The 56219-nt window shown below is 64.7% G+C and carries 56 protein-coding genes (1 of these 56 running past the window's edge); 32 read left to right on the top strand and 24 right to left on the bottom strand.

Annotation, left to right across the window (positions count from 1 at the left end):
* From ku to NCR37_RS07195, 9 genes are all read left to right on the top strand, one after another.
* A protein-coding gene (gene ku / locus NCR37_RS07235; RefSeq protein WP_250472408.1) for a non-homologous end joining protein Ku crosses the window boundary here: on the top strand, positions 1-48 show its 3' end. The gene continues 870 nt to the left of window position 1, outside the view; 48 of the gene's 918 nt are visible here — the last part of the coding sequence; its start codon lies beyond the left edge, outside the window; the stop codon is at positions 46-48.
* A gap of 65 nt (positions 49-113) precedes the next feature.
* Positions 114-2876 (top strand): DNA ligase D, encoded by a 2763-nt coding sequence (gene ligD / locus NCR37_RS07230; protein WP_250472407.1) that lies wholly within the window; start codon positions 114-116, stop codon positions 2874-2876.
* Between the two features lie 53 nt (positions 2877-2929).
* Entirely contained in the window at positions 2930-3151 is a 222-nt protein-coding gene (locus NCR37_RS07225) for a hypothetical protein (protein ID WP_250472406.1), read from the top strand.
* A 208-nt stretch (positions 3152-3359) separates the two neighbouring features.
* Complete coding sequence (locus tag NCR37_RS07220; RefSeq protein WP_250472405.1) at positions 3360-3977, top strand: biliverdin-producing heme oxygenase; 618 nt, start codon at positions 3360-3362, stop codon at positions 3975-3977.
* Positions 3974-6367 carry an ATP-binding protein gene (locus NCR37_RS07215; protein WP_250472404.1) on the top strand — a complete coding sequence of 798 codons (2394 nt, stop codon included), beginning with the start codon at positions 3974-3976 and terminating at the stop codon, positions 6365-6367. Before NCR37_RS07220 ends, NCR37_RS07215 begins: the two co-directional genes overlap by 4 nt.
* Positions 6360-6824 carry a response regulator gene (locus NCR37_RS07210; RefSeq protein ID WP_250472403.1) on the top strand — a complete coding sequence of 155 codons (465 nt, stop codon included), beginning with the start codon at positions 6360-6362 and terminating at the stop codon, positions 6822-6824. Before NCR37_RS07215 ends, NCR37_RS07210 begins: the two co-directional genes overlap by 8 nt.
* Before the next feature lie 74 nt (positions 6825-6898).
* A complete protein-coding gene (locus NCR37_RS07205) occupies positions 6899-8836 on the top strand; it encodes a hybrid sensor histidine kinase/response regulator (protein ID WP_250472402.1) in 1938 nt (645 codons plus the stop codon).
* 131 nt (positions 8837-8967) lie between these two features.
* Entirely contained in the window at positions 8968-9435 is a 468-nt protein-coding gene (locus NCR37_RS07200) for a VOC family protein (RefSeq protein ID WP_244846407.1), read from the top strand.
* Positions 9436-9470: 35 nt separating this feature from the next.
* Entirely contained in the window at positions 9471-9947 is a 477-nt protein-coding gene (locus NCR37_RS07195) for a VOC family protein (protein WP_250472401.1), read from the top strand.
* Here the strand turns inward: NCR37_RS07195 and NCR37_RS07190 are convergent, their stop codons facing one another.
* Positions 9948-10763 carry an ABC transporter permease gene (locus NCR37_RS07190; protein WP_250472400.1) on the bottom strand — a complete coding sequence of 272 codons (816 nt, stop codon included), beginning with the start codon at positions 10761-10763 and terminating at the stop codon, positions 9948-9950.
* On the bottom strand, positions 10760-11458 hold the full coding sequence (locus NCR37_RS07185) for an ABC transporter ATP-binding protein (RefSeq protein WP_250472399.1): 699 nt from the start codon (positions 11456-11458) through the stop codon (positions 10760-10762). Before NCR37_RS07185 ends, NCR37_RS07190 begins: the two co-directional genes overlap by 4 nt.
* 115 nt (positions 11459-11573) lie before the next feature.
* On the opposite strand from NCR37_RS07185, the gene NCR37_RS07180 reads away from it, so the two are divergent.
* Positions 11574-13952, top strand: a complete 2379-nt coding sequence (locus NCR37_RS07180) for an AsmA family protein (RefSeq protein ID WP_250472398.1) — start codon at positions 11574-11576, stop codon at positions 13950-13952.
* A 477-nt stretch (positions 13953-14429) separates the two neighbouring features.
* On the opposite strand, the gene NCR37_RS07175 is transcribed toward NCR37_RS07180, so the two are convergent.
* The 5 genes from NCR37_RS07175 to NCR37_RS07155 form a co-directional block, all read right to left on the bottom strand.
* A complete protein-coding gene (locus NCR37_RS07175; RefSeq protein WP_250472420.1) occupies positions 14430-14675 on the bottom strand; it encodes a DUF2795 domain-containing protein in 246 nt (81 codons plus the stop codon).
* A gap of 33 nt (positions 14676-14708) precedes the next feature.
* Complete coding sequence (locus NCR37_RS07170) at positions 14709-14969, bottom strand: hypothetical protein (RefSeq protein ID WP_250472397.1); 261 nt, start codon at positions 14967-14969, stop codon at positions 14709-14711.
* 226 nt (positions 14970-15195) lie between these two features.
* Complete coding sequence (locus NCR37_RS07165; RefSeq protein WP_250472396.1) at positions 15196-16932, bottom strand: ClcB-like voltage-gated chloride channel protein; 1737 nt, start codon at positions 16930-16932, stop codon at positions 15196-15198.
* Positions 16933-17081: 149 nt separating this feature from the next.
* A complete protein-coding gene (locus NCR37_RS07160) occupies positions 17082-17885 on the bottom strand; it encodes an aldo/keto reductase (protein WP_250472395.1) in 804 nt (267 codons plus the stop codon).
* A gap of 40 nt (positions 17886-17925) precedes the next feature.
* Positions 17926-18663, bottom strand: a complete 738-nt coding sequence (locus NCR37_RS07155) for a glutathione S-transferase (RefSeq protein WP_250472394.1) — start codon at positions 18661-18663, stop codon at positions 17926-17928.
* Positions 18664-18884: 221 nt separating this feature from the next.
* Here NCR37_RS07155 and NCR37_RS07150 point away from each other — a divergent pair, with 221 nt between their 5' ends.
* Positions 18885-20123 (top strand): cystathionine gamma-synthase family protein, encoded by a 1239-nt coding sequence (locus NCR37_RS07150; protein ID WP_250472393.1) that lies wholly within the window; start codon positions 18885-18887, stop codon positions 20121-20123.
* A gap of 67 nt (positions 20124-20190) precedes the next feature.
* Here the strand turns inward: NCR37_RS07150 and NCR37_RS07145 are convergent, their stop codons facing one another.
* Positions 20191-21255: a YeiH family protein gene (locus tag NCR37_RS07145; RefSeq protein ID WP_250472392.1), complete on the bottom strand. Its 1065-nt coding sequence runs from the start codon at positions 21253-21255 to the stop codon at positions 20191-20193.
* A gap of 115 nt (positions 21256-21370) precedes the next feature.
* On the opposite strand from NCR37_RS07145, the gene NCR37_RS07140 reads away from it, so the two are divergent.
* From NCR37_RS07140 to NCR37_RS07105, 8 genes are all read left to right on the top strand, one after another.
* Positions 21371-22261, top strand: coding sequence for a LysR family transcriptional regulator (locus NCR37_RS07140; protein WP_250472391.1), 891 nt, complete (start codon positions 21371-21373; stop codon positions 22259-22261).
* 100 nt (positions 22262-22361) lie between these two features.
* Positions 22362-23138, top strand: coding sequence for a sugar phosphate isomerase/epimerase family protein (locus NCR37_RS07135; protein WP_250472390.1), 777 nt, complete (start codon positions 22362-22364; stop codon positions 23136-23138).
* Positions 23139-23172: 34 nt separating this feature from the next.
* The gene (locus NCR37_RS07130) at positions 23173-24189 is read left to right on the top strand and encodes a sugar kinase (RefSeq protein ID WP_250472389.1); all 1017 of its coding nucleotides are present in this window, start codon (positions 23173-23175) and stop codon (positions 24187-24189) included.
* Between the two features lie 75 nt (positions 24190-24264).
* Positions 24265-25548, top strand: a complete 1284-nt coding sequence (locus tag NCR37_RS07125) for an MFS transporter (protein ID WP_250472388.1) — start codon at positions 24265-24267, stop codon at positions 25546-25548.
* A gap of 136 nt (positions 25549-25684) precedes the next feature.
* Positions 25685-26656, top strand: a complete 972-nt coding sequence (locus NCR37_RS07120) for a 2-hydroxyacid dehydrogenase (RefSeq protein ID WP_250472387.1) — start codon at positions 25685-25687, stop codon at positions 26654-26656.
* A 125-nt stretch (positions 26657-26781) separates the two neighbouring features.
* Positions 26782-27876, top strand: a complete 1095-nt coding sequence (locus tag NCR37_RS07115) for a LacI family DNA-binding transcriptional regulator (RefSeq protein WP_250472386.1) — start codon at positions 26782-26784, stop codon at positions 27874-27876.
* Positions 27877-27886: 10 nt separating this feature from the next.
* On the top strand, positions 27887-28705 hold the full coding sequence (locus tag NCR37_RS07110) for a YhfC family intramembrane metalloprotease (protein ID WP_250472385.1): 819 nt from the start codon (positions 27887-27889) through the stop codon (positions 28703-28705).
* 14 nt (positions 28706-28719) lie between these two features.
* Complete coding sequence (locus NCR37_RS07105; protein WP_250472384.1) at positions 28720-29085, top strand: DUF3022 domain-containing protein; 366 nt, start codon at positions 28720-28722, stop codon at positions 29083-29085.
* 277 nt (positions 29086-29362) lie between these two features.
* Here NCR37_RS07105 and NCR37_RS07100 read toward each other — a convergent pair whose 3' ends face one another.
* Together NCR37_RS07100 and NCR37_RS07095 are read right to left on the bottom strand one after the other, a co-directional pair.
* On the bottom strand, positions 29363-29791 hold the full coding sequence (locus tag NCR37_RS07100) for a PGDYG domain-containing protein (RefSeq protein WP_250472383.1): 429 nt from the start codon (positions 29789-29791) through the stop codon (positions 29363-29365).
* Positions 29792-29949: 158 nt separating this feature from the next.
* On the bottom strand, positions 29950-30477 hold the full coding sequence (locus NCR37_RS07095) for a Spy/CpxP family protein refolding chaperone (protein WP_250472382.1): 528 nt from the start codon (positions 30475-30477) through the stop codon (positions 29950-29952).
* Positions 30478-30713: 236 nt separating this feature from the next.
* Here NCR37_RS07095 and NCR37_RS07090 point away from each other — a divergent pair, with 236 nt between their 5' ends.
* Both NCR37_RS07090 and NCR37_RS07085 read left to right on the top strand, forming a co-directional pair.
* Positions 30714-31169 carry an Lrp/AsnC family transcriptional regulator gene (locus NCR37_RS07090; RefSeq protein ID WP_248319895.1) on the top strand — a complete coding sequence of 152 codons (456 nt, stop codon included), beginning with the start codon at positions 30714-30716 and terminating at the stop codon, positions 31167-31169.
* Positions 31170-31305: 136 nt separating this feature from the next.
* Positions 31306-32424, top strand: a complete 1119-nt coding sequence (locus NCR37_RS07085; protein WP_250472381.1) for a saccharopine dehydrogenase family protein — start codon at positions 31306-31308, stop codon at positions 32422-32424.
* A 9-nt stretch (positions 32425-32433) separates the two neighbouring features.
* Here NCR37_RS07085 and NCR37_RS07080 read toward each other — a convergent pair whose 3' ends face one another.
* Together NCR37_RS07080 and NCR37_RS07075 are read right to left on the bottom strand one after the other, a co-directional pair.
* On the bottom strand, positions 32434-33018 hold the full coding sequence (locus tag NCR37_RS07080) for a P-loop nucleotide/nucleoside kinase family protein (protein WP_250472380.1): 585 nt from the start codon (positions 33016-33018) through the stop codon (positions 32434-32436).
* 17 nt (positions 33019-33035) lie between these two features.
* Complete coding sequence (locus NCR37_RS07075) at positions 33036-34349, bottom strand: cation:proton antiporter (RefSeq protein ID WP_250472379.1); 1314 nt, start codon at positions 34347-34349, stop codon at positions 33036-33038.
* Between the two features lie 181 nt (positions 34350-34530).
* Between NCR37_RS07075 and NCR37_RS07070 the strand changes: the two genes are divergently transcribed.
* Positions 34531-35913, top strand: coding sequence for an FAD-containing oxidoreductase (locus NCR37_RS07070; RefSeq protein ID WP_250472378.1), 1383 nt, complete (start codon positions 34531-34533; stop codon positions 35911-35913).
* A gap of 555 nt (positions 35914-36468) precedes the next feature.
* Here NCR37_RS07070 and NCR37_RS07065 read toward each other — a convergent pair.
* The 3 genes from NCR37_RS07065 to NCR37_RS07055 all read right to left on the bottom strand — a co-directional run bounded on the left by NCR37_RS07065 (position 36469) and on the right by NCR37_RS07055 (position 39572).
* Complete coding sequence (locus NCR37_RS07065) at positions 36469-37707, bottom strand: MFS transporter (protein WP_250472377.1); 1239 nt, start codon at positions 37705-37707, stop codon at positions 36469-36471.
* 31 nt (positions 37708-37738) lie between these two features.
* Complete coding sequence (locus NCR37_RS07060) at positions 37739-38908, bottom strand: PRC-barrel domain-containing protein (protein WP_250472376.1); 1170 nt, start codon at positions 38906-38908, stop codon at positions 37739-37741.
* 91 nt (positions 38909-38999) lie between these two features.
* Positions 39000-39572 (bottom strand): ankyrin repeat domain-containing protein, encoded by a 573-nt coding sequence (locus NCR37_RS07055; protein WP_250472375.1) that lies wholly within the window; start codon positions 39570-39572, stop codon positions 39000-39002.
* A gap of 283 nt (positions 39573-39855) precedes the next feature.
* Between NCR37_RS07055 and NCR37_RS07050 the strand changes: the two genes are divergently transcribed.
* The 3 genes from NCR37_RS07050 (at position 39856) to NCR37_RS07040 (ending at position 42145) form a co-directional block, all read left to right on the top strand.
* Complete coding sequence (locus tag NCR37_RS07050) at positions 39856-40488, top strand: DUF938 domain-containing protein (protein WP_250472374.1); 633 nt, start codon at positions 39856-39858, stop codon at positions 40486-40488.
* A gap of 136 nt (positions 40489-40624) precedes the next feature.
* Positions 40625-41782 (top strand): Rieske 2Fe-2S domain-containing protein, encoded by a 1158-nt coding sequence (locus NCR37_RS07045; RefSeq protein ID WP_250472373.1) that lies wholly within the window; start codon positions 40625-40627, stop codon positions 41780-41782.
* A gap of 90 nt (positions 41783-41872) precedes the next feature.
* Positions 41873-42145, top strand: coding sequence for a hypothetical protein (locus tag NCR37_RS07040; protein WP_250472372.1), 273 nt, complete (start codon positions 41873-41875; stop codon positions 42143-42145).
* 169 nt (positions 42146-42314) lie between these two features.
* Here NCR37_RS07040 and NCR37_RS07035 read toward each other — a convergent pair whose 3' ends face one another.
* Complete coding sequence (locus NCR37_RS07035) at positions 42315-42536, bottom strand: hypothetical protein (protein WP_250472371.1); 222 nt, start codon at positions 42534-42536, stop codon at positions 42315-42317.
* A 25-nt stretch (positions 42537-42561) separates the two neighbouring features.
* Between NCR37_RS07035 and NCR37_RS07030 the strand changes: the two genes are divergently transcribed.
* Entirely contained in the window at positions 42562-43797 is a 1236-nt protein-coding gene (locus NCR37_RS07030) for a porin (RefSeq protein WP_250472370.1), read from the top strand.
* A gap of 78 nt (positions 43798-43875) precedes the next feature.
* Here NCR37_RS07030 and NCR37_RS07025 read toward each other — a convergent pair whose 3' ends face one another.
* Positions 43876-44634: an SDR family NAD(P)-dependent oxidoreductase gene (locus NCR37_RS07025; RefSeq protein WP_250472419.1), complete on the bottom strand. Its 759-nt coding sequence runs from the start codon at positions 44632-44634 to the stop codon at positions 43876-43878.
* 216 nt (positions 44635-44850) lie between these two features.
* Here NCR37_RS07025 and NCR37_RS07020 point away from each other — a divergent pair, with 216 nt between their 5' ends.
* Positions 44851-45261 carry a hypothetical protein gene (locus NCR37_RS07020; protein ID WP_250472369.1) on the top strand — a complete coding sequence of 137 codons (411 nt, stop codon included), beginning with the start codon at positions 44851-44853 and terminating at the stop codon, positions 45259-45261.
* 182 nt (positions 45262-45443) lie between these two features.
* On the opposite strand, the gene NCR37_RS07015 is transcribed toward NCR37_RS07020, so the two are convergent.
* On the bottom strand, positions 45444-46487 hold the full coding sequence (locus NCR37_RS07015) for a T6SS phospholipase effector Tle1-like catalytic domain-containing protein (protein ID WP_250472368.1): 1044 nt from the start codon (positions 46485-46487) through the stop codon (positions 45444-45446).
* Between the two features lie 179 nt (positions 46488-46666).
* On the opposite strand from NCR37_RS07015, the gene NCR37_RS07010 reads away from it, so the two are divergent.
* Together NCR37_RS07010 and NCR37_RS07005 are read left to right on the top strand one after the other, a co-directional pair.
* Complete coding sequence (locus NCR37_RS07010; protein WP_250472367.1) at positions 46667-46879, top strand: hypothetical protein; 213 nt, start codon at positions 46667-46669, stop codon at positions 46877-46879.
* A gap of 166 nt (positions 46880-47045) precedes the next feature.
* Positions 47046-48137, top strand: coding sequence for a hypothetical protein (locus NCR37_RS07005; protein WP_250472366.1), 1092 nt, complete (start codon positions 47046-47048; stop codon positions 48135-48137).
* A 521-nt stretch (positions 48138-48658) separates the two neighbouring features.
* Here the strand turns inward: NCR37_RS07005 and NCR37_RS07000 are convergent.
* From NCR37_RS07000 to NCR37_RS06990, 3 genes are all read right to left on the bottom strand, one after another.
* Positions 48659-49348, bottom strand: a complete 690-nt coding sequence (locus tag NCR37_RS07000) for a class I SAM-dependent methyltransferase (RefSeq protein WP_250472365.1) — start codon at positions 49346-49348, stop codon at positions 48659-48661.
* 195 nt (positions 49349-49543) lie between these two features.
* The gene (locus NCR37_RS06995; protein ID WP_250472364.1) at positions 49544-50194 is read right to left on the bottom strand and encodes a hypothetical protein; all 651 of its coding nucleotides are present in this window, start codon (positions 50192-50194) and stop codon (positions 49544-49546) included.
* Positions 50195-50227: 33 nt separating this feature from the next.
* The gene (locus tag NCR37_RS06990; RefSeq protein WP_250472363.1) at positions 50228-51622 is read right to left on the bottom strand and encodes a selenium-binding family protein; all 1395 of its coding nucleotides are present in this window, start codon (positions 51620-51622) and stop codon (positions 50228-50230) included.
* A gap of 152 nt (positions 51623-51774) precedes the next feature.
* Between NCR37_RS06990 and NCR37_RS06985 the strand changes: the two genes are divergently transcribed.
* The gene (locus tag NCR37_RS06985; protein WP_250472362.1) at positions 51775-52602 is read left to right on the top strand and encodes an EamA family transporter; all 828 of its coding nucleotides are present in this window, start codon (positions 51775-51777) and stop codon (positions 52600-52602) included.
* A 72-nt stretch (positions 52603-52674) separates the two neighbouring features.
* Positions 52675-52833 (top strand): hypothetical protein, encoded by a 159-nt coding sequence (locus NCR37_RS06980; protein ID WP_175940360.1) that lies wholly within the window; start codon positions 52675-52677, stop codon positions 52831-52833.
* A gap of 63 nt (positions 52834-52896) precedes the next feature.
* Here the strand turns inward: NCR37_RS06980 and NCR37_RS06975 are convergent, their stop codons facing one another.
* Positions 52897-53214 (bottom strand): hypothetical protein, encoded by a 318-nt coding sequence (locus tag NCR37_RS06975; RefSeq protein ID WP_250472361.1) that lies wholly within the window; start codon positions 53212-53214, stop codon positions 52897-52899.
* A 165-nt stretch (positions 53215-53379) separates the two neighbouring features.
* Between NCR37_RS06975 and NCR37_RS06970 the strand changes: the two genes are divergently transcribed.
* On the top strand, positions 53380-54291 hold the full coding sequence (locus tag NCR37_RS06970) for a recombination-associated protein RdgC (RefSeq protein ID WP_250472360.1): 912 nt from the start codon (positions 53380-53382) through the stop codon (positions 54289-54291).
* A gap of 39 nt (positions 54292-54330) precedes the next feature.
* Here NCR37_RS06970 and NCR37_RS06965 read toward each other — a convergent pair whose 3' ends face one another.
* Positions 54331-55383 carry a GGDEF domain-containing protein gene (locus tag NCR37_RS06965; protein ID WP_250472418.1) on the bottom strand — a complete coding sequence of 351 codons (1053 nt, stop codon included), beginning with the start codon at positions 55381-55383 and terminating at the stop codon, positions 54331-54333.
* 79 nt (positions 55384-55462) lie between these two features.
* A partial coding sequence (locus NCR37_RS06960; RefSeq protein ID WP_250472359.1) for a hypothetical protein occupies positions 55463-56219 on the bottom strand: 757 nt, incomplete at its 5' end.

The following is a 56219-nucleotide window of genomic DNA, read 5'->3' as shown; positions in this document are numbered from 1 at the left end:
GAACCCGCGCGCCCGGCGCGTAAGACGGCGCGTCGCAAGCGGGCGTAGGGGGCGTAGGGGGCGTAGGGGCGGTCAGGCGCCTATCGGACGACACGAAGAAGGACTCCACGACGATGACGGGCAAGCTCGAAACCTATCAGCGGATGCGGCGTTTCAACCAAACGCCCGAGCCTTCGGGCGAAAAGACCGCCGCGCGCAAAACGCCGCGCCGCAAGAAGGCGCCCGCGCAGGCGCTTTCCTTCGTCATTCAGGAACACGACGCGCGGCGGCTGCACTACGACTTCCGGCTCGAACTCGACGGCACGCTCAAGTCGTGGGCGGTGCCCAAAGGGCCGAGCCTCGATCCGTCGGTGAAGCGGCTCGCGGTGCATGTCGAAGATCACCCGATCGACTACGGCTCCTTCGAAGGCGACATCCCGGAGGGCAATTACGGCGCGGGCAGCGTCATCGTGTGGGATCGCGGAACCTGGGCGCCGCAGACCGGCACCGCCGAAGACGCCGCCCGCGAGTACGAAAAGGGCAAGCTCAAGTTCACGCTCGACGGCGAAAAGCTGCGCGGCGGCTGGACGCTCGTGCGCAGTCACATGCGCGGCAGCGGCGACAAGGAACAGTGGTTCCTCATCAAGGAACGCGACGAGGAAGCGCGGCCCGAATCGGAATACGACGTACTCCTGAAGAAACCCGGCAGCGTGCTTTCCGACTCGCTGGGCGCACGGCTCGAAAACGGCGACCTGCGCGAACGCAACGAGCGCAAGGCGAAGCCGGCGGCGCGAAGAACGGTGCCGCGCCCGCCGAGCGACGCATCGAACGGTCACGCGCACCCGGATATCGTCGCGACGCGCAACAGCGAATCGCTGCGGGCGCTGTCGCACGATCCGGCCATCGAAGGCGCCGAGAAAGCCAAGCTTCCCGCGCTCCTGAAGCCGCAACTCGCCACGCTCGTCGATGCGGCACCGGGGAGCGACGAGTGGTCCTACGAGATCAAGTTCGATGGATATCGCGTGCTCGCGCGCATCGAGCGGACGAAGGGCAAGAGCGATATTCGCATCTTCACGCGCAACGGCAACGACTGGACGGCCAAGTTTCCGAAGCAGGTGAAGGCGCTGGAAAAGCTCGATATCGACAGCGGCTGGCTCGACGGCGAAGCGGTCGTGCTCGACGACCGCGGCTTGCCGGACTTTCAGGCGCTGCAAAACGCCTTCGATGTCGGGCGGCCTCAGGGCATTGTCGTGTACTTCTTCGACCTCGCGTTTCTGAACGGCTACGACCTGCGCAACGTGCCGCTCGTGCAGCGCCGCGCCCTACTGAAAGCGATCGTCGAACCGGTCGACGACGCGGCCTTGCGCTATTCCGAAGACTTCGCCTTCAGCGCCGACGACCTGCTCAAGAGCGCATGCGACATGGCGCTCGAAGGGATCATCGGCAAGCGGATCGACTCGACGTATGTCTCGGGGCGCAGCAACTCGTGGATCAAGCTCAAGTGCCGGCGCCGACAGGAGTTCGTCGTCGCGGGTTACTCTGAGCCGTCCGGCAGCCGCGGAGCGTTCGGCGCGCTTCTGCTCGGCGTATACGACGCGAAGGGCAAGCTGCAATACGCGGGGCGCGTGGGCACCGGCTTCGATCACTCAACGCTCGTCGCGGTCAAGAAAGAGCTCGACAAGCGCGCGACCGACCGTATGCCGTTCGACAAGGAGCCGCAGGAACGCAGCCGCACGCCGGTGCATTGGGTGAAGCCCGAACTCGTGGCCGAGTGCAATTTCGCGGAATGGACCAAGGAGCGCATCGTGCGACAAGCATCGTTCGTTAGTCTGCGTGACGATAAACCCGCGCGGCAGATCGTGAAGGAAGAGCCGGCGTCGACCGAAAAGGTCGAGGCTGAGGAAGAAGAGACAGTGACGCCCAAGGCGCGAAAGACGGCGGCGAAGACTGCAAAAAAGACAGCGGCCAAAACCGCCTCGAAGTCCCGCGCGAACGCGACCGAAATCGAAGGCGTGAAGATCAGCCATCCGGACCGCGTGATCGACAAGTCGACGGGCCTGAGAAAGATCGATGTCGTCGAGTACTACGCGTCGATTGCCGAATGGATGCTGCCGCACTTGCAGGACCGGCCGGTTTCGCTCGTGCGCGCGCCCGACGATATCGGCGGCGAGTTGTTCTTTCAGAAGCACAGCGCGCGGCTCGCGATTCCGCACATCACGCAACATCCGGATGTCGATCCCGGGCATCCGCCGCTTCTGACGGTGGAATCGGCGCAGGCGCTCGTCGGCACCGCGCAAATGGGCACGATCGAACTGCATACGTGGAACTCGGTGGCGTCGAATATCGAAAAGCCGGATCGCATGGTATTCGATCTCGATCCGGGCGAGGGCGTCGGCTGGGATCGCATGGTGGAAGCGGCCAAGCTGACGCGCGACCTGCTGGAAGAGCTCGGGCTCACGTCCTTCTGCAAGACGAGCGGCGGCAAGGGGCTCCATGTGGTCGTGCCGCTCGCCAAGCAGGCAGGCTGGGACGAGATGAAGGGCTTCTCGCAGGCCGTCGCGCAGTTCATGGCCAAGACGCTGCCGAAATTTTTCTCGGCGAAAATGGGCATGCAGAATCGGCAGGATAAAATTTTCGTCGATTATCTGCGCAACAATCGCGGGTCCAGCACCGTCTGCGCGTTCTCGCTGCGGGCGCGCCCGGGCATGGGCGCGTCGATGCCGATCAGTTGGGACGAACTCGACGACACCACGCGCGGCGACCAGTGGAATATCGGCAATGCGCGCGAGCGAATGAACGCGCTCACCGCCGATCCCTGGGAAGGCTATGCCAAGGCGCGCCAGCGGCTCACGGCGCAGATGAAAAAGCGCCTGGGCATTGACGGCTCGCGCGGGTGATTCACGAAACCGGCATGCAACGGAGCGCACACGGAGCGCAAGCGGAGCGCATCATGAAGCAGGCGAAAGACGAACCCGAAAGCACGCCCGACGCGCCGCGCGACGACGAGGCCAACGCGACGAGCGACGAGCGCGCGAAGCCCCCGCTGCCTCACGAGACGGATCAGAGCGTGCAGTCGCAAGACGAGCAAACCCCGCGCGATGTCGGCAAGCAGGCGCATGAGGACATCGAACGCGGCCTCGTCGATACCGACCGGAGAAACAGTGAACCATGACGCGGACAGCGGGCTGAAGCGTCGCCGAAGTGCCGATGTCCATGACATCGGAGGGGCGCGTTGCGTAGAATGGTTGTTTGTCTCGAAAAAAAACGGGCGACAGCCCCTTTTTACCGGCCGTCACGCGCAACGCTTCCCGAACCGGTAAGACGTTCCAGCCAGCTTGCCTTTTGCCGCATATCCGGCGCAACAAGCCACACAACCGAACATGCGACACGACCTTCTGTCCCGCCTGAAGCAAGAAACCGCTGCGTGTCATTCCCGTCTGGAGCAGACGCTCGACCTGATGCGGGACGGCTTGCAGCGCGACGAATACATCGCGCTGCTCGAACGTTTCTACGGCTACGTTGCGCCGTGGGAAGACACGGTCGGCGCATGCCTGCCTGCGTCGCTGCATGCGTTCTTCGATGAACGCCGCAAGACGTCGCTGCTTGCCGCCGATCTGGTCGCGCTCCGTGGCGACCCCGCAGCCGCCGAGTCCATCATGATCGCGAACGCGCGGAGCTTGCCGCCGATCGACGATCTCGGCAGCGCCTTCGGCTCGCTCTATGTAATGGAAGGCTCGACGCTCGGCGGGCGCTTCATCGCGCCCCACGTGGCCGAGCAACTGGGCCTCGCGCCGGGCGTCGGCAACGCCTACTTCGACGGCTACGGCGCGCGCACGGGCAGCATGTGGAACGCGTTTCGCGAAATCGCCGTATCGGTCGTCCCGGAAACGGGATACGACGCCGCGGTGAGCGCCGCCATCGGAACCTTCGAGAGTCTGCAGGCGTGGCTGTGCGTCGAATCGTTCGACGCCCCAGCGATTACGGGAGCCGCCGCATGAGCAACCCTCCCGCGAATCATTCGGGCGCGAGCCACGGCCCGAGCCACGTCGCCGGTCCGCCGGACGCGGAAGCGCGCCGCCGCACGCTCGATTCGGGCGTGGCGAGCAAGGACTGCGACGCCGAGCCGATTCACATTCCCGGCGGCATTCAATCGCACGGTTATCTGGTCGTGCTGGCCGAGGAAGCCGGCGATCAGGCGGGCTTGCGCATCACGCAAGCCAGCGAGAATATCGCGGCGCTGACGGGTGAAAGCGTCGAGGCGCTGCTCGGCAAGCCGCTCGATGCGCTCGTCGGCGAAGACGCCGCGCGGCGCGTCCTGCGCGCCGCATCGACGATGCAGGTGGAGGACTCGCCGCTCTACGTCGGCGCCACGGACAAGCCCGGGCGGCTCGATGTCACGGTTCATCGGCATGACGGCGTGCTGATTGTCGAAATGGAAGCGACCGCCGAGCCGGGCGAAGCGGCGTTCTCGTCGATGTATCCGCTCGTGCGCACGTTCGCCCGCGACTTGCAGAATGCCACCACGGTCGAGGAACTCGCGGAGCTGGCCGTGCGCGAAGTCCGCGCGATCTGCGGTTTCGGCCGCGTGATGCTCTACAGCTTCGACGCGGAAGGCCGCAGCCACGTGCTCGCCGAAGACCGCGACCCGCGCTATGCGTCTTTCCTGCATCAGTTCTTTCCGGCATCGGACATTCCGACTCAGGCGCGCGCCCTGTACCTGCGCAACCGCATCCGCCTCGTGTCGGATGTGAACTACGTGCCCGCGCGCCTCGTTCCGGCCGTCAACCCGGTCACCGGGCGCCCGGCCGATCTCACTTACGCCACGCTGCGCAGCTTCTCGCCGGTGCACCTCGAATACATGCGCAACATGGGCACGAACGCGTCGATGTCCGTGTCGATCGTCGTGCGCGGGCAGCTGTGGGGCCTCATCTCGTGTCACGATCACGACGCGCGCCGCGTGCCGTTCAGCACGCGCGTGGCGGTCGAGCATCTCGGGCACATGCTGTCGCTGCAAATCGAGGCGAAGGAGGAGCGCGAGCAGGGCGAATATCTCGGCGAATTGCGCCGCACGATGGCCCGCCTCATCGCCGCGATGAGCGAGCACGAGAGCTTTGTCGCCGGGCTGCAAGACGTGCCGGGCGATCTGCTCGGCTTTACGCGTTCCGAAGGCGCGGCCATCGTGATGAACGACCAGATCACGCTGATGGGCAAGACGCCCGACGAAGAGACGGTGCGCGCGCTGACGCTCTGGCTCGCTGAGAACACGTCCGGCGTCTGGTCGACGGATTCGCTCGCGCGCCAGTGGCCGCCGGGGCAGGCGCATCAGGACACCGCGTGCGGCGTGCTCGCCGTGCCCGTGTCGCAGATTTTCCGGAACTATCTGCTGTGGTTCCGGCCCGAGGTCATGCAGACCATCAAGTGGGCCGGCGAGCCTGTGAAGATTCGCGGCGAGGACGGCGCGAGCGCGCCGCGCACGAGCTTCAGCCCCTGGCTCGAAACGGTGCGCGGACATTCGGTGTCGTGGCGCCAGGCCGAACTCGAAGTCGCGAGCGAATTGCGCGGCGCGCTGCTCAACATCGTGCTGCGCCGCGCGGAAGAGCGCGCCGAGATGGCAACGGAACTCGCCCGCGCGAACAAGGAACTCGAAGCCTTCTCCTATTCGGTGTCGCACGACCTGCGCGCGCCGCTGCGCCATATCGCCGGTTACGGAGACCTGCTGCGCGAGCTGGAAGCCGAGCGCATGTCCGACAAGAGCCGCCGCTTTCTCAACAACATGCTGGAATCGGCACGCTTCGCGGGCACGCTCGTCGACGATCTTCTGACGTTCTCGCAGATGGGCCGCGCCGCGCTGCGCCCCGCGCCGGTCGACCTCGGGCAACTGGTGCGATTCGTCGTGCGCGAGTTCGACTCGGAAACCGTCGGACGGCACATCGAATGGGTGATCGGCGAGCTGCCGCGCGTCACCGGCGACGCCGCCTTCCTGCAACTCGCCGTGCACAATCTGATCTCGAACGCGGTGAAATATACGCGGACGCGGGAATCGGCGAAAATCGAGATATTCGCGACTCGCAGTGGCGACGAGCACATCATCGGTGTGCGTGACAACGGCGTCGGGTTCGACATGAAGTACGAAGGCAAGCTCTTCGGCGTGTTCCAGCGGCTGCATCGCGCGGAGGAGTTCGAAGGCACGGGAATCGGCCTCGCGAACGTGCGGCGTATCGTCGAGCGGCACGAAGGGCGCACGTGGGCCGAAGGGCGGCTGGGCGAGGGCGCGGTATTCTATTTCTCGTTGCCGGTCGAGTTTCACAGCGTGACGGGCCGGGAGGCCGGCAAGCCGAAGGCCGCATCCGCAACGTCAGTGACAAAATCAAGACCAGATCATGCTTAAACCGATACTGCTCGTCGAAGACAATCCGAACGACCTCGAGCTTACCCTCGTCGCGCTGGACAAGAGCCAGCTCGCCAACGAAGTGATCGTTGCGCGCGACGGTCAGGAAGCCATCGACTATCTCACGTGCGAGGGCCAGTGGAAGGAACGCGCACCGGGCAATCCGGCCGTGATCCTGCTCGATCTGAAGCTGCCGAAAATCGACGGCCTCGAAGTGCTGGACATGGTGCGGTCGAACGCGGGGCTCAAGAGCATTCCGGTCGTCATGCTGACGTCCTCGCGCGAGGAACAGGACCTCGTGCGCAGCTACGAGCTCGGCGTGAACGCCTACGTGGTGAAGCCGGTGGAATTCGCGGAATTCGTCGAGGCCATCAGCGATCTCGGCGTGTTCTGGGCCGTGCTGAACGAGCCGCCGCCAGGCTCCACGCGCTTTCGCCGTCCGTCGGTGGGGCAGTGACGGTTGTGCCCATGTTCGCCGTCGTGACTTTCTCAGCGCCCGCGCGCCCGCTTTCGAGCGAGGCCGCCTAGACCATGCAGCCCCTGCATCTGCTTCTCGTCGAAGACAACGCACTCGATGCGGAACTGACGATTGCCCAGCTCGAACGCGCCGACTACATCGTGGACGCGACCATCGTCTACGATTCCGCGAGCTTCAACGCCGCGCTCGACAGCCAGCGCTTCGACGTGATTCTCGCCGACTTCGTGATGCCGACGTTCTCCGGCATCGAGGCGTTGTCCATTGCGAGCGAGCGCACGCCGGACACGCCGTTTATCTTCGTGTCGGGTCTGCTCGGCGAAGAACACGCCGTCGACATGCTCAAGCGCGGCGCGACCGATTACGTGCTTAAACAGCGTCTGCAACGCCTGCCTGCGGTGGTGCGCCGCGCGATGCGCGAAAGCGCGGAACGCGAGCAACGCATCGCGGTGGAGCGCGCGCTGCGCGAGACGGAAACGCATTTTCGCCTGCTGATCGACGCGCTGAAGGATTACGCCGTCATCACGCTCGATCCCGAAGGGCGCATCCGCACGTGGAACGCGGCGTCCGAGCGCATTCTGGGCTTTCCGGCGCAGGACGTGCTCGGGCAAAGCGCGAGCATCTTCTATAGCCAGGAAGACCGCGAAGCCGGCGTGTACGACAACGAACTGGAAACAGCGCGGCGCGAAGGCAGCGCGAGCGACGATCGCTGGCTGTGGCGCAAGGACGGGCACTCGTTCTTCGCGTCCGGCGTGACGACCGCGATCCGCACCGAGCATGACGAGCTGATCGGTTTTTCCAAGATCGTGCGCGACGCGACCGATGCCCACATGGCCGCCGACGCGCTGCGGCTCGCGAAAGATCAGGCGGAATCCGCGAACCGCGCGAAGGACCATTTTCTGGCGGTGCTCTCGCATGAACTGCGCACGCCGCTCACGCCGATTCTCGCGGCCGTGCGTTTGCTTGAAATCAAGCATCCGCTGCCGCCCGACGCGCACCCGACGCTCGATCTCATTCGCCGCAATGTGGAACTCGAAGCGCGGCTGATCGACGACCTGCTCGATCTCACGAGCATCGCGCGTGGCAAGCTGAGCCTGAACTTCGCGAACGTCGCGCTCGATACGCTGCTCACGAGCGCGGTCGACATGTCGGAGGCTGATCTGCGCGCGAAGCAGCTCACGCTCGAAACGCGGTTCGAGGCCGGGCGTTTCGTCGTGCTCGGCGACGCCGCGCGGCTTCAGCAGATCATCTGGAACTTGATGAAGAACGCGGTCAAGTTCACGCCGGCGGGCGGGCGTATCGAAGTGCGCACGTGGAACCCGGACGACCGGACCATTGCGGTGTCGGTGACCGACAGCGGCATCGGCATCAGCGCGGAGGCGCTGCCGCGCATCTTCTCGGCGTTCGAACAGGCCGACGATTCCATTACGCGGTCTTTCGGCGGATTGGGCCTCGGTCTCGCCATCGCGAGCACGCTTGCGCAGAAGCACGGCGGCACGCTTTCCGCGCATAGCGACGGCCGGGACATGGGCGCGCGTTTCACGCTGACGCTGCCGCTTGCGCGCGTGCAGCCCACGCACGAAGCCGCGCCGCTGCCGGAAGCCGCGCGCCACGAGAAGGGCCGCGCGCTGCGCGTGCTGCTCGTCGAAGACAACGAGCAGACGTCGTCGGCCATGGCCGAGGTGCTGGAGATGCTCGGCCACGATGTCGCGGTCGCCACGACCGTCGCGGCGGCGCTGGAACGGGCGAGGAGCGCGCCGTTCGACCTGCTGGTGAGCGATATCGGCTTGCCGGATGGCAGCGGACTCGATATCGCGCGCGCATGGCGCGAGCTTCAGCCGGACAAGCCTTCGGTCGCCATCACGGGATACGGCATGGACGAGGACATCCGCCGCTGCCGCGAGGCAGGCTTTCGCGATCATCTGACCAAGCCCGTCAACTTCTCGCGGCTCGAAGCGCTGATTCGCTCGCTCGCGGAGCAGCTTTCTCAATAGCTTCGAAGCAGCGGCTCTGCAAAAATTTGCGCCGGCTGCGCGAAACGATGTCGATTGGCGGCATGCTTGCACGTCGTAGGACAGAGAGCGGGTGAGCCCGCTCGTCCACCACGTTCAATCACGGAGCCACCATGTCGCACAGTCCCGTCAAAGCCATTCCCGAAGGCATGCACTCGCTCACGCCGCACCTCGTCTGCGCGGGCGCGGCCGAGGCCATCGAGTTCTACAAGCGCGCGTTCGGCGCCGTCGAGATCGGACGCCTTCCCGGCGACGACGGCAAGCTCATGCACGCGATGGTCAAGATCGGCGATTCCATGCTGATGCTCGTCGACGAGCACCCGGACTTCGGCATGCTCGGCGCGAAGTCGCTGAAGGGCTCGCCCGTCACCATTCATCTGTACGTGGAAGATGTCGACGCCACGGTGAAGCAGGCCGAAGCAGCCGGCGCGCGCGTCACGATGCCGGTCGCCGACATGTTCTGGGGCGACCGCTACGGGCGTCTGGAAGACCCGTTCGGGCATCAGTGGTCGGTCGCCACGCACAAGCGCGATGTGAGTCCCGCCGAGATGCAGCAGGGCAAGTGCGCGCCTCGCGAATGACGTCAGACAGTATCCGAATCCGAAGGAGAAAGCTCATGCAGAAGATTTCGCCCTGTCTGTGGTTCGAGGCCGACAATGCGCAGGAGGCCGTCGACTTCTACCTCACCGTGTTCAACAACGCGCGCATCCTCGAAACCATGCGCCATACCGAAGCCAGCCCCGGCCCCGCGGGCAGCGTCCTTGCCGTGCTCTTCGAACTCGACGGCGAAGCGTTCATGGCGATCAACGGCGGCTCGCAGTTCAAGTTCACGCCCGCCATTTCGATGTTCGTGAACTGCGAGAGCCAGGACGAGATCGACCGTTACTGGGACAAGCTGCTCGACGGCGGGCAGGCGCTCGCGTGCGGCTGGGTGACGGACCGCTTCGGCGTGACGTGGCAGATTGCGCCGTCGCGCCTGCGCTCGATGCTTCAGGACCCCGACCCGGCCAAAGCCAACCGCACGATGCAGGCGATGATGGGCATGATCAAGCTGGACATCGCGGCGCTGGAGCGCGCTTACCACGGCGCGTGATCACGCGCGGCGCTTCTTCGCCTTGCGCTCGACGAGCTTCGACGCATTGAAGCGGTGGTCCGGCGAGAAGAGCCGCCGGTACGTCATCACGACCGCGCCTACGACGCCCAGCCCCGACGCCGCCGCGATCAGAAACATGATGACGATCTGATAGCGCACCGCCTGCAACGGCGATTGCCCCGCCAGCACTTGCCCGGTCATCATGCCGGGCAGGCTCACGAGACCGACCACGGCCATCTGATTGAGCGTCGGAATCATGCCCGCGCGCACTGCCTGGCGCGCGGGCCCTTTGGCCGCTTCCCAGCGCGTCGCGCCGAGCGCGAGCGACATCTCGACCGCGCCGCGTCCCGCGGTCAGCTCTTCCGTCATGCGTTCGATGCCGAGCGAGACGCCGGTCAGCGTATTGCCGAGCACCATGCCGAGGATCGGAATCGTGTATTGCGGCTCATACCACGGATGAATGCGGATCACGACGAAAAGCCCGAACGCGCCGATGAGCCACGAACTGCCCCAGATCGACACGATGCTGTCCGCGCGCTGGCCCGCATACGTGCGCCGCCCGCGACCGGACGCCGCGAGCCCCGCGATCACCGTCATCAGGACCATGAGCGGCAGCACCACATACCAGCGGCTGAACGCGAACACCCAGCCCAGCACATAGCCGATAAAGAGCAATTGCACGACGGTGCGCACCGCCGCGATCAGGAGCCGCCGCTCCAGCCCGAGGTCGAGCGCGACAGAAAGCGCCCCGTTCACGACGATGAGCGCCGCCGCGAGCCCGATATCGACGAGGCTCAGATTCTGGTAACCGTTCACGCGGCCTCCGCGGTTTCGGTGAGCGTGCCCGCCGACATCGCGAGATGGCGCGTGGCGACGCGCAGCGCCTGCTCCGGATCATGCGATACCCAGATACACGCGCGCGCCTGCGGCCCCTGACCTCCGTCGAACCATGCGCCGACGAGCGCTTCGATCGCGCGCACGGAAGCGGGATCGAGCGAGGCGGTCGGCTCGTCGAGCAGGAGCACGTCGGGCGCGAGTTGCAGCACGCGCACTAACGCCGCGATCTGCGCCTCGCCGCCCGACAACTCGCTTGCGAGCTTGTCGAGGAAGTCGGCGCTGCGTCCGGCTCCGCGCGCGAGACGCGCGGCGGCGTCGCGATCGAAATGCGCATCGCGATAGGTCTTCAGCGTGTACGGATAGCGCAGGTTGTCCTCGACCGTGCCGTCGAGCATGGCGGGCCGCTGCGCGATATAGGCCACGCGCCGCCGATACGGCGGAATGCCCGCGCGTTCGATCCGCTCGCCGCGCCACGTGACGACGCCCGCATCGCAGGGATCGAGCAGCGCGAGCGTGCGCAGGAACACGCTCTTTCCGGACCCCGAGGGCCCGGTGATGGCGACGCGTTCGCCCGCGCGCAGCGCGAAATCGGTGGGATGCAGCAGTACCGTGCCGCGCAGCGCATCGCGGCGCGCGACGCCCTTGGCCGCTACGAGCGGTCTGTCGTTAGCCATCTGCGGAAATCGTGGGGAGTCTCTTGTGGCCGTCATCTTACGCGGGCTCGCGGACATGAGCCGGGCACATCTCATGCTGGCGCGAAGTGAATCAGAAAAAACGGATGGAGAGGTCATGGCGCAAGCCCGAACCGCCGGAAAAATCGGAAAGATCGCAGCATGGTTCTTCGCCATTCTCGCGATCCTGATCGCCGTGCTGGTGATCGTGTTCCTGACCTTCGACTGGAACCGGCTGCGGCCCTGGATCGACGACAAGGTCTCGCAGGCGATCGGCCGTCAGTTTCAGATCACCGGCGACCTCAAGGTCGGCTGGCGCCGTCCGCCGAACGAAACGGGCTGGAAGCACTGGGTGCCCTGGCCGCGCTTTTCCGCCGAAAAAATCACCATCGCGAACCCGGACTGGGCGCGCCAGCAGCACTTCGCGACGCTCGATGAAATCGACTTCCAGGTCGCGGTGCTGCCGCTTCTCGCGCATGACATCGTGATTCCGACGATCCACCTCGTGAATCCGTCAATCGACATCGAACGGCTGAAGGACAATCGCAACAACTGGACGTTCAAGTTCAAGCAGTCGAGCCAGCCTTCGACATGGAATCTGAAACTCGGCGACATTTCGCTCGCCAAAGGCACGATCGGCGTCCATGACGAAGTGACCAAGACCCAGATGGATATCGTCGTCGATACGCTCGGCCAGGCCGTGCCCATCGGCGAAGTGATGAAGCAACAGGAAGCGGCATCCACGAAATCGTCGGCGGAGATGGTCGGCAAGGGCGGGGCCGCCAAGCTCAGCAAGCAGGCGGATGCAGCGGCGGCATCGGAAGCGTCGGCTGCATCGGCGGCGTCCGCGGCGGCAGCGGCGAATGCCTCGGCGCCGAATCCGGCGAGCACATCCGCGAACAAGAGCATCACGACCAAGGATGCGCCCAAGCCGCCTATTCCGCCGTATGCGTTCGGCTGGACCGCGAAGGGCACGTACAACAACGGCAAGGTCTCGGGCGAAGGCAAGCTCGGCGGCGTCCTCGCGGTGCAGGACGCGCAGCGCCCGTTCCCCGTTCAGGCCGATGTGCGGCTCGGCGATACGCATATTGCATTCGTCGGCACCGTGACCGATCCCGCGCACCTCGCGGCGGTCGATCTGCGGCTCTGGGTGCAGGCGGTCAGCATGGCGCATTTGTACACATTCACCGGCGTCACGCTGCCGGACACGCCGCCTTTCGCAACGGAAGGACGCCTGACCGGTCAGTTCAGGGAAGAAGGCAACGTCTTCCATTACGAGAATTTCACCGGGCGCGTGGGCGGCAGCGATATCAACGGTTCGCTCGTCTATGCGGCCAGGAAGCCGCGACCGCTGTTGCAGGGCGAACTCGTATCGCACCTGCTGCAGTTCTCCGATCTCGCGCCGATCATCGGCGCCGACTCCAACGCGAGCAAGGAGAAGCGCGGCGACGCGAAGAAACAGCCGTCCGCCAAGGCGCTGCCGACTGAGGAGTTCAAAACGGACCGCTGGAAGGCCATCGACGCCGACGTTAAGTTCACCGGCCAGCGCATCATCAAGGACCCGAAGCTGCCGATCACCGATCTCTACACGCATGTCGTGATGAAGGACGGCGTGCTCTCGCTCGAGCCGCTCAAGTTCGGCGTCGCGGGCGGCACGTTTGCATCCAATATTCATCTCGATGGCAGCGACGCGCCGCTGAAGGGCAAGGTGTCGGCGGAGGCGCGGCATCTGAAGCTGAAGCAGCTATTCCCGACGAACAAGACGATGCAATCTGCGCTCGGCGAAGTGAACGGCGATGCCGCGTTGTCCGCGACCGGCAATTCGCCCGCGGCGCTCGCCGCGAGTTCGAACGGCGAAGTGAAGGCGCTGATTACCGAGGGCACGGTGAGCCGGCTCTACATGGAGGCGGCGGGCCTGAACGTGGCGAACGTGGTCTACGAGAAGCTCTTCGGCAACCGGGACGTGAAAATCAATTGCGCGGCCGCGGACTTCGTTGTGACGAACGGCGTGCTGGATTCGCGCGTCTTTGCGCTCGATACGGACGATGCGGTCATCAATGTGGACGGCACGATCAACCTGAAGACAGAGGACATGGATCTGGGCATCCATCCGCACACCAAGGGCTTCCGCATTTTCTCCCTGCGCTCGCCGTTGTACGTGAAGGGCACGTTCAAGGAGCCGAAAGTGGGCGTGAACGTCGGGGCGCTGGCGGTGCGCGGAGGCGCGGCGGTCGGGCTCGGGCTGATCAATCCGTTCGCGGCGCTGATTCCGCTCATTGCGCCGAGCAACAACAAGCCGCTGCCGTGCGGGCAGATGCTCGCGGACATCCAGAAGCCGCCGACCGCGCCGCCGGCCGGGCAGAAGCAGAAGGCGAAGGCGGCGCCGGCGTATATGTCGTCCGGCGCGGCCGCTGCGGGCGCGGGTGCCGCCGACAAGGCGCCGAAGAAGCCGGCGGTGCCGGGAGCGGCTAGTGCGGGGCAGTATCGGGGGAGTTGATGTCTTGCGATGCCGTGGCGCGCGTCTGCTGCGTCACGATGCGGCCGCGACGCCACCGCCGCTTACCTTTCTGTTCGATGGGAGCACGGGAAAGCCGGCGAGCGCGTTGACGGCAGCTTATCCGCAGACGACGCAAGAGCCTCGAGCAACACGGCAACGCAGAGTTGGATGCACATGTGCGCGACGCCGCCGATCATGCCGACGCAGACGGCTCCGGCGCGAAAGCAACCGGGCAGCGCGCAGGAAGAACCGGCCGGCATCAACGCCCAGTCGAACAAGCGTGACGCGTTTCGACGCGCGCGTCGGTTTCGCTTCGCCCTCAACGACTTAAGGCAGTTCTCGGCAGGTTATCAACAGGGTGATGCACGGTTTGTGTGGACAGCGGTCCGCGTCCGCGCGAAAACAAATGCTTGCCGCATGCATTCGCAAAGTCGCCAGCGGACCGATGCTTCGTTGATTGACTTAGTGCGACGCCCCTCAACCCGCGATCCCCGGCCCGCCATTACTCCCCAGCAACTGCTCCACCGAATCCGCATCCGCATAATCCTGCTCCGGCAGGCCATCGAACACGTTGATCACATCGTTGCTCGCGCCCGCCTGCCGCGCCGCTTCGACCAACGCGGCCTTGTTCGCGGGAAACTGCACCATGCGCAGCGTCTGCGCGATCTCGTCGTCGATCGGCTCGTCGTTCAGAAGGTGGTTCTCTGCGGGCTTGTCGGTCATCATCGAATCCGGTGTTATGAAAATAAGGAGCGTTCAGGTCAGCACTTGGACCGGCTGACTCGCCATGCCATGACTCGGCGTGCGCGATTTCGGCAGTGGCACATGACGCCAGCGGGCGTGATCGAGATTTTGCGCACTGACATCCGGGGCGGGCGGCGACACCGGCCCGGCATTCACGCGCAGCGCGGCGCATGTCGCCGACGCGACCGCCGAATCCGTCGAACTGGTATGCAGCGGCGCGGCGTAGCACGACACCGAAACCAGCGCCATCGACAACAACGTTGAGGTCTTCATCGGGCAACCCCTCCTCACGTAAGCAGCCAAAAGCATCAAGCAAAGCCTATGCCGATCGTTCTTCGGCGGGCGTCCCGCGCGTTGGAGCGTCGCGCCGGGTTGCGCACCGGCGCGACGAGCGGGCGTCGCGCGACCGAACTTCGAGTGATGCGTGAACTCGCCACGCACGCCTCGGACGCGCGTTCGCCCGAAGCTGCGAGTCACGAAATTGCACGGCCGCGCAGTTTCAGCGCGTGGTCGGGTTCAGACGGAAGTATGCGTCCAGAAGCGAGGTCTTGTACACGACGCCGAGCAGGAGCGGCGCGGACTTGCGCTCGATCACCGGAAGCCGTTCGCCCTGAAACGCCAGGAAGTGCTGTAGCGCCTCGCCGAGCGACATGTCGGGCGTGAGCACGTCGAATTGCGGCTGGAGATAATCGGCGGCGGTCTTGGTCGCCGTATCGTGGGCGTCGAGCAGATCGGACGTGATGTCCTTCAGCGCGACGACGCCCCGAAAGCGCCCGGCTTCATCGATCACATAAAGGTACTTGACCGGATACTCGAGGAACACGCGCGTCATGTCCTTCACGTTCGCCGTCAGCGGCACGACCGTATCGGCGGGCTTGACGAGCTCGCGCATCTGCGTCGCGGCGAGGCGCAGCCGCTCCTTTTCCTCGCGCGTGCGGCGCAGCGTGACTTCGTACATCGAGGTCTGGTCGGAGGTGCGCGCAATGAAATACGCGACGACGCACGAGAGCATCAGCGGCAGCACGACCTGGTACGAGAGCGTCATTTCGAAGATCATCAGGATCGCCATCAGCGGCGCGTGCGTGGCGGCGGCGAGAAAGGCGCCCATGCCGACCATCGCGTAGGCGAACGGCGCGGACGTCGAATGCGGCCAGATGCCATGCACGCCGAGCCCGAAGAGACAGCCGAGCACCGCGCCCACGAAGAGCGTCGGCGTGAAGATACCGCCGACCGCGCCGGAACCCGCAGTCGCCGCCGTCGCGATGGTCTTGAAGACGAGCACCGTGAGCAGCGCCGTCCAGGTCCACGGTTGATGCAGCAGCGAGTTCACGACCTCATAGCCGTTGCCCCAGACTTCCGGCCACCATACGGAGATGATGCCGACGATCAGTCCGCCGAGCGCGAGCCGCACCGGCAAAGGCAGCGGCAGCAGCGCGAAGCGGCGTTTCGACGCCGCGAGCAGCCGCAGGAAATGCGGCGCCAGCGCGCCGCACAGCAGGCCGAGCACCACGAAAAGCAGCACTTCGACGCCCGCGATGGTCGGGAACACCGGCATCTCGTAAGGCGGCCGGTAGCCCGCGAACTCGCGCATCGTGATATTGGCGACGACCGACGACACGACAATCGGCCCGAAGCTCTCCATCGCCATGGAGCCGAGCACGATCTCGGTGACGAAGAACGCGCCGGCGATCGGCGCGTTATACGCGGAGGTGATGCCTGCCGCCGCGCCGCACGCGACGAGCAGACGCAGGCGCGGCGGATCGAAGTGAACCCATCGGCCGATGAGCGACGAGACGAGGGCGGCAAGCTGCACCATCGACCCTTCACGGCCGATGGAGCCGCCGCTCGTAATGGTGAAAAGCGACGACAGGCTTCGCCAGACCGTCTGCGAGACCGGCACCGCGCCGTCGCCGATGGTGACGGCTTCCATGTAATCGGCGTTCGCCTGCTTCTTCGCATGCCGCCGCGCCGCGATCAGGCAGAAGCCCGCGACAAGTCCGCCGGCGGCCGGCAGCACGATGCGCGCGGGCCACGGCAGCATGGTCGCCAGCGCGACGAGTCCCTCGGAGTGATTGCCCAGAAGCCGCTGCGAGAGCGCGATGCCTCCGCGAAACACGGTAGTTGCAAACGCGCCCGCCACGCCGACGACCACCGCCCAGATGAGCATCGTGTGCGAGTCGGACAGCCGGAAGAGTCGTTGCGCGTGCGTGCGCAGCTTGAGCAGGAAGGAGAGCACGGGTCGATTAGCTGTAAGCGTGGATAGCTTAGAAGCAAAAGGAATAAGGCGCCGCAAGAATAGCATTGCGCGCGGGCCCCGCAGCCCGCGCGCCCGCAAAAAAAGCCCGGCGCGCGACCGCGGGCCGGGCTCGGTCGTGCGCGGGCTGGCTACCATTTCGGCGCGAACGACGGATTCGCGTTGCGCTTGCCCTCGTCGAGCTTGTCGATTTTGGCGATGTCGTCGGGATCGAGTTCGAGCTTTTGCGCGTCCCAGTTGGCTTGCTGGTGCTCCGCATTGGTCGATGCCGAGAGCACGACGATGTCGCGCGACAGCAGCCAGGCGAACGTCACCTGCGCGGGCGTCGCGCCGTGCTTCGCGGCGATCGCCTTAATGGTCGTGTCGTTGTGGGCGCGGCCTTCGCCAAGCGGCATGTAGGCGGTGACTTTCACGCCGAGCCGCTGCGTCGCTTCGACGAGCGGGCGGTTGGCGAGGAACGGGCTAACCTCGATCTGGTTCGTGACGATCTCGCGTCCGCCGGGCGCGTTCAACGCTTCTTCGAGCAGCGGCGCGGTGAAGTTCGAGACGCCGTAGTGACGAATCAGGCCGAGCTGCTGCGCTTCCTGCATCGCGGCGAGGGTTTCGGCGATGGGCACCGCGCCGTCGGGCGACGGCCAATGGACGAGCGCCAGGTCGATGGTACCGATATCGAGCTTCGCGTGACTATCCTTCAGGCTCGCGATCAGCTTGTCGTGCGCGAGGCGATCCCACCAGACTTTCGTCGTCACCCAGACGTCGTCGCGCGCGATGCCCGAGTCGCGCACGCCCCGGCCGACGGCGGCTTCGTTGTTGTAGAACTGCGCCGTGTCGATATGGCGATAGCCGATTTGCAGCGCGCTCTTGACGGCTTGCGTGGTTTTGTCGGCATCGACGCGAAACGTGCCGAGACCGAAGGAAGGAATCGTTTCGACCATGCTGGCTCCTTTGTTGAGGTGGGTCACGCCAGGACGCGCTTCACTGCGCGTCCTGATCGAGTTCGGGGTAGTGCCGGAAGATGCCGGATTCATTGAACGGAATGCGCCGCTCCGAATCGACGTACGCCGCGATGTTCGGCCGTTCGAGCACGGCGTCATGCAGCGCCGACACGCGCGGGTAGTGAGTAGCGAACGTCTTCATCGCGCGGGGGAATGCATAATGCAATCCCTCGACGATCTGGAACATCGAAAGATCGACATAGGTGACCGTGTCGCCGATCATCTGCGTGTCGCCGTGCGGGTTCTGCGTGAGCACGCGCTCGAAATAGCCGATGAACTTCGGCACGCGCTTCTCGATGAAATTCTTCGTGCGAATCTTCGCGGCGTCTTTCTGATCTTCGTAATACAGATCGGTGGCGAGCGGATGATGCGTGTCGTGTACCTCGGCGACGAAATCCGCGATGGTCAGCTGCAATCCATGCGCGACGTAGCGCAACGCTTCGTCTTCCGGCGCAAGGTTCAGTTTCGGGCCGAGATAGAGCAGGATGTTCGCCACGTGCGGCACGATGAGTTCGCCGTCTTTCAGGAAGGGCGGCGCAAACGGAATATGCGGCTCCGTCTTGCTGTTGAGCAGCGTCATCATGGCGTCCATGCCATAACCGCTCTTCTTCGATGCGCGGGCGACATCGATGTACTCCGCACCCGCGTCTTCCAGCGCGAGCCGCACGAATTCGCCACGGCCCTGCAAGCCGTCCCAGTAATACAGTTCGTAAGCCATGCGTGAACTCCTCGTCTATCGGCCGCAAGCGGCAAGGCGCGTCCTTGAGCTGCCATCGAAGCACGATGCGCGCGGCGTGAAGCGTGATCGAAGCAACGCCTATACCCGCGCGCGGAGCGGCGATTGGCTGAAAAGCTGCGGTGTAGAATGGCCTTTTGCATGCGGTCTACATAACGCCGTATGCAGCATAAGCGATACATCGACAAGCAAGCGGAGAAGGGATGGACAAGCAAGGCTTCACCACGAGCATCGTTCACGGCGACCGCAATGCGGGCGTCGAACATGGCGGCCTGCGCCAGCCCATACATACATCGGTGCAGTACGGGTTCGAGCGCGTCGAAGACCTGATCGGCGTGTTCCAGGGCACGAAGAAGGGCGGCTATAACTACGCGCGCCAGGGCACGCCGACGACCGCGGCGCTCGAACGCAAGCTCACGATGCTGGAAGAAGGCGTCGGTTCGATCTGCTTCAGCACCGGCATGGCCGCGATCACGGCGGTGTTCCTGACGCTGTTGCGCACAGGCGATCATCTCGTGGCGAGCCGTTACGTGTTCGGCAACACGAACAGTCTCTTCAATACGCTTCGCACACTAGGTCTCGAGGTGACGACGGTCGATGCCGGCAAGACCGAACATGTTGCCGAGGCCATCACGCCGAAGACACGCATGGTCTTCGTCGAAACCATCGCCAATCCGGGCACGCAGGTGCCGGACTTGGCTGGTATCGGCGAACTCTGCCGCGCGCGCGGACTGGCTTATGTCGTCGATAACACCATTACGTCGCCCGCGCTTTTCAAGCCGAAGCACGTCGGCGCGAGCCTCGTCGTCAATTCGCTGACGAAGACCATCGCGGGTCATGGCGCGGCGCTCGGCGGTGCGGTCACAGACACGGGACTCTTCGACTGGAGCCAGTATCCGAACATCGCCGACGATTACCGCCGTGCCGGTCCGAAGGAACAAGGGCTGTTGCAAATCCGCAAGAAGGGGCTGCGGGACATGGGCGCCGCGCTGTCGTCAGAGCAGGCGCATCAAATCGCGCTCGGCGCCGAAACGCTCGCGCTGCGGGTCGCGAAGTGCAGCGACAACGCGCTTGCCCTTGCGCGCTTTCTGGAAGGTCACGAAGCCATCGGGCGGGTCTTCTATCCGGGGCTGGAGAGTCATCCGCAGCATGGCATCGCGAAGTCTTTGTTCAAAAGCGGCTCGTGGCTGCTCTCGTTCGAACTGCGCAAACCGGAGATGATGATCCACGTGATCAATGCACTGCGACTGCCCGTGAAGGCTACAGGTCTTGGCGATACGCGCACGCTCATCATTCCCGTCGCGCCGACGATCTTCTTCGAAGCGGGCGCGCAGACGCGCAAGGCGATGGGCATTTCCGACGGCATGATCCGGCTGTCGGCAGGGATCGAAGAGACCGACGATCTGATCGCGGATTTCGAGCAGGCGCTCCGGCATGCATAATGCCGAACCAAAGGCATTGAATGCAAAAGGCCGCCCATCGAGGCGGCCTTTTTATTTCATGCGTGCCTTACCCGAAGAGGCGTTCCACGCCGTACGTTATCGCGAGCCCGCCACCGATCAGCCACGCATAGAGAATGGCGCCAGTCGCGATCGCCCGGGGGCCGGCTTCACGAATCTGCGCGATGCGCGTTTCCATGCCGAGCGCGGTCATTGCCATCGTGAGAGCCAAGGTGTCGAGCGTGTTGAGCGTGCTCGTGGCGCTTTCCGGCAGGATATGCAGCGAATTGACGACGACGAGCGCGAGGAATCCGAGCGCGAACCACGGCACCGCGAGCTTGCCTTCTCCAGAGTTGACACTCGCTGCCGCATCGCCGCGTGCCCGGTTGATCCATACGCCGACCACGAGCAGCACCGGCACCAGCATCATCACGCGCGTCATCTTCACAATCGTCGCGATGTGCGTCGCCTCCGGGCTCACGTTGCTTGCCGCGCCGACGACCTGCGCGACTTCGTGGATCGTGCCGCCGAAGAAAAGCCCCGCGCCGAGCGTATCGAGGTGCAGCCATCCTGCGTGCATCGCGATCGGGTACAGGAACATCGAGAGCGTGCCGAACAGCACGACGCTTCCGACCGCCATCGCGCTCTTGTGCGGCTTCGATTGCAGCGTCGATTCGAATGCGAGCACGGCCGCCGCGCCGCAGATCGCGCTGCCGGCCGCCGTGAGGAGCGCCGTATCGCGATCGAGCTTCATGAGTTTCATGCCGACCCACGTACCGATAGCGAGCGTGCTCACGACGACGAGCGCCGATACGGCGAAGCCCGGCAAGCCGACTTGCGCGATCTCCTGAAGACTCACGCGAAGTCCGAAGAATGCCACCGCGATGCGCAGGAGCTTGCGCGCCGAAAAGTTGACGCCGGCGGCCCAGCTCTGCGGCATGCCGTCCTTAAGCGCATTGCCGTACAGCGCGCCCGCCACGATGCCGACGATCAGCGGGCTGATGCCGAGCCCGGCGATGGCAGGAAGCGCGGAAAGCCGCGTGACCGCGGCGGCGAACAACGCGACGAACAGGATGCCGTTGAGTTGACCTCGTGTGGAGGAACCAGAGGCAAGGGAGGCGGGAGCGGTGGACATGTGCGGCGTCCTTCAATGAGCATTTGAGCGATGTCGTTATCCTAGTTCCGATATATGCATATGAAAAATCGTGATTTAGAATGCCAAATATCCGCCTTGCTGATATTTCTCCGCCATGACCCCCGATCAGTTGATAACGTTCGCAACGGTAGCCGAGCACGGCAATATCAGCCGGGCGGCGGTCGCGCTGCATCTTTCGCAGCCCGCCGTGTCGGGCCAACTCCGTTTATTGAATGAAGAATTCGGCGAACCGCTATACCAGCGCGACGGACGCGGCATCCGACTCACGCCTGCGGGCGAGGGGCTGCTGGGATACGCCACGCCCTTGCGCGAAGCGTTCCGGCAGGCGCATGCGCTGCGCGACGCCATGCGCGGCTTGGAGAGCGGTACTTTGCGCATCGGCGCGAGCACGACGCCCGCGAGTTATCTGCTGCCATACCTGATCGCGGCGTTCCGCAAACGCTACCCGGAGGTCATCGTCACGACCATCGACGGGAACACGGCGGAAATCGTCGCGGCCCTCGGCGCGCTCGATGTCGCGATCATCGAGGGGCCGGCTGGCATCGGATTGCCGCCAACGGCGGGCGTGACGCCGTGGCTCGACGACGAGATCGTGGCCATCGTGCGCGCCGGGCATCCACTTGCCGACGGCCGTGCCGGCGCGACGCTGGAAGTCATCGGCGAGCATCCGCTGGTATTGCGCGAGCGCGGTTCGGGCGTGCGGCAGATCGTCGAGCGGGCGTTCGAGGAGCGCGAAGTCGGCATGCGCGTCGCGCTCGAAATCGCAGGCGTGGAGGGCGTGAAGGAAGCGGTGCGGGCGGGCATGGGCATCGGCTTCGTTTCCGCGATGTCCATCCGTCATGAGGACGATGCGCTGCGGCGTCTGCACATCGCGCCCGAGCCGCTCATGCGGCGTTTCTCGATTCTGGTGCCACATGCCGCCGCGCCGTCGCGGGCCGCCGCGCGCTTCCTCGAGATATGCGAAGACCGCGCCGCGATCGGCTAGGGAATTCCACTATGGCGTGAGCGCCTCGTCAGGGCGCAGTATCCGAACTCAGTCAGGCGCTTCGGCGTCTTTTTTCAAAAGCCACACTGGAACCGGTTCCATGAGACAGTCGAGCAGCAGCGCGAGAACCGAAGTCGTGATCGTCGCGAGCGCGTTCGGCGTCGATGCAATCCGCCGCGACGGTCATGCCGCGTGGGCGGAGAAGGCGTCACTCTCGGGCGCGGACGGTTTCGAAGTTCGTCGCGAACTGTGCGAGGACGCGAGCCTGGACGCGCTCGCGACCCTCGGCGAGTGCATTCGGGCCGCTGGTTTATGGGCAGTGCATTCGACGCCTGCCACGCTATTTTCTGCCGACGGCTCGCTAGACCACGAAGCGCTTGCGCTCGCAATCGGTGAAGCGCGGGCATTGGGTGCGCGCATCGTCAAGCTGCAACTAGGCGGCGACGAGCGCGGCGTGGCGACGGATTCGGCGACGCTGGAGGCGCTCACACGCGCCATCGACGGCGCTCCGGCTCGGGTGTTGGTCGAAAATGGTCAATTGCGGGCGGGCGGTTTGCCGAATGCATTCGAAATGCTGTTCGCCGCGCTGCCGGCCGACAGCGGTCTTGCAATGACTTTCGATACCGGCAACTGGCGCTGGGCCGATGTCGATCCGCTGGATGCCGCCAAGCGGCTCGGGCGGCACGTCGGCTATATACATTGCAAGGCGACGCAAGGCGAGGGCGCGCGGCGCTTCGCTGTGGCGCCCGCGCACGACGACACGCAGTTCGCCGCGCTTCTCGCGCATTTGCCGTCCGATGCGCCACGCGGCATCGAATTTCCCTTCCGCGACGAAGCCGACGCAGCGACTCAGGTGGCGCGCATCGCGGCGTTCTGATTTGAATTCTGTACGCAAGAGACAAGGATCGAACATGCAGGTTGAGCACGAAGCTCTGGACGTCGTCACCTACGGCGAAGCGATGACGATGTTCGTCGCCGAGCAAACGGGTGATCTCGCGTCGGTCGGCCACTTCACGAAGCGTGTCGCCGGGGCGGATCTGAATGTCGCCATCGGCTTGTCGCGGCTCGGCTTCAAAGTTGGCTGGATAAGCCGCGTCGGCCGCGATTCGTTCGGCCGCTACGTGCTTGACGTGCTCGCGGCGGAAGGCATCGACGCGCGCTGCGTGAGCATCGACGAACGCTATCCGACAGGTTTTCAGCTGAAGGGCAAATGCGACGACGGCAGCGATCCGGCGGTCGAGTATTTCCGCAAGGGCTCGGCGGCAAGCCATCTTTCGGTGGAAGACTATGTCGCGGATTACGTGCTCGGCGCGCGGCACCTGCACCTCACGGGCGTTGCGCCGGCGATTTCGGCAAGCTCGCGTGAACTCGCGTTCCATATGGCCCGCGAAATGCGTGCCGCAGGCAAGTCGATCTCGTTCGATCCGAACCTGCGCCCGACGTTGTGGCCGTCTCGGGAAGCGATGGCCGAGTCGCTGAACGCGCTCGCCGCGCTCGCCGACTGGGTTCTGCCCGGCGTGAGCGAGGGCCTCGTGCTTACCGGTTATGCCGCGCCGGAAGACATCGCGGCGTTCTATCTCGATCGCGGCGCGAAAGGCGTGGTGGTCAAGCTCGGCGCGCAGGGCGCGTACTTTCGCACCGCCGATGGCGACTCCGGCGTCGTTCCCGGCGTGCCGGTCGCGAACGTGGTCGATACCGTCGGCGCTGGGGATGGCTTCGCAGTCGGCGTCGTCAGCGCGCTGCTGGAAGGGCGCAGCGTGCGCGATGCAATTGCGCGCGGCAATCGCATCGGCGCATTGGCGATTCAGGTGATCGGCGACAGCGAAGGCCTGCCGACGCGCGAGGCGCTCGATGCGCTCGAAGCGCAGGACCAGAGCGACAAGAACGACAAAAACGACAAGACGGCCCAAGCCGCGATCATCGTCTGACATCGCGAGACGACATCGAGGCGAGCTCGATTACAACCTCGCCCTAAACCCCGACACTCAGCGTTCGGAGACAACATGCACACATCCTCGACACCCACGCTCGCCGTGCGCCGCTGGTGGGCGATCATGCCGATCGTCTTCATCACGTACAGCCTCGCGTATCTCGACCGCGCGAACTACGGCTTCGCTTCGGCCGCCGGCATCAATCAGGACCTCGGGATCAGCAAGGGACTGTCGTCGCTGATCGGCGCGCTCTTTTTCCTCGGCTATTTCTTCTTCCAGATTCCGGGCGCGATCTACGCGGAACGCCGCAGTGTCAAAAAGCTCGTGTTCTGGAGCCTCGTGCTCTGGGGCGGATGCGCGGCGGCGACGGGCATGGTCAGCAACATTCCGTCGTTGATGGCGATTCGCTTCGTGCTCGGCATCGTCGAAGCGGCAGTGATGCCTGCGATGCTGGTCTTTATCGCCAACTGGTTCACGAAGTCCGAGCGATCGCGCGCAAATACGTTCCTCATTCTCGGCAATCCGGTGACGGTGCTGTGGATGTCGGTCGTATCCGGTTATCTCGTGAATTCTTTCGGCTGGCGTCACATGTTCGTCGCCGAAGGTCTCCCGGCGATCGTGTGGGCGGTGATCTGGTGGTTCATCGTCAAGGACAAGCCCGCGCAGGTGAGCTGGCTCTCCGATCAAGAGAAGCGCGATCTCGATGCGACGCTGCGCGCGGAACAGGCCGCGATCAAGCCGGTGAAGAACTATCGCGAAGCCTTCAAGTCGCCCGCGGTCATGAAGTTGTGCGCGCAGTATTTCTGCTGGAGCATCGGTGTCTATGGCTTCGTGCTGTGGCTTCCGTCAATCCTCAAGAGTGGCTCGACGCTCGGCATGGTCGAGACGGGGTGGCTTTCGGCGGTGCCTTATCTCGCGGCCACCATTGCGATGCTGCTGGCCTCATGGGCATCCGACAAGCTCCAGGCGCGCAAGGCGTTCGTGTGGCCTTTCCTGCTGATCGGCGCGGTGGCGTTCGCGGGTTCGTATCTGCTTGGGACAACTAACTTCTGGGCTTCGTACACCTTGCTCGTGATTGCCGGTGCGGCCATGTATGCGCCGTACGGACCTTTCTTTGCGATCGTGCCCGAGCTGCTGCCGAAGAACGTCGCAGGCGGAGCGATGGCGCTTATTAATAGCATGGGCGCGCTGGGCTCCTTCGTGGGTTCTTACGTGGTCGGGTATCTGAACGGCGCGACCGGGTCGCCGGCGGCTTCGTATGTGTTCATGAGCGTTGCGCTCTTGCTTTCTGTTTGGTTCACGTTGGCTGTCAAGCCTCAAGCGGCCGTTCCGGCTTCGGGGGTTTTGCGGTCTTGATGTATGCGGTTTCTTGAAACTTGCATCATCGGTATGGTGGCCTTCAATCGCACAACGGATGAACTGAAACGTTAAGCTAAGGCAAGAACCGCAAAGAGAACTCATCGCTCACAGGGCGCAAACCTGAATTCCGACCATGACCCAGAAAAAGATCGTAGCCTACAAGCCCCTACCGCCCGACGTAGAAGCGTACCTTCGCACGCACGCGGAAGTTGTCAACGTCGATCCGAAGGAACACGCCGCGTTTGTAGCGGCGCTCAAGGACGCCGACGGCGCCATCGGCGCAAGCGTGAAGATTACGCCCGACATGCTCGAAGGCGCCACGCGCCTCAAGGCGTTATCGACCGTATCGGTAGGCTTCGACAACTTCGACGTCGACGACCTGACGCGTCGGGGCATCGTCCTGACGCACACGCCCGACGTGCTGACCGAATCCACCGCCGATACGGTCTTCGCGCTGATCCTTGCGAGCGCGCGCCGCGTCGTCGAACTCGCCGAATGGGTGAAGGAAGGCAACTGGAAGGGAAGCATCGGCGAAGCATGCTTCGGCGTCGACGTGCAGGGCAAGACGCTCGGTATCGTCGGGCTCGGACGCATCGGCGGGGCAGTCGCGCGGCGTGCGGCGCTCGGCTTTCGCATGAACGTGCTCTATACGAACAGGCAGCCCAACGAGCAAGCCGAGCAGCAATACGGCGCGAAGCGCGTGCCGCTCGACGAACTGCTCGCGCAGTCCGATTTCGTCTGTCTGCAAGTGCCGCTGACGCCCGAGACGCGCGGTCTCATCGGTGCGGATAAACTGAGGATGATGAAGGCGAGCGCGATCCTCATCAACGCTTCACGCGGGCCCACCGTCGACGAAGCCGCGCTCATCGAAGCCCTGAAAAACGGCACGATTCGCGCCGCCGGTCTCGATGTGTTCCAGCAGGAGCCGTTGCCAGCCGATTCGCCGCTTCTCTCGATGAAGAACGTCGTTGCGTTGCCGCACATCGGCTCGGCCACGCACGAAACGCGGCATGCAATGAACCGCAATGCGGCCGAGAATCTGATCGGCGCGCTCGACGGCACGCTCACCGAAAACATCGTCAACCGCGAAGTGCGCATGCGCTGACAGCGGTGGGATCGGCGCGTCGCATGCGATAACATGCGCTTGGGCGGCACGCTTGCACCGCCTTGCATTTTGCATGCAACGCGCATCGGCGCTTGAAGAGTGCGAGCCCGGCCTCACGACACATCATGTCCGACGATCCCAACAAGCAGACTTCTCGCCCGCTGACTTTTGCCGCACGACGCGCGACGATCACCGATGTCGCGCGCGAGGCCGGCACCGGCAAGACCAGCATTTCGCGGTATTTGAACGGCGAGACGGGCGTGCTCTCGCTCGAATTGCGCGAGCGCATCGAAGCGGCCATCGCGAAGCTCGACTATCGGCCGAACCAGATGGCGCGCGGCCTGAAACGCGGGCGCAACCGGCTGATCGGCATGTTGCTCGCCGACCTCACCAATCCCTATTCGGTCGAGGTGCTGCAAGGCGTCGAGGCCGCTTGCCACGCGCTCGGCTACATGCCGCTCATCTGCCATGCCGCAAACGAGGTCGACATGGAGCGGCGTTATCTGCAACTGCTCACCACCTATCGCGTGGAAGGCGTGATCGTCAACGCGCTCGGCGTAAAGGAAGAGCTGTTGCAGGGCTTCACGCAAGGCGGCATTCCGGTCGTGCTCGTGGACCGCACGGTCGAAGGCATCGTCACGGATATGGTCGGGCTCGACAATCCTGCCGCCGTCGCGCTCGCCACGCGTCATCTCGTCGATGCAGGCTTCGACGAGTTGCTCTTCATCGTGCAGCCGGTGACGCACGTGAGTTCCCGACGCTTGCGCGAAACCGCGTTTCGCGGGACCGTCGCGGCGCTCGGCGCAAGCGGTTCCACGCTCGTGCTCGATCTCTCGGATGCCGCGTCCGCGCTCGCCGAAATGGACCGGCGTGTCGATGCGGCGCGCTCGGCCGGCAAGCGCGTGGCGCTTTTCGCGGCGAACGGGCCGGTTGCGCTGCGCGTCGCCGTGCACCTGAAGGAGCGGCACGGCCCGGACTGGCAGGCGAGCGTCGCGCTGCTCGCCATCGACGATTCTGAATGGGCGGAACTCGCGGGCATGACGGCGGTTCGTCAGCCGACCTACGACATCGGCCGGCGCGCGGTCGAGTTTCTGCACGAGCGGCTCGGCGGTGCGTTGATGCCGGCGCGCGAGTGCCTTCTGCCGGGCGAACTCGTCGTGCGATCCTCGACGCAACGCCCGGCCGGCATCACGCGACAGCCGGCGACTCACGGACTCTGAAGGAACCTGAATGGTCAGCATCCCGACGCTGGCGGGCCTCGTATTCGTGACGCTCGTCGTCGCGGCCATGCCCGTCGTCTTGTACCGAAAGCTGCGCACGCCTTTTCGGCTGGTGCCGCGCGAGCCGATTATCGGCATCGCGGTCTTCGCGCTCTTTGCGATGGTCATCGAGCGCGCGCTGCACGGCTTCGTGCTCGGCAATGCGGTAACGTCGCACTGGTTGTCGAATCCTGTCGTATTCGTCGTGTACGGCGCGCTCGCGGCAGGCGTATGCGAGGAAGCGGGGCGCTTCGCCGGCATCAAGTGGCTAATCCGGCGCGAGCCCGGCGCGCTGGAACGACACGGCCCGGCGCTCGGCTACGGCATCGGTCACGGCGGGGCGGAGGCCTGGATCGTCGGCGCACTGGTGCAGGCGCAGTGGATCGTGTATGCAATCCTTGCGAATAACGGCACGCTCGACGCGCATTTCGAAAGCGCGCCGCTCGACGCCCTCGCGCGCATTCACATGATCCTCATGAGTTTGTCGCCGGTGTCGGCGGGCATCTTTCTGGTCGAGCGCGTGAGTGCATTCGTCTTCCAGCTTGGCTTCTCGGCGCTCATGTGGCAACTACTGCGCGAGCGCTCGCGTGCTGCTCTTGGCGTGCTGATCGCCGCTCATGCGCTCGTCGGGCTCCCGGCTGCACTGTTCCAGGCGCGCATGATTCCGCTCATCGCGGCGGATGCAGTGTATCTCGTGCTGGGCGTGATCGTCGCGCTCGCGCTCGTGCGCTACTATCGCCGCGCCGCCGAAGCCGATAATTCATCGTCTCCCGCCGCGGGCCAACTCTGAACGACCGAAACCGAATGGACGATTACCAATACGACTGCGCGAGCGCGGATATCGACATGCTCGCGCACGTGATCAGCGATCTCTTCCCCGAGCAGACGCAGTTCGCCGAGCGCATCGACGACAACGGCCGCACTTCGCTGATGATTCACTACATTGCGATGCGCTTCGGCTCGACGGCGCGGCGCATCACCATCGACGTGCGCTTCGATCAGGGCGCGCTTGCGCGATACCGCGCGCTGCCGCCGCGCTCGCAGGCGCGCGGTTACGCGGTGCTGCGGGCCTATGTCGAGGCGACGCTCGGCTCGCTGGAAGAACGCTATGCGAACGGGGAGGCCGTGCCGCGCGAGCTTGAGATCGAAATGGGCGATGACTTCGCTTGAGTGCGCTTAGGGCTGCGCGTGAAGATCGAGAGCGTTGAAACCGTTCGAAGCAGTTCGAAGCAGGTCGAAGCAGTTCGAGCGGCTAAGGCACCTTCATGCCGTCGACGCGTATGGATCTCGTCTACGCTTTGACCGTATGGCGCTTGCAGCGTTGAAAGCGCAAGCGTTGCACGCGCTCAGCGGCACTTGGGATCATCCTGGGTGCTATCAGAAGTAGAGGGGCACTTGCAGATGCCGAGGCGTTCACGCCTCTTGAGAACCCGTTCAGTCGAGAAGCTCAAGCGTCGCGATACACCTTCGCGAATCGCGCCGCCTTGACCACGCCATAATCGCCCGGTGCATACTGCATCACCCAGTCGCCGGGCTCGCCTGTCAGCACGTCGCCCGCAGCGGAGCGCGCGATGCTGAACGGCTCCTGCATCTGCTTCGCGAGCACGACGCTCGGCCGGTTCCGATACGTGCCCGGCTCACCATGCGCGATGCCGCCTTCGGGCGCGTACTTCGCGTCGAAACGTTCGCGCGACACGACCCAGCGTTCGCCCGATGCGCCCGTCACGACGGCGTCGCCCGTCGCATAACGGTTCGGTCCTTCAAGACTCAGTAGTTCACCGGCGGCAGCCGCGAATTCAACGGTAACGGCCTCATTCTTTACGACGCGGCGCGCGACAGGATCATTCGAGAGGTCGGGTTGGGCAAGTTCGAGCATGAGAAAGATGAAGGCATGAAGACGAGGTGAAGACCGCGATGCTAACGGCTATCGCGGCATTTTGCATCCATCGCGCCGCACAGCATGCCGCATGCAAAATACAGAAAGGCCCGCATCGATGAGATGCGGGCCTCTCATTCCGCGACAATCGCCGGTATTTAAGGCTTCGTCGTCGATGCAGCGTCCGCACCGGACGCGCGCGGATGCCGCGGCCCATGTTCACGACGACCGTGGTGTTCGCCGTCCTGACGGAAGCTCGTGTCGGCGAGCTTCTTCTGCTCGGGCGAGAGGCTCGCGTACAGCGGTTCGAATGCGTCGACCAGACGCTTCGTGCCGTCCGCATTGGCTTGCGTGATTTGCTGATACTGCTTCATGTCGTCGAGCGCGGACATGGTGTCGCGTTGCGCAATGCGTTGGCGATACAGATCCGCCATCGTGCGGGCGTTTTCACGCATGGCGTCGGCGAACGGCGCCCACTGTGCTTCCTGCGCGGACGTAATCTTTAGACTTGAATGCAATTGGGCGATGCGTTCTTCGACGCGCGCTTCGCGCTTGGAGCCTGCTGGCGCCGACGCGGGTTGGGCAGCGACGGCAGGAGTGGATGCGCTTGCCGCAGGCGCCGACGATTGTGCGAAGACCGCCGTGACGGCGCAGGATGCCGCCAGTGCGACGAGTGTTTTTTTCATTCGTAAGCCTTTCGATCAATGGAAAAGTGGCGAGCCGCGTGACCCGGGCCCCGTTCAACAGCAGGGGCCGGCTAGACCGCGAGAATGACGCCATCGCCCGATATTAGTATCACGAATGAGCGACAATCCGCCTGCATTGCCACAACTGCTTACATTCGATACGTCTCTGGAAAAATGCGCATCGAATAAAGAATGCAAGACACAACGATGCAAAGCCAAGCGAAGGGGATGACGACATGAGACCACCGCGCCTCGATCAACTCGATGACATCGACCGCAACCTGGTCGCGCTCTTGCAGACCAATGCCCGTGACAGCGTGGCGAATCTCGCGCGGCAATTAGGCGTCGCGCGCACGACGGTCATTGCCCGCATCGCGCGGCTGGAGAAGAACAACGTAATTGCGGGCTACGGCGTGCGACTCGGGCAGGACGTGCTCGACGCGAGCATTCAGGCGTATGTCGGCATCAAGCTCGCGCCGAAGTACGGCCGGGATGTCCAGAAACGTCTCGCGCGCATGCCCGAAGTCCAACTGCTGTGCGCGGTGAGCGGCGAATTCGATTACGTCGCGTGGCTTCGCGCAGATTCGCCGGACCGTCTCAACGACATGCTGGACGAGATCGGCGCGCTCGAAGGAGTGGAGCGGACGACGACGTCGATCATTCTGGCGCGCAAGATCGACCGCACCGGCTAGGGCATGCAAAATACAAATCGCATCGTACGGTCGTCAAAATGACGAAAATCATCGCCACTTCGCATCATTTTGCGTCTAGGATCAATATTCGCGGGCTCCTACACTGAGGCGTTCATGCCCCAACAAGGAGATAAAGATGAAAGTGGCACTGGTCGGCGCCGGATTGATCGGTCAAAGCATTGCGCATCTGCTGAGTGAAACGGGCGACTTCGAGGTCGTCGCTTTCGATCGCGACGAACACGCGCTCGCGCAACTCGACGCGCAGGGCATCGCGACCCGCCGCGTCGATTCGGCCGATACGCCGGCCTTGCGTCACGCGCTCGGCGGTTTCGATGCGCTCGTCAACGCGCTGCCGTATTACCTCGCGATCGGCGTGGCATCCGCGGCAAAGGCGGCGGGTGTGCACTACTTCGATCTGACTGAGGACGTGCGCGCGACGCACGCGATTCGCGCCATCGCCGACGGATCGCATACTGCATTCATGCCGCAATGCGGGCTCGCGCCGGGTTTTATCGGCATCGTCGCGCATGATCTCGCCGGACGGCTCGACAACCTGCGCGAAGTGAAGATGCGCGTCGGCGCGCTGCCGCAGTTCCCGACCAACGCATTGAAGTACAACCTGACGTGGAGCATCGACGGCCTCATCAACGAGTATTGCCAGCCGTGCGAAGCGGTGCGCGAAGGCCGCACGCAATGGGTGCAGCCACTGGAAGGCGTCGAACATTTCTCACTGGACGGCATCGAGTACGAAGCGTTCAACACGTCGGGCGGACTCGGGACGCTGTGTGAAACGCTCGCGGGAAGAGTCGAGACGCTGGACTACAAGTCGGTGCGCTATCCGGGGCATCGCGACCTGATGAAGTTCCTGCTCGAGGACCTGCGCATGTCCACCGACCGCGACGGCCTCAAGGCGATGCTCAAGCGTGCGGTTCCCTCGACGGCGCAGGACGTGGTGCTGATCTTCGTCACGGTGACCGGCATGCGCGGCGGCGGCAGCGACCAACTGATCCAGCACGTCTTCACGCGGAAGATCTTCGCTAAGGATGTATGCGGCATGCCAATGAGCGCAATTCAGATTACGACGGCGGGCGCGGTGTGCGCCGAACTGGACCTGTTCCGCGAAGGCATCTTGCCGCAGAGCGGGTTCGTGCGGCAGGAGCAGGTTCCGCTCGATGCGTTTCTCGCGAACCGCTTCGGCAAGCTCTACGAAGGGGCGAACGCGCTGGAGACGACGCGCCGTCTCGCGGTCGCGTAACGCTCTCAGTCATGTGTGAGCGACGAGGCGCGCCAGCAGACGCGCCTCATCCTCCGCAGTCGAGGCCGTGTTGTCGAACATCAGCAGATCGGCGGCGAGCGCGTCGTCGGGAAAGAAAAGGCGCTGGCGGTAGTCCTCCCAGTGCGCGAGTTTGTATGCATCATTCGGTTCCGCACGCGCGGCGATGCGCTCCCGCGCGACGTCCTCTCCGACATGCACCCACACCACGCGAATCGTCACATCGTCGTCGATGCCGAGCCATGCGCGATCGAACAGCCGCCGCTCGCGCACTTCGCGCGATAGTGGCGCGACCACGACCACACTCACGCCGAGCGCCAGATTTTCCGCGGCCGTATCGACGAGGCTTCGATATTCCGGGTCGCGCAGATGCTTGATGAAAAGCGGGCTGTCGCGGTCGTGCGGGTCGCCCGTCAGCGCGCCGATGGCCGCCGCGCTGTACGCGCCGTAGAGCGTGTCTTTGTCGAGCAGACAGAACGGCTCGCCCGTTTCATGCATGAGCGGCGCGAACAGGCGTTTGGCGAGCGTCGTCTTGCCGGTTCCGGCGTGACCGCAAAAGAAAAGCAAGTGCTTCATGAGATCGTATCTTGTATTCAATCGTCTTCATGCGCGCGCTGATAGCGGTTCATCAGCGGCGTCGATGTCACACCATGCACGATGACCGACGCCGTGATCGCCGCGATGATGATCGGCGTGAGCGGGGCGGCGACCTGTTTGGGCGCGTGCTCGATCGCATAGAGCAGATAGTAGAACGAGCCGACTCCGCGGATGCCGAACCAGCTCATCAATAGTCGCTGCCCGCGCGACGCGCACGAGCCGACGAGCGACGCCTGCACCGCCAACGGCCGTATCACGAGAAAAAGCCCGCCGATGATGATGACCGCGCGCCACGTGAACACATCGCGCCAGATCGTCGCGAGCACGGAGCCGACGAGCAGCATGATCGCCACTTCGGCGATGCGTTCGAGCTCGATCGTGAAGCCGTGCACGCGCTCGGCCATGAACGCGTACGCGCGATCGGGATCGGCTGCGGTCGCGCTGATGTCCCCGACATCCACGGTGCCGACGGCTTCCCGCGCGCCCTTGTCGCCGCTTTCGCGATGCTCGACGCGCCGCATCGCAAGTCCTGCCGCGAACACGGCGAGGAACGAATACGAATGCAGCAACTCGGCGACGCCGTACGACAGCGCGATCAAACCAAGCGCATAAAAGCCTTCCGAGCCCAGCGCTTCGCCGTGACGCGTGCGCAAGTAGCCCACGACGCGCACCGTCAGTTCGCCGAGCAGCCAGCCGCTCCCAATCGCTGCGAGCGTGCCCCATACGGCCCGCAGGACGAAGCTCCATTGCAACGCATCGTGCGGCGATGCTTCGAAGCGGCACACCGCAATGCCGAGCAGCGCGAACGGTAGCGCGATGCCGTCGTTCAGGCCGCCTTCGGCGGTCAGCGAGAAGCGCAGCAGATCGGTGTCGCCGGGGGCTTCGACCTGGACGTCGTGCGCGAGGACGGGATCGGTCGGCGCGAGCATCGCGGACAGCAGCAACGACGCGCCCCACGACATGCCGAGCCCATACGTGCATAGCAGCGTGAGCACGCCAATGGTCAGCACCATTGCGACGAAGCCCAGACGCAGCGGCAGCAGCCAGCGGCGGTCGGTGGGCGGCACGCGCAGGCGCAGGCCGATGGCGAACAGCGACACCAGCATGCCGACTTCGGTGATGAGGCGCAGGACGGCCGTGTCGCCGTCGAGCCGGACATGCAGCAGGTTCGCGACGCCCGGCCCGAGCAGGAAGCCGATGGCCAGATAGCACATGGCGGTGCTGATCGGAAGGCGTTTGAATGTCGAACTGGCGAGCGCCATGAGAATGAGCACGCCGCCGACGACGAGAAACCAGATCGTCTCGGTCATGAAAGCCTTGAAGCGGTGAGTCGGTTCGAGCCGGGCGAAAGGCCAATGGGGTGGGGCGAGCACGGAGCATGCCCGTATGCGGCGTTCGGCGTAAGATGGCCGGGCATCGCCATCGGCTAATCTTCGTCTTCGTCGTCGTCTTCGTCTTTGCGTTGCGCACAACGGTCAGGGAGGCTCCAGCATGTCACAGCATTTCGATGCAGTCGTCATCGGCACAGGGCAGGGCGGCTCGCCCCTCGCCGTGCGACTCGCGCAAAGCGGCAAGCGCACCGCCGTCGTCGAGCGGCATCTTTTCGGTGGGACCTGCGTGAACTTCGGCTGCACGCCGACCAAAACCTACGTTGCGAGCGCGCGCGCGGCGCACGTTGCGCGCACGGCGGCGAAATACGGCGTGGATATCGGCGGGCCCATTACGGTCGACATGGCGCGCGTGAAGGCGCGCAAGGACGAAGTGATCGGCGCGTCGCGCAACGGCATCGAGCAATGGCTCCATGAAACGCCGAATGTGACGGTATTCAAAGGACACGCACGCTTCACCGGTCAGCATGCGCTCTCTATCGAAGGCAGCGGCGGCGAAACACACCTTATCGACGCCGGCATGATCTTCATCAACACCGGCACGCGCGCCGCGGTGCCGGCCATCGACGGGCTCGACAGCGTGCCCTATCTCACCAATTCGAACGTTCTCGAACTGACGCAAGTGCCCGAGCATCTCGTGATCGTCGGCGCAAGCTATATCGCGCTTGAGTTCGGGCAGATGTTCCGGCGCTTCGGCAGCCGCGTCACGCTGCTCGTGCGCGGCGAGCGCATCCTGACGCGCGAGGACGCCGATATCGCTCGCGCGATACAGGACGTGCTCGTGCGCGAAGGCATCGAGTTTCGCTTCGGCGCAGAGCCGCAGCGCGTCGAACGAACGAACGAGGGTGTGCGCATTTCGCTGCGCGACGAATCCATCGACGCGTCGCATCTTCTCTTCGCGACGGGACGCACGCCGAATACCGACGATCTCGGACTCGACAAGGCCGGCATCGACGTGAACCGGCACGGCCTGATCGACGTGGACGGCCAGCTGCGCACGAAAGTGGATGGCGTCTGGGCAATCGGCGACGTGAACGGGCGCGGCGCTTTCACGCATACGTCGTGGAACGACTATGAGATCGTCGCGGCGAATCTGCTCGATGGCGAATCGCGCAGCGTCGATACGCGCATCATGACGTACGCGGTGTTCGTCGATCCACCGTTCGCTCGCGTCGGCATGAGCGAGGAAGAGGTGAGACGGGACGGCCGCGACGCGCTCATCGCGACAATGCCGATGTCGCGCGTCGGCCGGGCGCGGGAACGCGGCGAGACGGACGGCTTCATGAAAGCGCTCGTCGATGCGAAGACGAAGCGCATTCTCGGCGCGGCGATTTTCGGCATCGAAGGGGACGAAGTGATTCATACGTTCGTCGACATCATGAATGCGGACGCACCGTACACCACGCTGCAACGCGCGATGCACATTCACCCGACGGTGAGCGAACTGGTGCCGACTTTGTTGGGCGATTTGAAGCCGCTGCGGTGAGCGCGGCGCAGCGTTTCATGCAAGGCGCGGCGGCATTATGAATGCCGGGGCGCGACGCGGGGCGCGCCATGCAAGTTCGACCGTTGCTGCGCGAATTGACGTTAGCTTTGTCGGGCCATCTCAGGCCGCTGGCGCAACCACGCGCGCCGGGTTTTTTGCGTACGGGGCGACGGCATTATGAATGCCAACGCGCCATGCACTACTGCCTTGCACTTAATGCAAATGGAAATCGAAGGTCAGCGAGCTGATATAGCCGTTGTTGTGCGACCCAGACCCGCCGACACAATCGCGCCCGTCGCGTCAAACACCCACAGCGCGACGGCATTAAGAATGCCCGACACTGCATGAACCGCGCTGCAATGCGCGATGCACACTGATGGGACGGCGTGAACCCGTGCCGCTGTTCATCAACGTTCCGAACCCGCCCAAGATTCCGCGCTCACTGCCATTCCAGTTCCGGCGCAACGTCCGCGTCGCGCGTCTCTTGCATTCTGAATGCCAACGCGCCGAACAACGAAGACCGCACCCTGTCGCGAAGTACGTGCGACCCACAGCTCAAGCCTCAACCGGCGGCTTCTGCACGTTCTTCGCCGCGACTTCCGCCCCCCGCGTTTCCGGCATCGCGAGCCAGACGAGCGCGACCGCGATCGCGCCCGCCGCCGCCAGCCCGAAGAAGCTCATCGCCGTGCCGAAGCGGTCGGCGGCGAAACCGGCCGCCGCCGTCGAAAGCGTTGCGCCGACGCCCGCCGCGAGGCCGAAGAAGCCGATCGTCAGGTTGTAGTGGCCGCGTCCGCCAGCGACATCGGCGGCAATGAGCGGCAGCATCACGCCGAATACGGCCGCGCTGATGCCGTCGAGCATCTGCACCGGCACGAGCAGATACGGACTGCTGACGCCCGCAAACAGTAGCGCGCGCACCGGCAACGCACAAAAGCCGAGAATCAACACCGGACGGCGTCCCCACTTCTGCGCCTGCCGTCCGACCCAGGGCGAAAGGGCTGCCACGATGAACTGCGGCACGATGATGCACGCTGCAATCACGAGTTGAACGTTGTCGCCCATGTGCGCCGTCACCTCGCCGGCGGCGAGATTGAGCATCGCCGCGTTCGAAAGGTGAAACAGCACGACGCACGCGGCGAAGATCAGCAGGCGCTTGTCTTTCAGCAGTTCGCGCAGCGATTCGCGCTCCTCGCCCTCCGGCGTGAGCTTCGGCTTGCCGGGCGTGCGCGGCACGGCGGGCAGCGGATCGTAATGAATCATGCGCAGCGCGAAAATGGCGGGCAGCGCGAGCGCCGCCGTCAGGAAGAACACCGAGCGCAGCGACAGATACTCGCCGAACGCGCCCATCAGCGCCGCCGTGAGCGCGCTGCCGATGGACGCCCAGCGCGCATTGCGCCCGAGCCGGTCGCCGAGATCGGCGCGCGAGACGAGCGCGAGCGAGATCGCGGCCATCGCCGGGACGAGCATGCAGCTCGCGAAGCCGTGCAGCACTTCCGCCGCGAACACGGGGACGAACGTCGGACTCGCGGCGAGCAAGAGCGCGCTCGCGATGATCGCGACGATCGCCGAAAGGGCCGCGAACTTCTTGTTGCGCATGGCGTCGACGAGCGCGCCCGCGGGAAGCTGGCTCGCCATCGCGCTGATCGTGCCGACGGACAGCATCAGGCCGATCTCGCCCTGCGTCCACTTGTTGGCCGCAAGGTACGAAGCGATGAACGGGCCGAAGCCGGTCTGCACGTTGGCGACAAAGAAGTTCAGCCAGTCGAGCGCGCGCAGACTGCGTGCAATTACCATGTCGTGAATCGGTTATCCATGTGGTGTTCCGTTATCGGGCCGGGCGCGCGCCGGACGAGGGCGTTTGCGCCGCGACCGCGCCCGAGGCGGTCGTGCCGCCGGAGCTGGCCGAGCCTGCTCCGCTCGCCGCGCCGCTCGCCGCCGCCGACGAAGCCGGCGCGGGAACGACCGGTGACACGATCTTGATCGGCTGCTCGGGCGCGTAGGTGGGCGCGGCTTTCAGTTGCGCGTCGTTGAAATCCATCTGCAGCGCGAGTTGCTTGTTGCGCGAGACTACTTGTAGATCGCCCCAGTTCACCGCGACGTGGCGCTTTTCCGCGGCGAGCGAGCTCGACAGATCGACGACGAGCGCCTGCGGTTGCGCCTGCGAATCGACGAGCACGTCGACCACGCGGCCGATGCGCGCGCCGTTTTTCTGCGTCACCGTCGAATCGACGAGTTGCATGAAGTTCGACGGCGCCTCGCTGACGGGCTGCGGCTTCGGCACCGGGTCCGCCGCCGGCTTGCCCTTTGCGGGCGGCGGCGGTGGCAGGAAGGTGATCGGCGCGGTCTTCGAATTCGGCGTAAAGCGAAACGCCGTCCACGGGAAATTGACCTTGCGATCGCCGATGCCCATGAAGCCCGACAGGTTGACCATCAGCAACCTGGGTTTCGCCGACGGATCGACGTACAGATCGACCGCGCGGCCGACCACCTTGCCATCGGGACGCTGAACTTCGGCATCGAGCAGGCCGTGAAGCTGGTCGTGCTGCATGAGGCGCGTCGAGATGATCTGCGGCGGCGGCGGCGGCTCGGGCGGCTCGGGCGGCGGCGTCACGACCGGCTCCGGCGGCTTCGGTTTCACCACGCGGCGCTTCGGCTTGGGCGCGGGCGCCGGCTTCACGGCGGACGCGGGCTCCGGCACGGTGACGACCGGCGCCGGTTCTTCCGGCTCGTTGGTTTCGGTCTCGCTCGGCCCCGGAATGTACGAATGCTCGACGATGGGCGCGGGCGTCTGCTGCTGAAAGACCCCGCAGGCCGACAGGCTGCACGCGGCGAGCACGACAAGCACCGAGGATAGCCGCAGCGCGCGCATGCGTTGGACGAGGGCGCATACCAGGGCAAACAGCCGCGCCGCCGCGCGCCCGATCGAAAGAGCCGGCGCAAAGGCGGCCGCGCCGACCGACGACGCATCGCCCCGATGCGAGATACCGCCTGCCATCACAAACGCTCCATGTGTCCGGGCCGCCTTCCAGTTGTTGTTGGTATCGATGAACGCGCTGCGCGCTCGCGTCCTTGTTCCTTCGATGCGCTCATGCGCCGCGCGCCGCCGGGTCGTCCGCACCGTCCGCGTTCTTGGCGAGGCGCGCCGCCGTATCGGACGCGCCCATTCTCGCGGCGGCTTCCCGCGCGGACAAGCCGCCCTGATCGCGGGCGTCCGGATTCGCGCCGCGAGCGATCAGCAGATCCAGAATTTCGACGCGGTTGAACATGGCCGCGATCATCAGCGCGGTACGGCCATCGGGCGATGCGCCTTCGACGTCCGCGCCGTGATCGAGCAGCGTCTGCGCGACGTCCTTGAAGCCCTTGAACGCGGCGCCGGCAATCGGCGTCTGGCCGTTGTCGTTGCGCATGTCGGGATCGGCCTTGTGTTCGAGCAGCACGCGCACGGCATCGGCGTGGCCGTGATAGCTCGCGAGCATCACGAGGCTGTCGCCCTTGTCGTTGCGCAGGTTCGGCGGCAAGCCCTTCTGAAGCCAAACCTCGAGCAGGGCGGCATCGCCCCGGCGCGCAGCGTTGAAGACTTCGTTCGCAAACGCGATGGTCTCTTCGTCGGGGCCTTCGCGCTCCCGTCGTTCCGGGTTCTGATTGCTGTCCTGCTGCATGTTCGGCTCCGTGTCGGGCGCTCTGCGGCGCGCCGTTTCGTCGTAACGCGTTCGATGATGCGCGTGGACTTGCGCTGATTCATCGGGAGCATACACAGGTTGATGATGCTCCGCGCCTGAGTGCGTGCCTGCGGCGACGGTCGATGGAGAGCCCGGGCAGCAGGTTTTGCGCCAAGTCTTTCGCCGTTCGCGACGACTTGACGCCGCGGCGCGCGCGCCCTTAGTCTCGACGCAACCATTTGCAGCCATGTGCAACCCCTGGCCACCTGCGCGCTCACACTCGATGCAAGCCCCATCCAATACTCAAGCCAGCGTGCGCCGCCGCGCGCCCGCCGCCGAACGCAATCGCGATGCGATTCTAACGGTGCTCGCACGCGTGCTGCCGCCAGGCGGCACGGTTCTCGAAATCGCGAGCGGCACCGGCCAGCATGCGGTGCATTGCGCGGCCGCGCTGCCGAACATCGTCTGGCAACCGAGCGATCCCGACGCCGCCGCCCGCGATTCCATCGCCGCGTGGCGCACACATGCGGGCCTCTCCAACCTCGCCGCGCCGCTTGCCATCGACGTGACCGAGAGCGACTGGGGCATCGGCGACGTGGCGGCGATCGTTTGCATCAACATGATCCATATCGCGCCATGGCAAGCGGCCGAGGCGCTCTTTCGCGGCGCGGCCGAGCGGCTCGCTGCGGGCGGCGTACTGTACCTGTATGGGCCGTATCGGCGCAACGGGGCGCACACCGCGCCGAGCAACGAAGCATTCGATGTCCAGCTGCGCGCCACCGATCCGCGCTGGGGCGTGCGCGACATGGAAGCGGTCGAGGCGCTCGCGCACGACGCGGGATTCACGCTCGCCGAAGCCGTTCCGATGCCGGCGAACAACTTCAGTCTCGTATTCGTGAAAGACGCGAAGCCGTAAGCGCCGCCGCGTGCGGCTTTTCGCTTGCGCCGAAATGCGCGTCGCCGTGTAGACTGCGGAGGTCGTTCGTCGTGTCGTTTTTTGCGCCGCTCCGACGGCGCGTAACCCCGATCTCCCTCTACCGGAGGCGTTCTACATGCACGCAGCGTTGCCGCAAGGCGATGAGGATGGCGCTCTGACCGATACGCCGGGAAGCCCGCGCGACTTGCGCCGCACCGACATTCACCCCGATCACTGGTATCCGCTCGCGTGGTCCGGCGAAGTGAAGCGCGGCCGCGCGCACGCGGTCCGCTTTGCCGGCGACCCGATCGTGCTCGTGCGCACGGACTCGGGCCATGTGTTCGCGCTCGAAGACCGCTGCGCGCATCGGCAAGTGCCGCTCTCCGCGGGCGTGGTCGACGGCGAGTCCATTCGCTGCTGCTATCACGGCTGGACCTACGACTGCACCGGCCGCTGCACCGACATTCCCTATCTCGGCCGCGAGCGTCTGCCCAACGGCGTGCGCGCGTATCCGTGCCGCGAGGAAGCGGGGCTCGTCTTCGTCTTCACGGGCGACCCGCAGCGTGCCGCCGCCGTGAAGTTTCCTTCGCTCGTGAGCGCGACCGACAAGGCCTACAAGACGCGTCGCTTCGGCCGCGAAGTGAAGTGCCATTACACGTTCATGCACGAGAACCTGATGGACATGAACCATCAGTTTTTGCATCGCCGGCAGATGGGGAGCATGCGGGCGCGCTCGCTCGGGCGTCGCCGGGGCGAGGACTGGATCGAAGTGGACTACACCTTCGCGCGCGAAGCGGGCAAGCAGCCGATCGGCGAGGCGCTCGTGTTCGGGCAGAAGCGCGGCGAGAAGCCGGACGCGTCGCAGAAGGACGTCATGACGATCCGCACGGACTACCCGTACCAGACGCTCAAAATCCGCACGAAAGACGACACCATGGTGATGGACCTATGGATCGCCTACGTGCCGCTCGACGCCGAGCAGCGCACCAACCGCACCTTCGGCCTGTTGTCGATTCGCCGCCCGAAGATTTCCAGCCTGCTCGACGTCGCATGGCCGCTGCTCGTGTGGTTCACCGAGCGCATTTTCAAGGAAGACCGGTGGATCGTCGAGCGCGAGCAGGAAGCGCACGACCGGCAGGGCGCGGACCACAATCACGAAGTCTTTCCGGTCATCAACGAACTGCGCGCGCTTTTGATGGAGCACGGTGTGCCGCACGGTGCAGCCGGCGCGCATCCGGGCGACGGCCGGCGCGTGCATCGCATCGTGCCCGTGCAGGAAGTGCCCGCACCGTGAGCGCGACACTGCGGCGCGGCGTGCCCGGATTGCGGCCGTCGCGCGGCGGCGTTATACAGGAAGCGTGCACAGCTACGAAGGCAGACCATCATGAACGACGACCCGACCGATCCGCGCCCGCTTTCCCCGAACGTCGACGAAGCGCATCCGAATGTCGAGCATTTCGATGCGGCCATCACGCACGTCGGTGAATCCGTCGCCGCCGGACGAATGGCCGCAGGCGCGGCGAAGGGCATCTTGTACAGCCTGATCGAGACGCTCGGCACGCTCGTCGGCGACCCGGATCTGCCTTCGCACGCCCGCTCGGGCTATGAAGGGCTGCTGGAGACCGCTCGCGAACTGCGCGCGAAGATCGAGCAGTAGGGTTCTTGCGTCGCGCTTTACGGCCGGAGCGCACGGGAGCGGGCTGCTCGCCCGTGTACATTTGCTTGCGACTCGCTGTCGCGCTTGTCCATTGTTTCTCTTTCTTCTTGGCGAGTGCCGAGCCCGTTAACCGCCCGGCAACCCGCCGCGCGGCTTGCCGGCCGGCGCATCAGCGCCGGTCATGCGTTGGTTTTCTGTCACTTTCGTGCCCGGTTGCCAAATATTTGCGCGCTAGCAAATACTGGTTAACCACACGGTGAAAAAAAAAGACACCAGTACGCGCGATTCTTTCGAATTCCATCCGCAAGCCATACACTTGCCAGCGATAAAAGTTGCGCTCGCGGCGCGATAGCGCGCCGGTTTCGGCGTCGACGACGAAGAATCCGCTCATACCGCACAAAGCAAGAGGAGAAAAAATGAAGGGCTTGAAACTGACTAAGGCCGCTGTCATCGCAGCGACCGCGTTCGCAGCCGCTGCGCCGGCGTTCGCGCAAAGCAGCGTGACGCTGTACGGTATCGTCGACGATTCGATCGTCTATCAGAACAGCCAGACGAATCTGGCGAAGACCCAGCCCGGCCGTTCTAACGTCAAGCTCGCCTCGGGCATCTGGGCGGGCAGCCGCTTCGGCCTGAAGGGCGCGGAAGACCTCGGCGGCGGCAACAAGGCCATTTTCCAGTTGGAGTCGGGCTTCAACATCAACAACGGCGCGCAGCAATACGCCAACGCGATGTTCGGCCGCCAGGCATGGGTCGGTCTCACGAATGCGAACTTCGGTACGCTGACCGTGGGTCGCCAGTACACGTCCTACTACACGCTGATGTCGCCGTATAGCCCGACCAACTGGCTGACCGGCTATTTCGGCGCGCACCCGGGCGATCTGGACGAACTCGATACGATCTACCGCGCGAACAACTCGGTCGTGTACACGTCTCCGAAGCTGTATGGCTTCACGGTCAGCGGGTCGTACTCGTTCGCAGGCGTGCCCGACAGCGTGTATCAGGGTTCGACGTGGTCGGCCGCGATCCAGTATCAGCAAGGCCCGATCGGCGGCACGGTGGCCTTCACGCGCATCAACAACTCAACCGTCGGCGGCGGCGTTTACGGCGATGCATCGACGACTAACACCGCAGGTCAGTCGGGCGTGTCGGCCGTGACCAACGGCTACCAGGGCGCGCAAGCCCAGAACCGCTTCGCGGTGGGCCTTGGCTACACGTTCAACAGCGCGTGGGACATCACCGCGACGTACACCAACGTTCAGTACATTCCGGGCATCAACTCGAAGTTCACCGACGAAGCCGTCTTCAATACGGCCGGCACGGTGCTGCACTGGAAGGCGACGTCGGCATGGGACTTCGCGGCAGGCTACAGCTACACGTGGGCCAGCAAGGCGAACGGCATTTCGGATGCCGCGTCCTACCACCAGTTCAACCTGTCCCAGTACTACTCGCTGTCGAAGCGCACCGGCCTGTACGCACTGGAAGCGTTCCAGCGCGCCAACGGTCGTACGCTCGCACAGCCGACGTTCTCGCCGACCGGCGCGGTAAATGCACAGACGGCCGCGAACGCGACCATCGGCGACGGCTTCAACACGGCTCCGTCGGCGTCGCGCAGCATGTTTGCAGCAGGCGTGGGCATCATCCACCGCTTCTAAGCCGCACCTGCTTCACAGCAAACCGGACGCCTCGGCGTCCGGTTTTTTTTCGCCGCGAAATCGCACGAACGCTTTCCGTCAGATGAACATCCCGCCCGACACCTCGACGCGCTGCGCCGTCATCCAGCGGTTGCCGTCTGAGAGCATGGCGGCGATGGCGCCGCCTATGTCGTCCGGCAGGCCCACGCGACCGAGCGCCGTGTTCTGCGCTACGAATTCGTTCACTCCCTGATCGTCGCGCACGACGCCGCCGCCGAAATCCGTTTCGATCGCGCCGGGGGCGATGACATTGACCGTGATGCCGTGCGGTCCCAACTCCTTCGCGAGATAACGCGTCAGCACTTCGACGCCGCCTTTCATCGCCGCATACGCCGCGTAGCCCGGCAGCGCGAAGCGCGTCAGTCCGCTCGATACGTTCACGATGCTGCCTTCCTCGTGCAGAAACGGTAGCAGCGCCTGCGTCAGAAAGAAGGGCCCCTTCAGGTGTATGTTCACGAGCTGGTCGAACTGCTCGGGCGTCGTGTCGGCGAAAGCCGCGTGTATGCCGATTCCCGCGTTGTTCACGAGGAAATCGAAGTTCGTGCGTTCGAACGATTGTTCGAGCGCCTTGCATACTTCATCCGCGAAGGCGCCGAAGGTTTCGCTGCGGGAGACGTCGAGCTCCAGCATCGCGCACTTGCAGCCGAATTCTTCGATCTCGCCGGCCACGGCTTCGGCCGCGGCCGCGTCGCTGTGCCACGTACCGATGATGCCCACGCCCTGTTGCGCGAGCTTGAGTGCCGCGCTGCGCCCGAGCCCGCGGCCCGCTCCCGTGATGACTGCCACTTTCGCGCTCATGGTTCCGTCCACTGGCTGCTCCTTTGGGTTCGTCCTGCGACTTGCGTTCCGCGAGTCGTATTTCGCGTGTTGCATCGGGTGACTACAGCACTTTAGGACGACGCGGTCCGCAATGGAAACGTTGCGCGACGTTGCGCCACTTCGCGTGGGACGGCGCGCGTCGGGCGCATGGCTTGCTTCCAGAGAACGACCTTAAGCATCCGAGGAGAAGCAGCGATGACAGCGCAAACGAATTCGAATGCAAAAGACCAGACCGGCTCGACGTCGGGCTCGGGCGACCCGGTCGGACTCGAGCGGCCTTTTCGCCTGTTCGCCGTGGAGCAGCGCGTGCTGGCGCAGAACATCGATGGCAAGGTGATCGACATCGGCGCGATGGAATCGAAGGGCGGCGAATACTGCGCGCGCCTGGACGTGGACGACATCGCGGTCGAACCGAAGCGCAGCCCCGAGCTTGCGCTGAAGGCGCTGGTCGACAAGCTGACGTTCGATTATCTCGACGGCCTTTTCACGAGCGAAGGCGAAGCCGAGGTGGCCGGCCGCTTGCAGGATTTCCCTAGCGTCGAGTTCGAACTGGAAGAACCGCTGCCGCGCGATATGGTGGATAGAACGCCGCCGCAGCTCTTCTAAAAGAGCGCTCGGTGTTCCGACCAGTGTCGAAAGCGCATACAGAATACCGGACGGTCGGAGCTAGTTCGCAAGGCCAAGGCCGACCGGCTCTTGAGCGCGTCCGCCGACGCGCGGCTCCTTGTAGCGGACTTCCTTTAGGGCAACCCCATCTTATGAATTCTGTAGGCAGATGGGTCTGTTTCTTATGTTCCGACCGGGAGCGCGCGCAACTGGTCACGCAGGGCAGGGAACGCATCCAAAAAGCCGGGTGCGCCGAGCCGGTTTGCAAGGCTGCGGTCCACCGTCTCGTTGAGCGCGGATCCGGCGACGCGCGGCTCTTTCTTGCAGACGTCTTCGAGCAAGGGATTCATCTTCGTGAATTCTGAATACGAGTCGATCGGTTCGCAGCAGTACGCCTCCTTCGGAATCTCGATCGGCTTATCGAACGTAAGGCCGTGCAATTGCCCCTTCTGCCGTAGCCATTCCGCCGGAATCAGCGGCAGCAGGTCGGCGGGATCGCGCGGCGGGCTCAGATAGCCGCCGCCCACGTTGGCGTGGGCGCCCGCGAACCATCGCTGTTCGAGCGGCAACGCCCCGCGGTCCTCGGTGCCCTTCGTCCAGAGCGTAGGCTTGTAGAGCGAACGGAACTCGTTCGCCGCTATCGCGTGGTACGCCGCGCGCGTGGTGTTGGCGAGCGTGGTGTCGTGGAAGTTGTAGTAGCTGGAAAAGCCCGGCACCGGCAGCCCGCCGATCGGAATACCCAATTCGCCGACGGTATCCCACACGCCGATGAACGCGACGTCCACCTCGCGCGCGAACTGCTTCCGGTACGCCTGCACCGAGTCGTCGGATGGCCCTACGCCCTGATCGCGATAGATGCCGTACGCCTGATCGATGGATTCATCGCTCCAGTCGTTCGATAGACCGCATTTGCGGATGAGGCCGGCCAGACTGCGCGCGGAGTAGGCGCCGCGCGAGAAGCCGAAGATATAGATCGATGCATCGGGCTTGTACCGCTGGCACAGCCACGCGTAGCCGCTTTTGATGTTCGCGGAGAGGCCGTCACCGAACGCGCCGCCGAGAAACTTGTTCGCCAGCGCGAATAGGCCGTTGCCCTGCGTGCCGACGCCCGGCACGTACAGCGTCTCCTGATCGTCCGTCTCGGGCGCGAGCTTGTAAAGCAGGTAGGCGTTGGTGCGGTCGTTCGGCTCGTTCCAGGTGCCGTCGAAGAAAATGGCGAGTCTCATGGCGGGCGTCTCCTGAACGTAGCCTTTCAGCTAACAGATAGGAGATGGCCGCGCCGCCCGCAAGGCCGCCTTTGCATGCAACATGCAGACGGCGCGGCGACGCTGTATTTTGGCGGATACGGGAGAGGCTCGCGATCGAGCATCGACTCACGCATCCCGTCTTCCTGCGGAGGTAAATCATGAATACCAAACGCCTAAAGGCTGTCGCCCTGATCGCGGGCGCCATGCTCGCGAGCGAAACGGCGCATGCACGCGACGATGGCCCGCGTTTCGCGCAGGACCGTCTCGATGCACTCGTCGCTCAACATGCGGAGGCGAGTCGGCACATATCGCATGGGCGTGGACAGGCAACGCCGCCCGAGCGCCGCGACGCACCCAAAGACGCGTCCTAGAAAGTAGTTGCGTGGCTAGCTAGTCCCGTTGCTTCGCCCGACGCAACGGGCGGCAAAGCTGTGCGTGCGCGTCCAACGTTGAAAATGGTATGAGAATTGCTTTCGGCCCCGAGGCTCCGCGGCCACTGCGCCGACGATCCTTCTCGCTGACCTCACTCAAGGCCATATGAACCGGACGACACCGACCCAGAAATCAACGAAAGCCCTATCCATCGCTCTGCTCAGCGCGACCTTCCTCGCGGCGGGCTGTTCGGGCATCGGCCCCACACGGCTCAAGGCCGACCAGGTGGATTACGCCCGCGCGCTCGGCGACGCGCAGAAGCGCGAAATTCTCGCGGCCATCGTCGGACTGCGGTTCGCCGATGCGCCGTCGTTTCTCACGGTGAGCAGCATCATCGCCGCCTATACGTTCGATGCAACGGGCGGCGCAATTTTGAATGCAGGTTCCGGCGCGCAGCCGAATTACGCACAAGCGTCGGGCAGCGTCTCGTATTCGAATCACCCGACGTTCACCTTCACTCCGACCACCGGCGACGCGTACGCCAGCGCGTACATTCGCCCGCTGTCGCCGACGCTCGTGTTGCCGCTCGCGGAAAGCGGCATTCCGGTCGACTTGTTGCTGCGCATCACCGCGCAGTCCATCGCGGGCCTGCAGAACGGCAATGCGCTCGGCGGTCCCAACGCGTCGGGCGCGCCGGATTTCTTCCTGTTGCTTCAGGCGCTGCGCCGTTTGCAACTTGCCGGCGAACTCAATGTGGAAACGCGCGACCAGGATCATCAGCCGCGCATTTTCATGACGCTCGGCGCGACGCGCAGCGGCGCGAACAAGCAGACCACCGACGACCTCGCGCTCGTGCGCAGGCTCCTGCATCTTTCGCCGAAGATGAAGACCTACGAGATCGTGTACGGACAGTCGGCGGATCATGATCGCATTCCGATGGTCACGCGCTCGGTGCTCGGCATTCTCACGGATCTCGGCGCGCAGATTCCGGTGCCTGATTCGCAGGTGGGCAGCGGGGCGACGAAGCCGACGATCGGGCTGATCGGCGGCGAAACGCGTCCGACGATCGTCGTGAAGGTCGGCGAGAAAGCGCCGCCGGACGCCTACGTGAGCGTGCTCTACGACAAGTCGAACTACTGGATAGACCGCGCCGACTTCGATTCGAAGTACGCATTCACCGTGGTGCAGAACCTGATGGCGCTCGGCGAGGTGACGGATACGGCCAAGGCGCCGGTCGTTACGATTCCGGCCAACTGACGCGCGGCATTTTGCATGCGGCGTGATGCATGCAGAATGCCAGCCGCAGCCTGTCCGCATGCGCTGACGCTCGCCTTCAGCGCCGCGACGCGCGGCTCGAAGCGTCGCTTCCTCGAAGCCGCCGGGAACAGGAAAGCGGGCGCGAGCCGACAAGCTTCGCGACGCGCGTTGCCCGCAAACCTTAACCCCGCCCGCCCGCACGCCAGGCATTTTGCATGCAGCGTCTTGCACGCAGGATGCCGCCGCCCGTTCTCGCGCATCGGACGCAAGCGTTACCAGAAGCAGCGACGTGCGCTTGCATGCGTGGCTTACTGAAAGAGCCGTCAGCAGGAATGGGCAGGCGCGCACAGAAGGTCCTCGACGGGTGTTCCCCGCCAACTCGAACCTCCGGAACGCGCGCGGCAACGCCTGCCATCGCATCTTTAGGTACTACGCTTAATGTGAGTGACTCCCATCCACGACCGACGTACACCTTCCTCAAGAGCCCGGTCGGCGGCCCGAACGAACGCGACCAGCAACCCTCATTCGCGCCCACGCGTCCTGCAAATCATGAAGTACTGCGAACTGATCCACCACGGCGCGTGCGGCACCGGACTGGTATGCACTGCATCGACAACGAAGCGCTCGCTCACGAGCTTGCGAAGTTCGCGAAAATCGAAGCCCTTGTGCGTCGTGCGCGGGTTCGGCGGCCGGCTTACGCGCATGCCGATCATCGCCTTAAGCAATTCCGCGGGCGTGTATTCCGACTTCAGCGTGCGGCTGCGGATCATCCAGTTCGACACTTTCGGCGCGATCGCGAGTCCGTACATGATCGGTACTGAAATGACGAGCGCGCCGTCCGGCTTCAGGATTCGCGCAGCGTCATCGAGCAGCGCGTCCACTTCGCGGGCATAAAGATGCTCGCAGACCTCGAAAGCCGTCAGCACGTCCACGCTACGCGATGCAACCGTGTCCAGCGACTCCGCATACTTCACTTCGGCGAAGGCGGGCGCCATGAACTTGTCATGGCCGATCAGCGTGATGTCACGCCGCGACTCGCCGAGCGTATGCAGGAAAAGGCCCGGTCCCGCGCCGAAGTCCACCACGGTTCCGCGTGCGGGGCATAGACCGGTGACGAGTTCGGTCGCCATGGTCATGCGCGTGCGATGGGCGAAGCGCGCGAGCGGATTGATCGAGTTGACGGTTTGTTCTTCGTACGAGATTTCGCGCATGACAGAGTCCCCGTTGTTATGACTTTTATCGGACCGGCCGGGTCCGTATTTCGGCGCAGCAAAGCGTTTTTATTTGTCGTTTCCGGCGATATTGCCGGGACCCGCGGCCCGGTGCAATCGGCGGCGGTAGGCGTTAGACGCCGAACTTCTGCCGCCGCCCGCCATCGCGGTGCGCAACGAAAAGCGGCATCCACGCTACACCCAGAGCCAGATGCCGCATGCGATGAGCGCCACACTCCAGAGCCAATCGAGGTTGACCCAGCCCGTGCGCAGGAACGCGAGGCCGGTGCGCTCATGCAGCGACATGGCGGCCAGCGCGATGACCGCGATCACAGCGAGCATCGCCACCGTATGCACCGACAGCGCGAGCGCGCCGGCCTCGAACGCGGCTGCCGATGACGCGCCCGCCGCGCCCGCGCTTGCACCCGCGCCCCCGCACAGCGGCAGCAGGGCGGGCACCAGCATCAAGCCCGCGCCGTGCGCGCTGGACATCACGAATGACCATAGCGCGAGACCCGCGAGGCCGGTCCGCATGCCCACCGTCGGCCGTCCGCGATGTCCGCGCCACGCACGCCATACGCCCCAGCCGATCAGACACACGCCGCAGCCGCGCACAAGCGTCTCATGGCCGACCACCGAGCCGAGCGTCAGCACGCCCGCGAGCACCAGCGCCACCGACGCCGCATGTCCGAGCGCAATCGGTACGAGCGACACCAGCACCACGCGCCTGCTATGCGCATAGAGACCGAGTGCCAGCGCGAACAGCCAGCCCATCGCGGGATTCACGCCATGAAACGCGCCGAGGCCCGCCGCCGTGAGCCAGAGCGAGGGCGGAGCGGCATTCATGAGAAGGCGTCTTGCGCGAGCATCATGGATGACTCACGGATAACAATAGGAGTCCGAAGAACAATCGCCGCCTTGCAGGCGGATTTGATGCGGGCGATGTCCCTTCGGCCAGTCGATGAAGAACTTCTCGTCGATGGAAAGGCCGCCGTTCGGATCGGCGTCGAGCTTGACCATCCATCCGTCGATGCCTTCGGGATAGAACTGCGCATCCACTGCGCCGTAGAGCGAGTTGGTGAAGTACACGCGTCGTCCGTCGCGGCTGACTTCGACCATCTGCGGCCCGCCGTTGAGCGAACCGTTCTTCGCGCCCGCATGCGTCGCGCGCGCGACCACGCCGCCAATGCGGACCTTGCCCGTGAGTTTCGGCGCGAAGGGGTCCGAGACATCGTATTGCAGCATGTCGCCCGTGCCCCAGCATGACACGTAGAGGAAACGGTCATCCATCGAGAGATCGATATCGGACACGAGCGGCGGCACCGCGCCGAAGCCCTGCAAGAGCGGGGGCAGCACCGAGGCATCGGCGGGCTCGGCCGGAATGTCGATCACTTTCTTCACGGCCCATTTGTCCTTGTCGCGATACCACGTCCAGATCGACGAAGAGAGGTCCTTCAGGCTGATGACGCAATTGACGAAGCCATACGCCTTGGTCGGATCGTGGGCGGGGCGCAGTTCGAAGACGAGTTGGTACTCGTCGCCGAAATCGATTTCCTGAACATGCTTTCGCTTCGTGAAGTCCCAGAAATGCAGCTTGCGCCCGTACTTCGCGCCGAGCAGCAGTTCGGGCACGAGGCCCTCTTCGAAGGTGTCGGGCGTGCCCCATTCGCTCGTCACCATCGTGTCATAGCCGAGATGCCACCAGCCGTCGTAGGCCAGTTGCTGCGGTCCGCGATCCACTTCCCAGCGGCCCAGCGGATCGAAGCTCTGTTGATCGAGCAGCAGCACGCCGCCGGGCGCCTTGCCTTCGGCGTTGCCGAGCGCGGTGACATAGATGCCGCCCGGTCCGCAATGCACCGTGTGTGGACGCGTATAGCCGGTTTTTTCGGCCAGCTCTTCAGGCTCGATCGTCTTGACGATGACCGGGTTCTTCGGGTCAGGCTTCGTATCGACGATATGAATCCGCGACGAACGCAGTCCCGGCACGACGAGATAACGCCGCTCCATATGCGGATGCGGCGCGTTCGGGCACAGACACGACGAGCACGCGTTCCAGCCGAAGTGATGCAGTTCGTCGCCGGCGTCGGGCATCGTCAGTTCGCCGACGATCTGCGCATAGCTCGATGAATCCGGGTCCACATCAACGACGGCGAGCTTGTCCGGGCTCTTGCGCTCGGGATCGAACGTCGCGACGTAGGCAAGCGTTTCGCGGGGCGCCTTCGCAGCGAGACGCGGGGAAGGGTAGAAGCTCGGGTCGGGTTTCCATGTCGCCATGTCGTGTCTCCCTCATGCGGTCCTCTGCACTATAGGACATGGTTGCAGCGCATGCGGCGGCTCGCATATAAGGGATTGCGCAATACAAAGCTGTCGCGCCGCAATCACGGGTGGCTTAGACTGGGGACTTCTCAAAGAGGACGGTTCGACGGATGTTCAGCTACGTAGGCGGCTGCGTGCTCTTCGCCGCACTTTTACACGCGACCTGGAACGCGATGCTGCACGGCAACGCGGACCGCTTCCTCTCCATGACGTGGATGAGCCTTTGCATCGGCATCGTGTCCGTGGTGGCCATTCCTTTTCTGCCGCTGCCCGCGAGCGGCGCATGGCCGTGCATCGTGGCGTCGGGGCTCGTGCATATCGGCTACAACATGGCGCTCGTGCGTGCCTATCAGGGCGGCGACCTCGGCGCGACGTATCCCATCGCGCGCGGTTCTTCGCCGATGCTCGTCGCACTCGGCGCGGCATTCTTCGCGCGCGAGCATCCGGGCGCGCTCCCCGTGGTGGGCATCGTGCTGGTATCGGCGGGCATTGTGTGGCTCGCGTTGCAGCGCGGCAATCTGTCAGGAAAGGGCGCGTTGGCCGCGTTCGTCACGGGCGCGACCATTGCCGTCTATACCGTGATCGACGGCATCGGCGTGCGGGCTTCGGGGCACGCGCTCTCCTATACGGCGTGGATGTTCGCGTTCTATCTGCTGATGCTGCCGCTTTTCATCGCGCTGCGAGGGCGGCATGCGTTGCGCGCGCCCGCTGCCGCCGTCGCGCAAAACGTGACAGGCGGGCTCGTGTCGGTGGCCGCATACGGCATCGTCATCTGGGCGATGCAGTTCGGCGCGATGGGTGCCGTCTCCGCTCTGCGCGAAACGAGCGTCGTGTTCGCGGCGCTCATCGGGCGCATCTTCCTCGGCGAGCAACTGACCGCGCGACGCCTGCTGGCCTGTTGCGTGATCGCGGCAGGCGCCGTGTGCATCGGCGCGTGAGATTCGCGTGTCTCGCGGCGACGCGAGCACCTACAATGAAAGCGTTGCCCCTCGAGTCCGAAGGAGGTTGCGATGACCGAGCCGATGATCAGCTTGATGGTGGGAGTCGTCGTGGTGCTATGCGCCATCGTGATTCTCGTGATGCATCACAAGCATCCGAACATTCATCCGCCGAAAGCACGCTGGCTGGACACGCATCCGCCGCGAGACTGGACGCATCGCAGGCACTGAACGAGCGTGCGGACGCAAACGGCGCCGGTTCACGCCGGCGCTTCTTGGGTGAACGCATGCACATCAACGCCGCGCGCCTTTCATCGCTTCGGCTTCCATTGCCGCGTGCCATTCCTCGCTGCTTTCGATCGGGTCCATGGCATCGTCGATGAAAGCCGAGGCGCGTTCGGCCACCGCGCGCGCGTCGTCGTCCGCGACTTCATCCATCGCGCTTTCTTCGTCGGGCGGCTCCAGCATGTCGCGCAGCATCGCGCGCAATTCGGGCGTATTCCACGGCTCGCCGCGCTGCTTCTTCTTTTTGATGTAGTGCCTGACTTCAGCATCCTGCTCAGGCGTGAGCGGTAGCCCGCGGAACGTGCGGTTCGCGTCTAGATCGATCATTCCAACCTCCTCGCCCGATGCACGCGTGCGATCGGGCGCCCTCAGTGTAGTCCCGTTTTTGCCGATGGATGCGCCGCATGGCCTCGATAAAGCCGGCGTCTCGCGTCACGCCGCATGCGTCGTATAGAATGGCCCGCTTTTCCGAACAACATCGAAAGCGCCGCCATGTGGTTCAAGAATCTTCAGCTTCACCGTCTTCCCGTTCACTGGACCGTCACGCCCGATCAGATGCAGCAGTGGCTCGCGCCGCTTGCGTTCAGCGATGCATCGAGCATCGAAAACGAGCGGCGCGGCTGGGTCTCGCCGCGCGGCGACGATGCGCTCGTCTACACCGTCAATCGCCAGATGCTGCTCACGTACCGCGCGGAGAAGAAGCTCTTGCCCGCATCGGTGGTCACGCAGTTCACGAAGGAACGCGCGCTGGAACTCGAAGAGCAGCAGGGCTTCAAGCCGGGCCGCAAGCAGATGCGCGAACTGAAGGAGCAGGTGACCAATGAACTGCTGCCGCGCGCGTTCAGCATTCGCCGCGATACGCGCGTGTGGATCGATCCGGTGCACGGCTGGCTCGCCATCGACGCGGCATCGGCCACGCTCGCCGACGACATCATCGGCTTGCTGGTGAAGTCGGTCACGGACTTGCCGCTCGCCAGCGTGCGGGTTGCGCGCTCGGCCGTGTCGGCGATGACCGAATGGCTGCTGACGGGCGACGCGCCGGCGGGCTTCACGCTCGATCGCGATACCGAGCTGCGTTCGGCGGGCGAGGGCAATGCGACCGTGCGCTACGTCGGTCACGCGCTGGAGGCGGAGGACATGCGCCGCCATATCGAAGCCGGCAAGCAGTGCATGCGTCTTGCGATGACCTGGGACGACCGCGTGTCGTTCGTGCTCACGCCGTCGCTCACGCTCAAGCGCGTGAGCCCGCTCGACGTCATCAAGGAAGCAGCCGATCCCACCGCCGCGAACGACGACGAGCGCTTCGAATCGGATTTCCTGCTGATGACAGGCGAACTCGCGCGCCTTTTCGCGGCGCTGACCGAAGCGCTCGGCGGCGAAGAAGATTTGCGCGCAGCGGCGTGACTGACGCAGCCACTCGCACAGCAACCCGCAGAAGCGCAGTTAAGCGGCCGCCGACGCGAACGCGTAGCCGTTCTTGCCGTTGCGCTTGACGGCGTACATGGTTTCGTCGGCGGCGGCGACGAGCCGCCAGTAATCGGTCACGCGATCCGGGAAGCTCGCGATGCCGATGCTCGCGCGCACGAGCGACAAGCCCATGCGCGTGTCCGTCTCCGCGACGCAGTGGATGATGCGTTGCGCAATGGCCGCCAGCTCCAGATCGCTCGAAAACTCCCTGACCAACACCGCGAATTCGTCGCCGCCGATGCGCGCGACGATATCGCTGTTGCGCACGGTCTGCCGGAAACGGCGCGACACCGCGATGAGGAATTCATCGCCGATGCGGTGGCCGAGTGTGTCGTTGACGCGCTTGAAACCGTCGAGGTCGATATACAGCACGGCAATGCGCTTCGCTTGCGAACCGTCGGCGAGCGCTTCCGCCGACTCCTCCAGCGCCGCGAAGAGCTTGCGGCGATTGGGCAGATCGGTCATCGCGTCGTGCAGCGACGCATGCTCGAATTCGCTGGAGATGCCGACGAGCTGCCGATTGCGTTTTGCATACATGCCGAGCGCCGTGATGAGCACGCCGAACACGACCGCCGATAACGCAATCAACGTGTGCGAGACGCTCACGATGCGCGCGCGCACGTCGCTGCTCGCGCGATCGCGTTGATCGCGCCAGTAGGCGTCGGCGGAATCGAGCGCGGCGCTCGCCTCGTTGAAGTCCGCCGCCGCCGATAGCGCGGAGGGCGGCAACGCGGGCGCGGGCGTGGGACTCGACGCGATGAGCGCGTGCAGGCTCGCGAGCCGCGCCGCCCACTCGATGCGCGCCTCGCGGTATGCGGCGCGATGCTGCGCGTCGGTGGCGGAAGCGTCCTTCAGCGCGATTGCGGAAGCGCGCGCCGCGTCCGCGCGCTCGACGGCCTGGAGCACGAGCCCGACGTATTCCTGCTCGAGTTGCGCGGAGAAAATCCCGCGCACCTGATACGCGAGAAACAGCAGGCCGATCAGAAGACACAGCAGCGCGGCGGCGGCCATCGGCGCCGGGCCGGGCATGCGCAGCCGCTCCGCCTGCGCGCGGGCCTCGCCGAGCACGCGTGCGGCGCGCGCCGCGAGCGCGTGCGTCGCGCCGTTCTCACGGACGGGAATATTCCTCTCGCTGGCCGGATGTGGCATTGCGTCGATAGCTCACTCGATGAAAGAACGCGTTCACGCGGGCAAAGAGTCCGGGTTCGGCCTTGGCGCGCGACGCTCGATGCCGGGCCTCCTTCGCCTGCGCCGTGCGTACCGGCTGGCCGCTTGCGCCGCGATTCGGGCGATTTGCCGCGACCGTCTGCGACGCCGGACTGGCCGCCGTTCGAGATTGCGACGCCGCATCTTGCGATGTGCCGGCGACGGTCGCGGCCGTTGTCATCGGCGCAATCGCGACAGGCCCGAGGCTCGTGGTGCCGGATGTGTCGGCGGGCGGGTTGTCGGCGAGCGCCGTGGTGTCCGCGTGCGCCGCGACGAGGCTCGTGGTGGGCGGCGGTGCCTGCACGACGCCCGACGACAGCGTTTGCGAAGGCGGGCCCGCGGCGATTACCGGCTGGTCGATGCCGAGCGTGCGGCGCGCGCTCGCCATCGCTTCGGTATAGACGCGCTGGTCGTGGTTGAACCACATGCTGTAGGCGACCGTGCCGAGCACGCCGATGCCGAGCGCGCTCGCCGACGCCATCCAGAGCGCGAGCCGCCCGAAGCGCAGCGGCGCGCGCGGCGCGTCGAGATCGTCGTCGAAGTCGAGCGCGGTCTCGGACGCGGCAAGCGGTACGGAAGGATCGTGGGGGGGGGGGGGGGGGGGGGGGGGGGGGGGGGGGGGGGGGGGGGGGGGGGGGGGGGGGGGGGGGGGGGGGGGG

Source organism: Caballeronia sp. GAFFF1 (genome assembly GCF_023630705.1).
In the GTDB taxonomy this organism is placed as follows: Bacteria; Pseudomonadota; Gammaproteobacteria; order Burkholderiales; family Burkholderiaceae; genus Caballeronia.
Note: the sequence above shows the minus strand (reverse complement) of the source record. Positions and strands in the feature narration are given on the sequence as shown.

Coding starts and splice junctions, on each gene's coding strand:
- NCR37_RS07060 (WP_250472376.1), bottom strand. CDS start 38,908: ATGGCAGGCGGTATCTCGCATCGGGGCGATGCGTCGTCGGTCGGCGCG.
- NCR37_RS07200 (WP_244846407.1), top strand. CDS start 8,968: ATGTCGCACAGTCCCGTCAAAGCCATTCCCGAAGGCATGCACTCGCTC.
- NCR37_RS07080 (WP_250472380.1), bottom strand. CDS start 33,018: ATGAAGCACTTGCTTTTCTTTTGCGGTCACGCCGGAACCGGCAAGACG.
- NCR37_RS07155 (WP_250472394.1), bottom strand. CDS start 18,663: ATGGCTTACGAACTGTATTACTGGGACGGCTTGCAGGGCCGTGGCGAA.
- NCR37_RS07130 (WP_250472389.1), top strand. CDS start 23,173: ATGCAGGTTGAGCACGAAGCTCTGGACGTCGTCACCTACGGCGAAGCG.
- NCR37_RS06985 (WP_250472362.1), top strand. CDS start 51,775: ATGTTCAGCTACGTAGGCGGCTGCGTGCTCTTCGCCGCACTTTTACAC.
- NCR37_RS07170 (WP_250472397.1), bottom strand. CDS start 14,969: ATGAAGACCTCAACGTTGTTGTCGATGGCGCTGGTTTCGGTGTCGTGC.
- NCR37_RS07105 (WP_250472384.1), top strand. CDS start 28,720: ATGGACGATTACCAATACGACTGCGCGAGCGCGGATATCGACATGCTC.
- NCR37_RS07210 (WP_250472403.1), top strand. CDS start 6,360: ATGCTTAAACCGATACTGCTCGTCGAAGACAATCCGAACGACCTCGAG.
- NCR37_RS07005 (WP_250472366.1), top strand. CDS start 47,046: ATGAACCGGACGACACCGACCCAGAAATCAACGAAAGCCCTATCCATC.
- NCR37_RS07035 (WP_250472371.1), bottom strand. CDS start 42,536: ATGAGCGGATTCTTCGTCGTCGACGCCGAAACCGGCGCGCTATCGCGC.
- NCR37_RS07075 (WP_250472379.1), bottom strand. CDS start 34,349: ATGACCGAGACGATCTGGTTTCTCGTCGTCGGCGGCGTGCTCATTCTC.
- NCR37_RS07125 (WP_250472388.1), top strand. CDS start 24,265: ATGCACACATCCTCGACACCCACGCTCGCCGTGCGCCGCTGGTGGGCG.
- NCR37_RS07120 (WP_250472387.1), top strand. CDS start 25,685: ATGACCCAGAAAAAGATCGTAGCCTACAAGCCCCTACCGCCCGACGTA.
- NCR37_RS07045 (WP_250472373.1), top strand. CDS start 40,625: ATGCACGCAGCGTTGCCGCAAGGCGATGAGGATGGCGCTCTGACCGAT.
- NCR37_RS07000 (WP_250472365.1), bottom strand. CDS start 49,348: ATGCGCGAAATCTCGTACGAAGAACAAACCGTCAACTCGATCAATCCG.
- NCR37_RS07185 (WP_250472399.1), bottom strand. CDS start 11,458: ATGGCTAACGACAGACCGCTCGTAGCGGCCAAGGGCGTCGCGCGCCGC.
- NCR37_RS07040 (WP_250472372.1), top strand. CDS start 41,873: ATGAACGACGACCCGACCGATCCGCGCCCGCTTTCCCCGAACGTCGAC.
- NCR37_RS07135 (WP_250472390.1), top strand. CDS start 22,362: ATGAGACAGTCGAGCAGCAGCGCGAGAACCGAAGTCGTGATCGTCGCG.
- NCR37_RS07150 (WP_250472393.1), top strand. CDS start 18,885: ATGGACAAGCAAGGCTTCACCACGAGCATCGTTCACGGCGACCGCAAT.
- NCR37_RS07180 (WP_250472398.1), top strand. CDS start 11,574: ATGGCGCAAGCCCGAACCGCCGGAAAAATCGGAAAGATCGCAGCATGG.
- NCR37_RS07205 (WP_250472402.1), top strand. CDS start 6,899: ATGCAGCCCCTGCATCTGCTTCTCGTCGAAGACAACGCACTCGATGCG.
- NCR37_RS07160 (WP_250472395.1), bottom strand. CDS start 17,885: ATGGTCGAAACGATTCCTTCCTTCGGTCTCGGCACGTTTCGCGTCGAT.
- NCR37_RS07100 (WP_250472383.1), bottom strand. CDS start 29,791: ATGCTCGAACTTGCCCAACCCGACCTCTCGAATGATCCTGTCGCGCGC.
- NCR37_RS07090 (WP_248319895.1), top strand. CDS start 30,714: ATGAGACCACCGCGCCTCGATCAACTCGATGACATCGACCGCAACCTG.
- NCR37_RS07115 (WP_250472386.1), top strand. CDS start 26,782: ATGTCCGACGATCCCAACAAGCAGACTTCTCGCCCGCTGACTTTTGCC.
- NCR37_RS07195 (WP_250472401.1), top strand. CDS start 9,471: ATGCAGAAGATTTCGCCCTGTCTGTGGTTCGAGGCCGACAATGCGCAG.
- NCR37_RS06970 (WP_250472360.1), top strand. CDS start 53,380: ATGTGGTTCAAGAATCTTCAGCTTCACCGTCTTCCCGTTCACTGGACC.
- NCR37_RS07095 (WP_250472382.1), bottom strand. CDS start 30,477: ATGAAAAAAACACTCGTCGCACTGGCGGCATCCTGCGCCGTCACGGCG.
- NCR37_RS07070 (WP_250472378.1), top strand. CDS start 34,531: ATGTCACAGCATTTCGATGCAGTCGTCATCGGCACAGGGCAGGGCGGC.
- NCR37_RS07025 (WP_250472419.1), bottom strand. CDS start 44,634: ATGAGCGCGAAAGTGGCAGTCATCACGGGAGCGGGCCGCGGGCTCGGG.
- NCR37_RS06990 (WP_250472363.1), bottom strand. CDS start 51,622: ATGGCGACATGGAAACCCGACCCGAGCTTCTACCCTTCCCCGCGTCTC.
- NCR37_RS06980 (WP_175940360.1), top strand. CDS start 52,675: ATGACCGAGCCGATGATCAGCTTGATGGTGGGAGTCGTCGTGGTGCTA.
- NCR37_RS07055 (WP_250472375.1), bottom strand. CDS start 39,572: ATGCAGCAGGACAGCAATCAGAACCCGGAACGACGGGAGCGCGAAGGC.
- NCR37_RS07015 (WP_250472368.1), bottom strand. CDS start 46,487: ATGAGACTCGCCATTTTCTTCGACGGCACCTGGAACGAGCCGAACGAC.
- NCR37_RS07050 (WP_250472374.1), top strand. CDS start 39,856: ATGCAAGCCCCATCCAATACTCAAGCCAGCGTGCGCCGCCGCGCGCCC.
- NCR37_RS07220 (WP_250472405.1), top strand. CDS start 3,360: ATGCGACACGACCTTCTGTCCCGCCTGAAGCAAGAAACCGCTGCGTGT.
- NCR37_RS06975 (WP_250472361.1), bottom strand. CDS start 53,214: ATGATCGATCTAGACGCGAACCGCACGTTCCGCGGGCTACCGCTCACG.
- NCR37_RS07020 (WP_250472369.1), top strand. CDS start 44,851: ATGACAGCGCAAACGAATTCGAATGCAAAAGACCAGACCGGCTCGACG.
- NCR37_RS07140 (WP_250472391.1), top strand. CDS start 21,371: ATGACCCCCGATCAGTTGATAACGTTCGCAACGGTAGCCGAGCACGGC.
- NCR37_RS07030 (WP_250472370.1), top strand. CDS start 42,562: ATGAAGGGCTTGAAACTGACTAAGGCCGCTGTCATCGCAGCGACCGCG.
- NCR37_RS07065 (WP_250472377.1), bottom strand. CDS start 37,707: ATGGTAATTGCACGCAGTCTGCGCGCGCTCGACTGGCTGAACTTCTTT.
- NCR37_RS07085 (WP_250472381.1), top strand. CDS start 31,306: ATGAAAGTGGCACTGGTCGGCGCCGGATTGATCGGTCAAAGCATTGCG.
- NCR37_RS07225 (WP_250472406.1), top strand. CDS start 2,930: ATGAAGCAGGCGAAAGACGAACCCGAAAGCACGCCCGACGCGCCGCGC.
- ligD (WP_250472407.1), top strand. CDS start 114: ATGACGGGCAAGCTCGAAACCTATCAGCGGATGCGGCGTTTCAACCAA.
- NCR37_RS06995 (WP_250472364.1), bottom strand. CDS start 50,194: ATGAATGCCGCTCCGCCCTCGCTCTGGCTCACGGCGGCGGGCCTCGGC.
- NCR37_RS07010 (WP_250472367.1), top strand. CDS start 46,667: ATGAATACCAAACGCCTAAAGGCTGTCGCCCTGATCGCGGGCGCCATG.
- NCR37_RS07110 (WP_250472385.1), top strand. CDS start 27,887: ATGGTCAGCATCCCGACGCTGGCGGGCCTCGTATTCGTGACGCTCGTC.
- NCR37_RS06965 (WP_250472418.1), bottom strand. CDS start 55,383: ATGCCCGGCCCGGCGCCGATGGCCGCCGCCGCGCTGCTGTGTCTTCTG.
- NCR37_RS07175 (WP_250472420.1), bottom strand. CDS start 14,675: ATGACCGACAAGCCCGCAGAGAACCACCTTCTGAACGACGAGCCGATC.
- NCR37_RS07145 (WP_250472392.1), bottom strand. CDS start 21,255: ATGTCCACCGCTCCCGCCTCCCTTGCCTCTGGTTCCTCCACACGAGGT.
- NCR37_RS07215 (WP_250472404.1), top strand. CDS start 3,974: ATGAGCAACCCTCCCGCGAATCATTCGGGCGCGAGCCACGGCCCGAGC.